We start from the raw sequence: 57050 nt of genomic DNA on the forward strand, positions 1-57050 counted from the left end.
GCCCCAAGGAAACCCGCCTCAAACGAGCCCCAAGGAAACCCGCCTCAAACGACTCCACATCCATATCGGCCTTATCCGATTCCACCACCAGCACCGATTCACCCCGTTCCACCCGATCGCCAGGCTGCTTAAGCCATTCGACGATTTTTCCCTCAGTCATCGTGGAACTGAGGGCCGGCATGAAGATCTCGAAGGTTGCCATCCGCTGCTTCAGCACTGCGTTTGGCGGATCCTATCGCCGCAGCTCAAGCACCTTCGCTAAGCGACTCCACCACCCCATCTCTCACCACGATTGAGGCTTGYAATTTTTCAACCAAATTGTCRCCCACCTCAACGGTGCAGCTGCTTTCCAGCTGCCCCTGGTCAACGATTTGCTCCATTTCAAGCCCTTGCACACTCACCTGTTGATCTAACAAGTTGCGTTTTTGTTCCTCCAGTTCAGCYCGCTTAGCTGCCACCTGTTGCTGCACCCCAGCAACTTGTTCTTGGATGCGGGGGTCGAGGGGATTTGCACTCTGGCGGCGAATTTCATTCACCACCTCTTGGCCCTCYTGCTCCAACTGGGCCAACTGTTGATCTGTGGTGGAGATCGCCTGGCTGATTTCACGCTCGGCCTCTTCCTTCCAGCGGGGCGTAACCACAGCCCGAATYGTGATGTTGCGTTTAATCGAGAGTTGATTTGCCATGGCTGGTGGAATTCCGACGCCCAAGCCTCTCAGCCTGCGTAGATCTGGTCAATCGCCGCAGCATCCCTTTCGGCAATTCGATCGCGTTTTTGCTTGAGGGTTTGAGTGAGCAAACCGTTTTCAAGGCTGAATGGTTCCACCAGGGCAACCCCCGCCAAACGTTCCTCCCCGCGGGCGCCACGGCGCTCTGAAAGCAGCTTGTTTAAGCGCCTGGTGAGCGCCTTYAGCAGTGMRGCCTGATCATGCAGGCCCTGCGCCAARCCAAAGGCCTGCAGTGCTTCCTGCCTAGGCACCACCAATGCCCCTAATTGACGTCGATCCTGGCCCACCACCATCACCTGTTCCACCAGCTCAGATGACGCCAATTGATCCTCAAGGGGACCCGGTTCAATGTTTTCGCCAGAACTGAGCACGATCGTGTCTTTTGCCCTTCCGGTGAGAAATAAGGAGCCATCGGCTAGCAGCAGCCCCAAATCGCCGGTGTTAAACCAACCCTCAGGGTCTAAAACCGCTGCTGTGGCCTCGGGGCGCCCCAGGTAGCCAGCCATCACCTGCGGTCCGCGGGCTAGCACTAAWCCCCTTTCACCCCAATTCAAAATCGGGCGCTCCCCAAGGGCAGCGGTGCTTTCAACTGCCACAATCCGCAATTCCGTGYTGCCCAGTGGCCGGCCGGCACTGGCGGTGCGATTGGCCCAAGCACGGCGGCAGGTGAGCACGGGGCTGGTTTCAGTGAGGCCATAACCCACYAATAGCTGGATACCGATCGCAGCAAAAAAAGAATCGATGTGTTTGGGCAAGGCGCCACCGCCACTKATGGCCGTTAACAAACTGCCGCCAGCTAGCTGGCGSCGCACCGCAGGCCAGAAAAGCAACGCCGCCAATTGAGCTGCCGGCCAKGTGGCAAGCGCCWTAAGCAGGCCCATCAGCCTTGCCGCTAGGGGCTGGGGCATTTCCTGCAGGTTGCGATAACAACGCCAGCCATTCCCATGGGCYTCTGCGATCGCTAGGGCTTTAGTGAGCAGTTGCCGCCGCAGGGGTGGCATGGCCTCAAGGGCCGTGCAAAAACCAGCATGGATTGATTCCCACAACCTCGGCACGCTGATCATGTAGTGGGGCCGCACCCGCTGCAGGTCGCTGCGGAACTGGCGGATATTGGTGTAGCTCTKGCTGCAACCGCGGGAYAGCAACAGATAACCGGCGCTGCGCTCATAGGCATGCCATATCGGCAAGATGCTCAACACCCGATCGCCTGGCCTGGGATTAACAGCTACCCCAAGGCTGCGAATTTGATGCARCAAATTTGCTTGRCTAAGGGGTACCCCCTTGGGGCGGCCTGTGGTGCCAGAGGTGTAGAGCACCGTTGCTAAACGGCTAGTTGCTGCTTCAAAAGGTTTGTCACAGCTGGCACCAGCGCCAAGGGCAAGGAAATCAAGCCAGCTGTAAACCGCTGGCARATTGCACTCTTGTGCATCAAAACCTTGTTTTGCCAAAGCTTGTTCCGCCAAACCTTGTTCCGCCACTGCTTCCCCATGGAGCAGCAACACAAAAGCGATCTCCTTTAGATCGCCAGCTCGMGCCAAAGCTCSCAACAGGCTGSGATCTTCCAACACCAAAGCCTTGGCCTTGGCATCGCTGAGAATAAAAGCCAATTCTTCAACGGGCGCCTGGCTACCTCGCACCGCAGCTGCAGCCCCAAGCCGCATCAAACCTTGATCTGCCGCTAACCAGCGGGGTCCATTTTCAGCAAATAGGGCCAGCACATCTCCAGCCCCAACCCCTAAGCGCTGGAAACTCGCAGCCACTAAACCAATTTGGYGATGCAATTGGGCAAAACTGAGCTGCTCMGGTGCTGGCCCATGGGCTTGATCAAGGGCCAGCAGGTTCCCATGGCTTTGGGCTAAACGGGGCCAYAAACCATCTATTCCCTGCAGATCTGAGTAATCAGGCTGAGCCGCTAGGGCCCGTTGGTCCTGGCGATCACCACTCCAGCGCACCCAGGCCAAGCCCATCTTGATCAATAAAGKTGAGCAGATTCTGCTCGCTGATTGGCTGCAACGAACGCCATTGCAGCCGATGGGCCAATGCATCGGCAAAAGGTTGTTGCAACTGGGCCACACTGCAACCTGGCCGCCATTGGTTCAGCCCTCCCACCGGCAGCTCTARGCCACAGGGTTTGATGGCAGCAAAACCGGCCAACTCACAATTCACATTCAGGGCAACACCGTGCTGGGTAACCCAGCGACGGGCGGAAACACCAATGGCAGCAACCTTTTTGCCCTCAAGCCACACGCCTGTGAGCCCCGCCCGCCGTTCGCCAAATAAATCAARTTGAGCCAACACATCGATTACYGCCCCCTCCAATTCACGCAGATACCAGTGCAAATCACAGCGATGGCGCTTTAAATCCAGCAGCGGGTAAGCCACCAATTGGCCCGGCAAGTGATGGGTTACTTCRCCACCGCGATCAAGCCTTACTAGGGGGGCCGGCGGTGTGGCGGGATCAAAGCCAAGAAATTGCTCAGATGCGCCGCGGCCAAGGGTGTAGCAAGGGGGGTGCTCAAGCAGCAGCAGCAGTTCTGGTATTTGAGCCTGGTTTTGATTGCGAATTAATAAGCGCTGCCATTGCCTCTGCCACTGCCATGCCTGTTCTAGGGGCACAAACCTAGAGAGAGCACAAAGGAATGCAGCCGGCAATACCCGATCCATGGCTTCCTCCATACATTGATAACACCCACCAGGAGGTCTACCCATGAAGCTTCTGATCCATGGCCGCAATCTCGAGCTCACCCCAGCACTGAGGGATTACACCGAAAACAAGCTCTCCCGTGCCGTGGGCCATTTCAATGGTTTGGTGCAGGAGGCGGATGTGCACCTTTCCGTAGCCCGTAATCCAAGGGTGCCACAACAAACAGCGGAGGTAACACTGTTTGCCGCTGGCACCGTTATCAGGGCCCAAGAACGCAGCGAAAACCTCTACGCCAGCATCGATCTGGTGGCAAACAAACTTGCCCGCCAGCTAAAGCGCCATAAAGATCGCCGCAGCGACCATCACCACGGCCCCAGCAGCCTTGAAGCGGAAGCAGTAGATCTCCAAGGCGACCTAACCGCAGGCCGCACACCCCAGTTACCKGCCCCGGTRGTGCGCAATAAGTACTACGCCATGCCTGCGATGASTGTGAACGAAGCAATCCATCAACTGGAGGTGATCGACCACGACTTTTATGTATTCCGTGAAAAGGAGTCGGGTCAACTCCARGTGGTGTACCAACGCAACCACGGCGGATACGGTGTGATCCAAGCCCGCAGCTAAACCAGTTGCCCCCTTCCCAAAGCCCTGATCTCGCCCCGCTTATCGACCATGCCCTGCTGGATCCCCGCCAGGGCCAGCAGGCGGTGGAGCAATGCTGCCAAGAGGCTTTGCACTACGGCTTTGCCGGGGTTTGCCTTGCTTCCCGCTGGATGCCCCTAGGCCGCCGTTTGCTGGGGGATCGCAGCCCTAGCAAAACAAAATTGGTGAGTGTGGTGGGCTTTCCCTTTGGTGCCGTAGTTGGCGCAATAAAAAGGGTGGAGGCTGAATTCGCCACCGAAGCCGGGGCTGATGAACTTGATTTAGTGCCCGATTTTGCCCTGTTGATCGACGGCGAACTCACTGCCCTGCACGATGAAATCGCTGCAATTGTGGAACTGGGTTTACCGGTAAAGCTGATCCTTGAAGCCGATCAAATCAGCTCAAGCCAGCTAGAAGCCCTTGTGGAAGTGGCTTTAGATGCAGGCGTKGCCTATCTCAAAACCGGCAGTGGCTATGGCCCTGCGGTGGCACCAGCCCTGGTGGAACGCCTCAAATTATTGGCCAGGGGTCAAGCAAAGCTGAAGGCCTCAGGCGGCATTCGCAACCTTGAACAGGCCCTAACCCTTGTGCAGGCGGGCGCTGAACGGCTTGGCACCAGCCGTGGGGTAGCCCTTGCCAAGGAACAACGGGGCTGATGAATGAACGCCAGGTGGAGGGCCTCTGCCTGCAGGCAAGTGTCCTAGGCGAACAAGACCGTTTGCTCACCCTGCTAAGCGCCGAGGAAGGCCTGGTGCGCATTGCCGCCAGTGGTGCCCGTAAACCGCTCAGCCGCCTTGCTGCCGCCAATGTGCTCACCCATTTCAGGGGTGAAGTAAAGCGAGGCCGCAGCCTTGATCGCCTGGGCCAAATCAGCGTTTTCCATAGCTATGGCCGCCTTGGCAAGCACCTGGATACCTTGGCCGCCGCCCAATGGCTTTTGGAGCTTTGTTTACTGCTGGTGCCCMAGGGCCAACCCCTGGAAGGGTTTCTTGATCTGGTGTTACACCGCTTAGATCAACTAGAGCAATTGCTTGAGGCGCCAGCGGCCCAACGCCAAGCTGAAGCCCTTGCCACAGCCGTGCAAACAGCAGTGCAATTAATGCAACTGGCTGGTTATGCCCTACCCCTTAGCTGCGATTGCCGTAGCGGTGAGCCCTTGGAGCCCCCCCTTGGCAACTGGAGCTGGCGCTGCAGCGTGATCCCCGCCGAAGGCTTTTGCATTGGTCCCCAACCAGGGGCAGTGTTGCTGTTGAACGCTTCTGAACTGGCACTACTACAACGGCTGCCCCGCCCCCAATTACCCCGCTGCGGCGATGGCAGTTTGATGGGACCCGTTCCTGTGTGGCAAAGGCTTTTAACCCTGATCAGCTTTTGGTGTAGCGAACATCTWGGKCGCAGCCCCCGTTCCCTTGCCCTGCTGAGGCAGGATTAGCCGCAGGGCGGGGACAGATCAGCAGGTGAGCGAGCAGCAAAACAAACCAAATGGCCTAGAGGCCGTGCTGCTCTTGAGGGAGTTCAGGCTGCTTTGGCTTGGCCAAATTTTTTCGCAGCTAGGCGATAAGTTTTGGATCGTGTTGATGGTGTTTCTGATCGCCCAAACCTGGGCCCAGAGCACTGGCGTTGATAGCGGCCCCCTAGCGGGMGCAGCGGAATTAATTCGCGAACGGGGCCTTAGCTCAGGCTCAAATTTGGCCCCCGGCCAAGGGGCCAATGAAGCCCAGCTGATCACTTTGCTGGCCACAGGCATCTACGCCGCCAACACCCTGCCGGCAATGGTGCTTGGCAGCGTTGCTGGTGTATGGGCAGACCGCTGGCCAAAACGGGCTGTGATGGTGGCATCCAATGCCCTGAGGGCCTTACTAGCMCTYGCTGTGCCTGTGATGTTGCTGCCAGGCCCCACCTGGCTGGGGCTCAGCTGGGGCTATTGGGGTTTGGTGGTGCTTACCTTCTTGGAATCCTGCTTTACTCAATTTTTTGCGCCGGCGGAACAGGCAGCCATTCCCCTTTTGGTGGATAGATCCCTATTGCTGCCAGCTAATTCTTTGTATACCGCCACMACCATGGCGGCCACAATCGTGGGCTATGCCATTGGTGAACCGGTATTACAGCTGCTGCACCAAGGCTGTTTAGCCCTTGGCCTGCAGGGGGGTGAATTCCTGTTGGTGCCCTTTGCCTACGGCGGCGCCGCCCTGATTTTGTTGTTTGTTAAACCAAATGAGCAGGTGCGTGAAAGCAGCGGCAATAGCGTTTGGCTGGATATCAAAGAAGGGTTCAACTTTCTGGCCGATCGCAGCAGCGTGCGGGGGGCTGTGCTGCACCTGGTGGTGCTCTACAGCCTGCTAGCAGCCCTTTATGTGCTTTCAATCAGCCTTGCTTCAAGGGTGGCGCAGTTGGGGCCCACCAAATTTGGCGTATTACTTGCCATGAGTGGCCTTGGCCTCGCCCTTGGCGCCCTGCTGGTGGCACAAATGGGCCATAAATTCCATCGCCGCTCACTGGCAAGCGTTGGTTTGGGCACCATGGGTTTTTCATTGGTGCTACTGGCTCAGTTGAAGCCCTACCTGTGGCCCACCCTGCTGCTTTGCTGCGTTTTAGGAGTTGGGGCTGCCCTGCTTGGCATTCCAGCCCAAACCACCATCCAGGAAGACACACCTGAACATCTGCGGGGCAAAGTTTTTGGCCTGCAAAACAATCTTGTGAATATTGCCTTGAGCCTGCCTTTAGTGCTGGCTGGGGCCTTAGTAAGCAGTGTGGGGCTGAAACCAGTGCTGTTGATGTTGGCCCTGATCCTCTTTGCCGGAGTGCTGCTCGAGCGCCCCTGGGGCATAAAACCCATCGACCGCTGCTAATTTTCTTAGCTGGAGTGCCCTTGCCGTTGAATGCGTATTGCCTGGCTTGGCAAAAAATCACCCTTTTGCGGGAATGTTTCCTATGGCCTTGCCGTAACTGAGGCCCTGAAGGAACGAGGCCATGGCATTAGTTTTATCCACTTCAACACCCCCAGCCTTCAGGCAAATTCAGAGAGCCACAACGATCAGGAACCGGAGGTAGCCCTGCCCTATCTGGTGAAATCCCAGATGTATACGATTCCATCACCGCGGGCTAGTCGCGAATTAAGGGAATCACTGGAGCGATTTCAGCCCGATTTAGTGCATGCAAGCCTCACCCTTTCACCGCTTGATTTCCGCCTGCCCGAACTATGCCAACAATTGGGTGTGCCGCTTGTAGCCACCTTCCACCCGCCCTTTGATGCCGGGCTGCGCAACATCACAGCCGGTGGACAACAGCTCACCTATCAACTCTATGCATCGTCGYTAGCAAAATTTGATCGGGTGGTGGTGTTTTCAGAGCTGCAGGCGGAGCTATTAATCCGCCTTGGTGTTGCTAAAAGCACCCTTGCTGTTATTCCAAATGGGGTRGATCCAAATATTTGGCGGCCTGGTGCTTCCCAATTAAGCGAACGCTTTAGAGGTAAACGGGTTTTCCTTTATATGGGCAGGTTGGCAACAGAAAAGAATGTGGAAGCACTGCTACGCGCCTGGAAATTAGTGCAACTGCCCGGCTGCGTTCTKGTGGTGGTTGGTGATGGACCGTTGCGCCAAGCGCTGCAAGCCAACTACAGCAACGATGATGTGATCTGGTGGGGTTACGAAGCAGATCAAGCAGTAAGGCTTGCTTTATTGCAAGTGGCAGAGGTTTTCATGCTGCCTTCCCTAGTTGAAGGKTTATCGCTTGCTTTGCTGGAGGCCATGGCCAGTGGCACAGCCTGCGTAGCCACCGATGCCGGCGCCGATGGCGAGGTGTTGGAGGGTGGAGCGGGCATTGTGATCAGCACCCAAGGGGTAACAACCCAACTGCGAACGCTTTTGCCAGTGCTGCGGGAACAACCGATCTTGAGCAGAGAATTGGGTCGCCGGGCACGGGAACGGGTACTGGAGCGCTACACCCTCAAGGGCAATATCGACGCCCTTGAACARCTTTATACGGATTTGATTTCACCTATTCCATTAGCTGCTTAAAAATTGACTGATTAAAAACRCCAGAATGCAAATACAGTTATAAAACCGAAGCCGGAAATACTCGCAAGCTGAAGACGCAGGTCCCATTTATCAATCCTATGGATTAAAAAATCTCTGTTTTTAGCATCAACCCTATCCATGCAGTTACTCGCCCATATAAACAACAGAAAAAACGCCAATGTTACCACGTACGAAAAAGTATACAGSCCATCTAAAAAAGTTAAATAGGGCAAACTAGGTAGGCTTTCTCGATAAGCTTGCTGCAGAAAAGCAACAGTGAGCATCACCACTGGAGGTATAGCTAAACGATCACTACACAAGCTGCTCCTCAAATTGGGGGTAAGCAGCATCAAAAGCATCACAATTGCCAGGGGCAGCAGCCAGCGAACCACGGAAGAGAAAGCATTAATTTGATAATTAATTTCAAATACAATACTTTCAAGTATTTTCCCTCCATGGGATCCAAGGCCTGTTTCGCCTTGATTAGCAACATTGTGAAACCGCCAGTAACTTAGTTCATAGCCACTCAATCCCGCTTTGCTGCCAAGCCCATTTCCACTCGAAGCAACCTTTAACAGCAGATTTCTGCCGATATCGCTAGATGCACCAACCCTTGGCTGCAAAACAACCGATAACGGCAATACCCCGAAAGGATAGTTTTTAAAGTTAATAGAATTTGAGTAAAAAGAACCACTAAAATCATAGCCCTGAGCCAATCGTTTATCCGCCAGAAGCTTTGGCACGGCATATAAAGGAGTAAAACTTGAATTCCAGGGCTCTACCATGTTTTCAAATTGCAGCAGATCAATAATATTAGCCCCAGCAATCTGATCAGTTTCCTTTAGATTATCTTGGATAAACTGAGGATAAGTGAGTAGCATAGAGCCTTGAATATTATAGGTTTTATCCTTCACYGAAAARCCATAAACGTTATCTATCCACATGGAAACCTCAATCACTTCAGTACTTAAAGCCTGCTTCTGAGCTTTAACTTGCAGAGCAGGCCCAAACAGCCCTATCGCCAGCAAGGAAACTATAAGTAGCTTAAAAAACCAGTGCCTAGACACAGAAGTAATGTTGGATATTATTAAGCAGCTTAATACATAAGATGCTTCGCGTACCCACCTGGTGCAACTCGCTAGATAATCAATGCGTTCTTGCCCTCTGCCTTGGCATAAGCGGCGGCGTCCTACTACCCCAATTAGCTCCATTTTTGGTTCCACTCGGCAACATCTTTCTGCGTGCATCTCAAGTTGTAGTGATGCCATTTCTCATTTGTGAACTAGTTGCCTCTCTCGGATCGCTTTCAAATAAGGCGATTAGCAATCTATTTCGCGGTGGCTTATTAAGCTTGCTACTAATATGGGGAATGGGKGCAGCAATGGTGCTTTGGCTTCCGCAATACCTGCCAAATTCTCCTGCTTCTAATTTCTTTAATCCAAGTCAACTTAAACCACAAAATCCCACAGACCTGATCGCACTTTACATACCATTTAATATATTTTCAGCTTTAGCCTCAGATAATTTTCCCGGAGTTGTTCTTTATAGCGCAGTCCTTGGCATTATATTACAAAGACAATCTAATCGCACTAAAATTTTAGATCTATTAAACCCCTTAAGGGATCTATTTAAAGCAAGCATTAAACTTGTATCAAAGATTATACCTATTGGTATATTCGCCCTATGCTTTAATACTATTGCCACTAGCAACAGCGATCAGCTATTAAAGTTGCAAGGATTTGTATATTTATGTGCCATAGCTTTTTTGATAATCAGCTTTGCTTCATTAAGCTTAGCTACCTCCCTTACACCTTTCAGCCCTCAACAGCTCTGGAAAGCAACTAAAGGTCCATTTGCACTCACCGCTAGCAGCGGCAATCTACTTATAGCTTTGCCAATCCTTATAAGTAATCTAAATCAACTTCTACTTAGCACTAAAKCAAGCCCTGAAGAAAAAGAAAAAGAAATTGCAGCGATTATTTCAGTTGGTTTTACTTTACCAATGCTTGGTCAAATCGCAAGTTTGCTTTTCATTCCATTTGCGGGTTGGTATGTGAATCAACCATTGAACTTTTCCAAAACACTAACAGTTCTTGGAATCGCAATACCAAGTTTAGCCGGGGGACTTAAAACAGCTTTTCAGGCAGGCCTTTCAGAGGCGGGCTTACCTCTGAATCTAATGCAACTAATGTATATAAATTCTGAATGGCTATATAGGTTTGAAAAAGTGATTTCCCTTGAGGGATTATTACTAATGGCACTACTTACCTGCTGCTTCAGCATGGATAAACTGCGCTTAAAACCCTTAYTRCTTTCAATYGGACTGTTAGCCCGCATCGCAATAAGCAGCTTGCTTGGCAATGCATTGAAAACAGGACTGGGAAACATCATGATTAGCAAATACAACAACAATATCACCTTAATGAATCTAAAATCACTGATACCGGAACCAAGAGGATCTAAACTGTTAAAAACCTTGCCCGCAGCCAATTCAAATCTAGATGAAATTCGTGCCAGAGGCTTTCTGAGGGTGGGGTTAAATCGTAATTCAATGCCATGGGTATATCGCAATCGCGCAGGAGAATTAGTGGGATTTGACGTAGATYTAGTTAATTCATTAACWAAAAGTCTTAACTTGAAAGTTGCYTGGAAAGAAGGAAATCTTAATGATCTGGAAAAGCTAATAAATCAGCAACGCCTAGACATCGCCATTGGTGGAATAGATGCAAATCCTGACTATGCCTCTCAGTTCTCAATGAGCAAAGGCTATCTAAAGGTACACCTTGGGCTAGTAGTTTCTGATCAAATATTACCAAGGCTCCAGCAGATACAACAGCGACCTCTCGATCRCCCTTTGGTAATTGCGATCAGCGATCCAGAATTAATTAACGAAGAAGTGCGCGATTACATCGCTAAAAACCTTGGCACCAGTGARAAACCGATACAAGTTAAGTTAGCAGTTGTTTCAAATCAAGCTGAATTCTTTAGCAATTCCACCAACAGATATGATGCTTTGCTAACCAGCGCTGAGGGGGGGGCCACCTGGGCAGTATTGCATCCAARCTATAGTTTATGGACTCCTTTTTACAATAAATTTTCCAGCGAACTTGTAATAATTTCAGCCAAGGAAAATCATACATTGACTGATTACATCAATGCATGGCTGGAAAAAACAACAGTTCAAGAACTTATAAGCAAACTATATAACCACTGGATTATTGTTAAACAATCCAGTGGTTAAYATCTAAGCTCCAAGGCTTTGGCAGCACTGGCTGAAAACTGCAGCGGGATCTGCAGCGGTTGTTATTGGTCTACCGATTACTAACTGGCTAGCGCCAGCGGCAAGGGCYTGGCCAGGGGTTAGCACCCGTTTTTGATCATTGCAATCGCTGCCATGGGGCCTAATGCCAGGGGTAACAAGGGCAAAAGGCTGGGGGTKGGCTGCCCGCAAACTTGCCACCTCGAGGGGTGAACAAACACAACCGGCAATACCTGCAGCRGTGGCCAACTGGGCAAGGCGATGCACATAACGATCGATCGGYTCGCTAATCGCYAACTGATCTGCAAAAGAAAGGGGATCCCAACTCGTTAGCACCGTTACGGCTAGCAATTTGGGCAGTGGTAAACCAGCCGCAGTTGCCCCTTCAATCGCCCCCTCTTGGGCGGCCTGCAACCCCGCCAAGCCTGCYGCTGCATGAACCGTTATCAGGCCAGCACCAAAACTTGCCGCCTGGCGGCAAGCMGCGGCCATGGTGGCAGGRATATCGTGAAACTTCAGATCAAGGAACACCTCTAGGCCGAGGCGCCGCAATTCAGTTACCACCTCGGGGCCACCGGCCACAAATAACTCCAAACCCACCTTCACCCAGCGCAAATCTGGGATAGAGCGCACAAAAGCCAACGCCTGCTGCGGAGCCATGCCATCAAGGGCAACAACCAGCTGGTTGGAGGCTTTCATCAGGGTGTTCATAAAGCTTTTAAGCGCCGAAATATCTTTTTGCCCAACTGCAACACCTTGCCTTCTAGTTCAGTTGCAGTTTGGAATTCCTGGTTGGGRTCACTCAATTTTTCACCATCCAACTTCACRCCACCGCCTTGGATCTGCCGTTTTGCTTCACTGCTGCTGCAAATGCCCGCGGCGCTGAGCAGATAAAAKGCCTTGGCTGGAAAATTCACAGCCCCAAGTGAAACCTCAGGCACTTCAGCCGAGGCGGCAGCACCAGCCACCAAATTRGCGGCATCGGCTTGGGCTGCGGCAGCTGCCCGATCGCCATGGCGTAAGCGGGTTACCTCAAGGGCCATCGCCATTTGCCGCTCCCTGGGATTGCTGGGCAATGCCCCTAATTCGAGGTTGGTGAGCAAGGTGATGTATTGATCCACCAGCCCATCGGGCACCTTTTCCAGCTTGGAATACATCGATAGGGGGTCTTCCTTTAAACCAACAGTGTTACCGAGRCTTTTACTCATCTTTTGCACCCCATCAAGGCCGGGGAGGATCGGCATTAGCAGGCCAAATTGAGGTTYMATACCAAAATGACGCTGTAAATCCCTACCCATAGCCACATTAAATTTTTGATCCGTACCGCCAAGTTCCAAATCGGCTTTAATCGCCACTGAGTCGTAACCCTGGAGCAAAGGATATAAAAACTCATGTAATGAAATCGCCGTGCCACCGGCATAACGATTGGCAAATTCTTCCTTTGCAAGCATCTGACCAACGGTGCTTAACGCCAATAATTCAATCACTTTCGGTAGATTTAAATCCGTTAACCATTCACTGTTGCGGCGCACCTCAAGGCGATTGGGGGTGTGGAAATCCAAAAGTGAAAGGCTTGGATCTTGGCCTTGGCCCAATTGCTCCAAATAGGTGGTGGCATTGGCTTCCACCTCATCGCTGCTTAGTTGCACCCTGGTGGCACTTTTACCGCTGGGGTCGCCAATGCGAGCWGTGAAATCACCAATAATCAACACCGCCGTGTGGCCAGCATCTTGAAAAGCTCGCAATTTGCGAAACAGGATCGAATGGCCTAAGTGAATTTCACTGCCGGTGGGGTCAATACCTAATTTAATCCGTAAAGGTTTATTTGTTAGAGCGGTTTCAACGTTATCAGGGAATAGATCAGCCACCCCGCGGYTAAACCAATCAAGGTTTTTATTTAAGCTCAAGATTCTGCCTCAAGCTGGGTTTTCATGCGCTCTAAGGTGAGATTCATCTGTTCAAACATCTGCTCTGGTGTAATGCCGAATTGACTCAACTGTGTGCGCAATTGTTCCACAGTGAGCTTGGCTTGAAAATCTTCAGATAGCTCAAAGCGTTTCATGAAAACGCGGTAGCGATCCATGAGTTCTTCCATGCGCTCCATAAAAAGCTTCTTGCCTTCACGGTCAAACTTTCCATACTCGCCTCCCAGCTGCATCAGCGACTGGTAATCGGCAAAAAGGCGCTTGGCCTCATCYTGCACGATGTCGGATTCAAAAAAGCCCATGGGCCGCCGGGGTAAGCCGCCATTCTGGGCGGCCTCCTCCCCCTGGCCAGGGCGGATGGCCGACCCGATACTGACCCCAGATTGATATTTCGCCAAACCACCTATGGCGCAAGGCCACTGGCTGGATCCCCTCGCCCGCCAGGTGTTGCGGGTTTTGAAGCAACCGCCAACTCAAACAAAAAAAACAGCAGCACCCCCCCTCAGGGTTTGGCAGATCGATGTGAACAGGGCCAGCCTCAACGATTGGCTCAAACTGCCCGGCTGCCAACAGGSTCAAGCTGAGTTGCTGTTGCGGCTCCAGAAGGGGGGAGTGCAGTTGAGCGGCCCCGCCGATCTGGCCCAACTGTTGGAGCTGCCGGCCGCCCAGCTAGAGGCATGGAAACCCCATCTTTTGTTTCGTTGGTAYAGCGAACCGCCAAGCCCCTTACCAGCGGCGATCAACCTCAATAGCGCCCCTAGCGCTSAACTAAAAAGCCTGGATGAACTCAACCCCGAACGTTGCAAACGCCTGTTGMGGGAGAGGGCACGCCGGCCATTTAGCGACCTGGCCGACCTCCAGGAGCGGCTTGGTTTACCGGCGTCTGTGGTGGAAGCCTTGATCGGCAGGGTGTGCTTTGGCCAAAGCAATGGCCCSGCCTTGCCAAGCACCAAGCCGTGAGCAAAGTTCATCAACCAAGCCTGTTCAAAGGGATTGCAGGCGGCARCACCGCAGCGGAATTGCAGCTGGGTCCAGATGCCCTACAAGCCTGGCAAGGGCGGGTGTTGCAATACCAACAACAGCAACGCAAACCCTGCCACCCGGGCCAGGGGCAATTATTTGCCATTCCTTGCGAACCCGCCATACCAACTGCGGCAGTGCCAGATCCCCTATCGCTGCCAGCCCAACATCTGCAGTTTTGGCGCTGGCCTGCCCCACCCCAGAGGGGTGCTGCCCTTTATTTCGTGTTCGATCACAGCCTTGGTGCTGGCAATGATCTGTTGCTCTACCTCGGTGAAACCTGCCAGGCGGATCGCCGCTGGAAAGGCGAGCACGATTGCAAGGCCTACCTGGCCGCCTACGGGGAGGGGTTGGTGCGTTGCGGCCAACTACCGCAACTAAGCATTCGTTTCTGGTGTGATGCCCCAAGCAACACCCGCGCCCGCCGCTTGTTGGAGCTTGAGCAAATCCAGTTGTGGCAACCACCATTCAATAAAGAATGCCGCCAACGCTGGCAAACACCATTTCAGAACAGCTAAACCGGCTTGCCCTAATCGCTCAGTACGATCGCGCCAACCGATAACMGCTAGCCCTATGGAATTCCGTTGCAGCAATCAACCCCTGGCGGATGGCGCCTGTGATGCCCTAGGCCTTGGTTTATTCAGCAACCATTGGCAGGAGCAATTAAAAGGCCTTGCCCCGGCCGTTGCCAGCACCGCCACTGCCCTCTTGCAGCAACGGGAGTTCAAAGCAAAACCCGGTGAATTGATCAGCCTCACCCTGCCCGGCGAGCACCCCGCCCTATTGCTGGTTGCTGGCCTTGGTGAACCAGAAAATTTTGATGGCTTTGCCCTGCGAACCGCGGCAGCTCAATTGAGCAAGGCCAGCCTTGGCAGCGGCTGCAAGCAATTGGGCCTTGCCCTACCGCTTGAAGGCCTGGCCCCGTCAGAAGCAATCGCTGCCCTAGTGCAAGGTTCGCGCTTGGCTTTATTTAAAGATGAGCGCTTCCGCAGTGCACCCGAACCGCGCCAGGAGCCCGATGTTTGCTGGTTGTTGGGGGTTAATCCTGAGCAGCAAGGRGAACTAGAGCACCAGCAAGCAATTTGCGCAGGGGTKGARTTAGCCCGGGAATTGGTGGGGGGTCCACCCAATTTAGTGAATGCCTTAAGCCTGGAGGCCACTGCCCGCAGCCTGGCCCAGGAATTTGATTTGGAATTAACCGTGCTTGATGAGCAGGGTTGCCGCGAAAAAGGGATGGGTGCCTTCCTGGCGGTAGCTCAAGGGGCCTGCGTTCCCCCCCGCTTCATTCACCTTGTTATTCCCGCCCAGGGGCCTGCCTTGCGGCGGGTAGTGCTGATTGGCAAAGGGCTCAGCTTCGATTCCGGTGGCTACAACCTCAAAACCGGTGGCAGCCAGATTGAACTAATGAAATTTGATATGGGTGGCTGTGGCGCCGTTTTAGGCGCTGCCCGCAGCTTGGCCAGCCTGCGGCCTGAGGGGCTTGAGATCCATGTAATCAGTGCCACCACCGAAAACATGGTGAGCGCTGAGGCAATTCATCCGGGTGCAATTATCACCGCCTCCAATGGCAAAACAATTGAGATCAACAACACCGACGCTGAGGGCCGCCTCACCCTCGCCGATGCCTTGGTGTATGCCTCTGCCTTAAAGCCGGATGCAATTGTTGACCTCGCCACCCTCACTGGCGCCTGTGTGGTGGCCCTTGGCGATGAAATTGCTGGTTTATGGAGTGCTAATGATCAGTTGGCTGATCAACTAATCGAAGCTGGCCGGGCAGCGGGGGAACCCCTTTGGCGCATGCCATTGCAGAAGTCTTAYAAAGATGGGCTAAAGAGTGGCCTGGCCGACATGAAAAACACCGGGCCACGGCCCGGCGGTGCCATCACCGCAGCATTATTTCTGCAGGAATTTGTTGATGGGCAGATTCCTTGGGCCCACCTCGACATTGCTGGGCCGGTTTGGAACGAAAAAGGGAAAGGGCCAGATCCCTCTGGTGCCACCGGTTTTGGCGTTCGGCTGTTAGTTAATTGGTGTAAAGCCATTGCGGCAGGGGCTAAGGAAGAGTTAAGCCTGGAATGAGGCAAGCAAAAGTCAGCACGTGATTCAACAAAGCGGATTCCAACTCACCGGRTCCGACAACACCTCCTTTTGGTTTGAAGCAACCGTTCAAGGCCAATGGGATGGGGAGCAGGGCAAGGCCTGGGAAACTGCCCTTGAGGAATGGCATCGTTTCAAAAGCCAGGCCGCCAAAATGCTKGAGCGGCATGTTTCAAATCAAGAGCTGCGGCTRCAGCTGGCGCGGCAATTGGCCGATGCCGCCTTCCCAACTGCAACCTTGAGTGTATAAACRTGGCCAACAGCAGGAACCGCAATTGGTTAAAACTCCCCACGGTTCCAGTGAAGTGGGCTTGGTATCTCAAGGCTCAATCAGGAATATTGCTGTTGCCAGTGGGTTTATGCCTCTTTGGAGAGGCCGTAATGAGGCGATCGGCTTACCCAGCCAAACCATGGTTTTGGCTGGGCACCTTGAGYTTGATCTGCATTAACGCCGGGGTGGGCCTAATGATTGAAAGTGGCCTATTCCGCGGCCATCCCCGCCGCTAATTCCCGCAGGCCACGAAATTGGGGTGATTGCAACTCGTGGATTTGCCAGCGGGCTCTGGCATCACAATCGGCAAGTAAGCGATCTAAATCGTCGGCAGCATGTTTKGGGCTCTCGTAGGGGCCCACATATCTGGTGGCCAAACCCTCTCGAATCAAAAGTAGATACATAACCAATTCCCTTCCACAGGGGAATTTAGCGGGGTTCGCCAGCCTTTAGCGGTAGTGATGACCACATCACCCCCTTGCGCGCTTTTTTACCCCACACCGCATCTAAGCGAGCATCCCTACCGCAACTCCAGCGGTAGAAGTTGTATTTCGCCTTGTTGAGATCGGCGTAATTCTGGTGGTAATCCTCMGCAGGCCAAAAGCGCTTGAGRGGTTCGATGGCAACCCGTAAAGGTTTAGGKGATTTCAACTCTGCTTTGGCGGCAGCTGCACTGGCTTCTGCCGTTGAACGCTGGCTGGCATCKGCAACAAAGATCACCGGGCGATAGGAATCGCCTCGATCACAAAAYTGACCATTGCCATCGGTGGGGTCGACATTGCGCCAGTAGGAACGCAACAGTGCGGCGTAGCTCAATTTTTCGGGATCAAAACGCACAGCTACGCTCTCCACATAGCCGGTGCCGCCAGCACTCACCTGCTTGTAGGTGGGGTTGGGCYTATCACCGCCGGAATAGCCGCTTTGCACATCCAGCACCCCGGGCAGCTTCTCCAGATCATGCTCTAAACACCAAAAGCAACCGCCAGCGAGAACAGCTTGATTGATGGGAGCTGCCTGCACCGGCTGGCTGATTAACAGCAAAAGCACCCCAAACCAACAACTAAGAGCTTTAAACACAAACCCCTTACGGTTTAACAACAGCATCAAGTATGAGGGCTGCAGCCCTTTGGGTTACACCCGGCTCACCCAGTAGCGCCCGCAAGCGKCCATAGCCGGCCAGCATTTCTTGGCGGGCCATCGGGCTTTGCAATAGGGGCAGGGCCTCTGCCACCAGTTGATCCACCTGGAGCTGCTCCTGCAAGAGCTCTGGCACCAAGCGCTCCCCAAGCACCAAATTCACAGGCGAGATGTGCTCCACCTGGAAGCGCAATAGGCGCCTCGCCATGAGGGCCGTAAGCCGGCTAACCCTGTAGCCCACCACTTGGGGTACCCCCCGCAGGGCTAATTCCAAATTGACGGTGCCCGATTTAGTTAGGGCCAAATCAGCTGCGGCACAGATAGTTGGCCTGAGGCGATCCCCCTGATCGGAATTAAGCACCGTTGCTTTTAAACCAACGCGATCGATCACATCGCGCAGGGGCTGCTCAAACCCAGGCTGGGCCGATGGGGCAATCACCTTCAGTTTGGGACAAATTTTTTGCAACCTGGCGGCCGCTTCGGCAAGGGGCGGCAGCAGCCAGCGCAATTCCTGTTTGCGCGAGGCCGGCAGCAGCAACAGCAGCGATTCGTCTTCGGCAATGGCTAGCTCCTGGCGGGCAGCGGCGCGGCTRGGCAGCTCGCCAAGGGTGTCTAGTAGGGGGTGGCCAACCCAATGCACCACAGCGCCTCGCTCCCGGTAGAAACGGGCCTCCTCAGGAAAAATCGCAAGGATCTGATCGCTGAACCCAATCAAACGGGTGGTACCCCCCTCCCCCATGCGAAATGCCCATTCCTGGGGGGCGATGTAATACAACACCGGTAGCTCCGGCCGCTCCCGCTTTACCCGACGCCCCAAGGGGGTGTTACCGCCCATGTAATCAATTAACACCACCCCATCAGGGGGATTGCTCGCCAACCATCTGCGGGCCTTGCCTTGCAGTTGAAGTGTGGGCAACACCAGGGGCAATGCCTCCCAGAGGCCAATGGCCCCAAGGGGTGTTGTGTTGGCCAACAGCTCAGCCCCGGCTGTTTGCATGCGCGGGCCCCCGAGGGCACTCACCCGCAGGRTTACACCCCGTTTCTTTGCTTCCTGGTGGAGGGCCTTAATCAACAAACTGCCCTGGAGATCCCCAGACACCTCTCCGGTGCTGATCARCAGATGGGTCACGGGCGCTGGGCCGGCAAYGGCCCCCGGCGGCCAGCGCTGCAGCTGCTCTCTAAAAATGCCACCAGCTTTTCAGCWGCAGCTGAAAGCTGCTGCTGGCGCGCCTGTTCAAGGGCTTGGCTCAGGGAATATTCACTGCGGTAGATCAATTTCCACAGCAACTGCAATTCCTTCAGCACCGCCCCGTTATCGGCATCGGCAAGGCCACTGCGCCGCAGGCCAATCAAATTGAGGCCCCGCAAGCGRCCTGGATGGCCCTCAACGATGGCGTATGGGGGCACATCGCGGTCGATGCGACTCATGCCRCCCACCATCGCCAAACTGCCGATGTGYACAAATTGATGGATACCCAACACACCTCCGATCACAGCTCGGTCGTCGATATCCACATGGCCTGCCACCGCCACCCCATTGGCAATCACGATGCGATTGCCAAGCCGGCAGTTGTGRCCGATATGGCTGTAGGCCATCAATAGGTTGTGGTTGCCAAGCACGGTGCGTTCACCGGAGGCCGTTGCCCTGTTGATGGTTACGTATTCACGAATGCGATTGCCATCGCCGATAACAACTTCAGTGTTGTCGCCGGCATATTTGAGGTCTTGGGGTTCAAGGCCAATGCAGGCGCCAGGGAAAATATGGTTATCGCTACCAATGGTTACCTGGCCGTCGATAACCACATGGGGACCAATGCGGCTACCGGCGCCAATGCGCACCTGGGGGCCAATCACAGCAAATGGACCAACGCTTACACCTGCTGCAAGGCAGGCGCCTGGATCCACCAGAGCGGTGGGGTGAATCTGGGTTGCCAGGGTTGATGCCGCCATGGGTCAATCCACCAGTGAAAACATCAGTTCTCCGGAACACACCAAAGCACCATCAACGGTTACCTCGGCATGCACTTTGCCAAAACGCTTGCGTTTGAGGCTGAGCAACTCGCAGGTGATTAGCAACTGATCCCCCGGCACTACCGGACGGCGAAACCTTACGGCGTCGATACCTGCAAACACAAAAAGACCCTTGGGTAGATCTGGCATCTGGGTAACTATCAAACCACCAACYTGAGCCATCGCCTCAACGATCAAAACCCCTGGCATCAATGGGCGCCCAGGGAAATGGCCCTGAAATTGTGGCTCGTTGATAGTTACATTCTTTAAAGCCACTGCCCGTTTGCCAGGTTCATGCTCAAGCACCCGATCCACTAGGGCAAAYGGATAGCGATGGGGCAGCAAATTGAGGATCTGTTCACTGCTGAGGCTGGTGGGATCAGTGCTGGTCATTCGGTCAATTTGAGGTGTAGGGCAGCGGCCAGCTGGGTGTGTAGGGCGTGGGAACCGCGATAGGCCATCACTTGGGCTTGGGGTAAACCAACCAAGGCCAAATCGCCAATTAGGTCTAAAAGTTTGTGCCTAACCGGTTCATCAACAAAGCGCAGGGGGGGATTAAGCCAGTTCTCACCATCACAAACCAAGGCATTATCCAGGGCGCCCCCCTTAATCAAGCCYGCTTTCAACAACATCTCCACCTGGTCGCGAAAACCAAAGGTGCGGGCCGGAGCGATCTSCTCCACAAAAGCAGCSGGGGTTAGCACTATCGAAAACAAYTGTTTGCCGATGGCGGGTTGGGGAAATTCAATTGCAGCGCTCAGTAGCAATTCAGCACTTGGCAGGGCAGCAACAAAACCCTGGCCCTGCTGMAGGGTGATCGGCTCAGCCAGCCCAGGCAGGGGTKGCCTGGGGCCCAAATCARTTGGCAGCGCCTCYGCAATGGCCTCAACCCATGGCAAGGCGGATCCATCGAGCAGGGGCACCTCCTCGGCATCGAGCCAAATTTCCGCCTGGGTGATACCAGTGCCMGCCAAAGCTGCCAGCAGATGCTCCACCGTTGCCAGGTGGCGATCGCCAAGGCGCAAGGAGGTGCAAAGGCGCGTGTCTTGCACAAGGCTGGGGTTTAGCAATTGCGCTGGATCATTGGGCCGATCCAGCCAGCCCACCCGCAAACCAGGCGCTGCACCTGGTTGCAAGCGCAAGGTGCAATTAGCGCCGGAATGCAAGCCGATGCCRYTSCGCTCAACCGCATTCCGCAGGCCCCAGCAACGGTTGTAGTTAGTTGGCCACTGCACCTTTAGAACTTAAAGCCAACGCCAACATTGAARCGCCAATTGCCGGTTAGATCCTGGCTTGCCACCTCAAGGCGCAGGGGGCCCACCGGAGTGGTAACAATCACACCGGTACCAATGGAGAAACCCTGGCCGGTTTTAAGCAATAGGCCGCCCGGATTACCTGGCACTTGGTTCTGGCTGCCAAGGGTGGAGCCGGCATCGATAAAGAACTCACCACTRATGATTTTAAAAATCGGAAAGCGGTATTCAATTGTTCCTTCRATGTAACTGCGACCCACACCCAAGTCGCAGTCGTAATAACCACGCACTGAGTTGCTACCGCCCAAACAAAATGCTTCATAGGGGGGGAGACTGCCGGTTACATTGCCAGCGGATAACTGGAAAGCAATCGACTGGGAGCAATCTTCTGGCTCACCTTTCTTAGGCCTRCAACCTTTATATAGTTTGAKATAATTAACGGGTATAAAGTGGGTGGCGGAAGCCCGCTGACGGTTGAAGGTGGGTGAATTTTCACCAACACTTAAATACTGTTCAGTGCTTGCGGTGAAAAACGTGCCGGAACGGGGATTCTTATTATCATTTAGGGTGTTATAAGAAACSGCAAATCTCCCCCCCACCAGTTGGTTTTTACTGGCGCAATTRAAACCAAGGCAAATGATTTCATCCRWAKYGGCATAGWTATCACCRWYSYTAGTGAAWGGAGCGGCRCCATATTTACGCTGGGTGCTGAATCCATTCATTGTTGTTACCTCCTGACCACTTAAACCAAATATCATCGTCCATAAATTGCGCCTATAGGGATCACCACCCCGYAAGGGGCGCACRTACTGRAGGTTTGCACCGGYGCGYTGAACCCTCACCAAATCCCCTTCCGCTTCATAGAAGTTGTAACCATTGAAGTAACCAAATRCCGCAGCAGCAGTGCTATCAAAACCGATATCTTCTACATTAAGAACTAAATTATCAGGGCGACCAAAAGCKCGATTCAAATAAATAGCTTGGGCAAGGTTAACCGAAGTGGCCGGTGGTTCATAAAAGCCGCTTATGGTGCGGATAGCGCCATTATTTTGGCTTTGAAATGCTTGTGGTATCTCCCTACTTAAGAAACCCTTTAAGCGCAAACTACTGCGGTTTGGATCATCCTTTAGCCAGGGAATCTCAAAGCTTAAATCCGCCAAAGCGCCATACTGGCCATAGGTAAAGTTCAAACCTAAGTTCCAAGCATTACCCCAAAGATTATTTTCCTGTAGCTGGATTTGGCCAAACAARCCCTGGTTTTGGCTAAAGCCAACACCGCCGGAAAGGGAGCCGGTTGATTGTTCGGTAACACCCAAAACAATTGAAACCTCCCCTGGCTTGCTGGGGTTTGGCTTGAGCGTTACCTTCACATCGGAAAATAAACCGGTGGCATAAAGGCGTTTGATATCGCCTTCTAACTGGCGGCGATTAAACAACTTGCCGGGCCTGAGGGATATTTCTCGGCTCACTACCCAGGGCTTGGATTTGCCCTTRATCGGCTTGCCTTTTTCRTCGGTTGCATCACCATTWGCATTAAGGAATTGCACCTCAATGGCCTCTACGGTGCCCTCTCGCACCGAAAGCTCCACCACCCCTTCTGGGCTAACCCTGGTGGGACCGCTGATGCGGGCTAAGGAATATCCCTGCTCCGCATACCATTTCTGCAACTCCACCATGCGGCGGTCGAGGCTTTTTAGGTTCAGGGTGCGGCCGTAATCAGAGGCAAAAACATCATTTATGCGCTCTTTTGGCAATAGCGCCTTGGGGTTATTGAGTACAACCTCCTTCAGCACTGGATTTGGGGTTACGTTCACCACAAGGCGAACCCCTAGGGGGCCGTCTGTGGGTTGRATACGCACATCGCTAAACCAGCCGGTGGCGTAGATAGCTGCTAARTCTGTTTTAAGGGCGCTGCGGCTGGTGCTTATGCCTGGCCGCACCGTTAGGGAGTCGTATACAGCCCGCTCTAATCGTTCCTTATCGGGATGATCYTCAAGGCCAACAACTGCCACTTCGCTAATTAAAACCTTTGCTTCTCTTGCACTGTTGGCTTCGCTCGCGCTGTTGGAATCGAGTTGTTCCGATGCAGGGATAGCTCCCTTGGKCTGGGCTTGAGCTGGGTTAAAGCTTCCRATTGCAATTAAACCCGCCCCTAGCAATGGAGCTGAAAAACMGCCAAACAACAGGTTCTTCCATAGGCGGGCTGAAATCAGCTGGGAACTACCTATGCCCGAACTACCTATGGCCATGKTGAAGTTACACAAGCGGCAATCTCACCGCRTATGCGGGGAACTTACCGGTAATGCCTAGGGGTTGGCCCTAACCCTTGGACCCGTTTGAGTACCTCCCCATAGGCCTCCACAACTCCGCCYAGATCCCTGCGAAAACGATCTTTGTCCAAAATGCGCCCCTCCTTTTCAGCAATTGCCCGCTGATCCCAAAGCCTGCAGGTGTCTGGGCTGATCTCATCGGCAAGCAACATGGTGCCCCCAGGTTTGCGACCAAATTCCAGCTTGAAATCCACCAAAGTGATCTCGATGGCAGCTAACAACCCCTGCAAAACAGCATTCACCTGGCGGCTAAGCGCTTCCAACTGAAGCCGCTCCCCTGGGCTAACAAGCCGTAAAAGCTCAAGGCGAGCCTCCGTGAGCAAGGGATCGCCCAGCTGATCATCTTTGTAATAGAGATCCAAAAGTGGCGGCTCCAATGGCGTATCAGGCGCTATMGGCATTTGTTTACAAAGGGATCCCGCCGCTAAGTTGCGCAACACCACCTCTAGGGGAACGATCTTCACCTCCTGCRCCGCCATCCAGCCGGGCTCAAGGCAGCCCAGGTAGTGGCTGCAAACCCCACGGGTTTCAAGCGCCTCAAACAACCTGGCGGATATTTCCCAATTCAACAGGCCTTTGCCCCCCAGCTGGGCTTTTTTCTGRGCGTTAAATGCAGTGGCATCATCTTTGAATTGCACTGCCACCACCCCTTCACGGTTGGTGCGAAAMACTTTTTTTGCYTTGCCTTCATGGAGCAAGGCCCCGATCTCAAGGTTTGTCATGGGCGCAGCGGGGAGCGAACTGGTTGATCAAGCAATTGCGCTAAGCGATAACGCACAAGTTCCAGTTCTAGGGCCCCATCTTTCGTTCTAAAGGCCAAATCCTGCAAAGTAGGCACCACTCCAGAAGCAGAATCACTGCGATATTCCCTCCATAGGCGGCTCAACTTGATGGCCTCCAACTGGGGTGCGGTGATCGGTGCCCGCGGTTGCCAGCGGGSACCCGTGATTGTTTCTTGCTGCAATTGATCCTCCAACAAAAGCCGGCGAGCCTTTAAATTGCGCAACTCTTCAAAACGGCTGCGCAAGCGCAATTTATCCTCCTGTTCATGCAATTTATTCAGGCTAAGCAAACCTTTTTCCGAGCGGCCAAAGGCCATTAGCGYTCGMATATTTGAACCACGGGGATCCAATTGCCGCTCCAAGAAAAGCAACCGCTCTTCCCGTTGCAATGCCTCTGGATTGAGCTTGCCACTGGCTAGGTCTTGGCTTACTTCCAGATTTAATTGCTCCCGTTCTTGCAACTGCTGCACCAATTGGCCGAAAASACTTAGGCCCTGTTCTTTTTCCTTTTCCGTAATCGCTAGGGATGCCARGGCATCTGTCAATTCTTTACTCACCTTGCTGCGCCGCCGATCCCCCAGCTGCCTTGGCAGAAGCCCAAATTGCGCTGGTGCAAGTTTCCAGCTTTGGTTTCCAGCCACCAWCTGGCCGGCTGTTGCTAAGCGCAGCCGTTGCAAATCCTCAAGTAGGGCTGGCAGTGAAAACAAGCCTGGGTAGGGATCAAAGCCCAGCCGTTGTTCAAAGCGTTGTTCAAGTTTTTCCTCTTGGCGTAAACGTTCCAATTCAGCTTGTTCCCGCAATGGGGTGAATGCTTCCCAAGCACTACCCCCCAGGGGGGGATCGGCAAGCAACTCACGCTGGCGCCTATCTATGGCATCCAATTCCCGCAGTGGATTGCCAGCGCTGCTTTGTAGCGCCTGGCGATTCACCCGATCCAGCAGCCAAGGATCATCAGCCTGGCGGGCTTGGTTTTCTTGATCCGCCAACACATCCAGCAACCGCTCGCGATGGTTGATCTGCTGAGCCARCCGTTTAGCCAGTTCAAGCCGAGCAAACGGAACAGCTTGATTTRCAGCTGAAACCGGCTCTGTGTTTAAAGCCARAAGGGCCGACAGCAGYGCCCCCTTACTCAATTCCAATGGTTCTTGGCGGCTGAGCAGCCGCTGGGCCAAGGGCGGGTTGCTGCTGCCATCAGCYATGCGTGCCACTAGGGCCTGCCTCACCCCCATGGCATCTTCCAAGCGACGGGCCARGCGTTCCTGGCGGTTGGTGGTTTGAGCCGCAGCAGCACTATTGCCGCTTGCCAATTGCAAAGCCCTCTGCTGCATCAGCAATTCAGCACTCACGCCCCATGCCTCAGCGAGGGCCGATTGGTTCAGGGCACTTGGTATCAAACTTTCAGCCCGCTCCGCTTCGCCGCCCTTAACAAGCAGGCGCACTGCATCAAGCTTGCGGCCAGCACTAACCGCTGGGGAGGGATCGGGCTCCATAAGGAGGCCAACAGCTTCAGGTAAGGCGTCTATGGCTTCCAATTGCAATACCTGCTGTTCAAGCCCAGAGCGCTGGCTTTGAGCTAGGGGCAATAGCTGGCCGGCAAGAACCTGGGGGTTCCCTTTGGAAAAACGCCTTAAGGCAAGTGCCGCCCTGCGATGGTTCARGGCAGCGTTMGCGGCTTGCCATTGCAGCAATAGCCATTGCTCCCTTGGTTTGCCCACGGCTGGGCTAACGCGATTGAGCACCTGCAGTGCTGCCTCCGGCGCTTTGCAGGCCAGCAGTGCTTTGGCATCAGCTAACACCACTGCCAATGAATGATCATCGGCGTTGATTTCCAGCAAACGCGGCCGCAATAAACGCAAACGCTCATCAAGGCCCAGGGCTAGCGCTTCCCCRCARCCCTCCTGGAGTTGCTGGCGATCGCCTTTTTGCAACAGCAACTCAAATTCCTCCACCGAGCTGGCACCAGGGGGGAGAGGGGGGGCAGGCCTGGGAGCTTTTGCCAGCAGACCACCTGCCAACACCCAAGGGACCACAGCCGCGGTAATAGTGAGGAGCAATGGCTAGATGGAGCTCCGGGCAAGTATGGCTGTGGCGCGAATTTTGGTGGTGGGCTCCGGCGGTAGGGAAAACGCCCTGGCTTGGGCWTTAAGCCGCTCGAAAGGGAATCCSCAGGTGTGGCTTGCCCCTGGCAATGGCGCCAGCAACTGGATTTCTGGGTGTGAAACGCTTCAGATCGCCGCAACAAATGCAAGTGGCCTTATCGCTGCCTGCGCCACTCATCAAATCGAATTGGTGTTGATCGGCCCAGAGGGGCCATTGGCCGCTGGCCTTGCCGATGAGTTGCGAGCAGCCGGGTTAGCCGTGTTTGGCCCAGGGGCAGACGGTGCTCAATTAGAGGCAAGCAAACAATGGGCCAAACAACTAATGAAGGAGGCGGGTATTCCCACTGCCGATTTCTGGGTGGTGAATAGCGCCGAGGAAGGCTGCCAAATCACAAGGCAACTCAACCGCCCCCTTGTGGTGAAAGCCGATGGACTGGCAGCAGGTAAAGGTGTAACCGTTGCAAATAGTGTGGCCGAAACGATTGCAGCAATTGAAGCTTGCTTCTCAGGCCGTTTTGGTGCCGCCGGCGATCGGGTGGTTTTAGAGGAAAGTTTGAGCGGTCCAGAGGTGTCGGTATTTGCCCTCACCGATGGCAAGCAGCTGTTGCTTTTGCCCCCAGCCCAAGACCACAAACGTATTGGTGAAGGAGACATTGGAGCAAACACCGGCGGCATGGGTGCCTATGCCCCTGCCCCTTTATTGGATGCAGCTGGCCTAGAGCAAGTGCGTGAACTGGTGCTGGAGCCGGTTTTAGCTGCYTTGCGCCAGCGCGGCATCAGCTATCGGGGGGTGCTCTATGCGGGCCTGATGCTCACGGCCACWGGCATCAAAGTGATCGAATTCAATTGCCGCTTTGGTGATCCTGAATGCCAAACGCTGATGCCTTTGMTTGAAGGCGATCTAGCTGGGGTTCTGYTGGCCTGCGCCGAAGGCCGGCTTGAAAGCGCCCCAGAATTAACCGTTAAATCCCTYTGCAGCGCCTGTGTGGTGGCTGCCGCYGCAAATTATCCAGAGGAACCACGCTTGGGTGATCCCATCATTGATTCCCAGCAAGAGGGCCCTAACCCTGGCAACCAAAACAGCCAACTGTTCTATGCCGGAGTGCARGCCAGCAGCTCTGGCCCATTGCTAACGAGTGGCGGCCGGGTGCTGGCGGCCGTGGCCCAGGCTGCTGATTTCGATGCTGCTTTTAAAGCTGCCTATGAACGRCTAAGCCAAGTGCAGTTTTYTGGCATGCAGGTGCGGGCCGACATCGGCCATCAGGTGAGGCAGAACTACCGATAGCCACAACTAACTAGGCTTAAGCCCTTCAATACTTAGTCCCCTGACCAGCACCGCCCGCCCAAGTTTGCTGGAAGCAATCGCCAGATGGTGGCAAGAATTCAGCCTGCAAACCAAATTATTGGCGGTGGCCACCTTAGTGGTGAGCCTCTTGATGACAGGTCTTACCTTTTTCYCCCTCAATGGCATCCAAAAGGAAGCCCGCATGGGCGACACGCGCTATGCCAGAGACCTTGGCTTGCTGCTAGCCAGCAATGTGGTGCCRTTGGCAGCGGAGGGKCACGACAGGGAATTAGCACGGGTAACTGAGGAGTTTTGGCGCACAAGCCGCAGCCTCAGATACATCTTTTATGCCGATCCTGAAGGGGTTATCTATCTGGGAATTCCMGTTAGCAAAGTTGATGGTGGCAATGATTTATTGCTAAGCCGCAGGCTTGAGTTACCCGCTGATCTACAGCAAAGGCCCCAGAACCCCYTRATTCGCCAACACCTAACCCCAGATGGTTTGGTAACCGATGTGTTTGTGCCGATGCTGGCTGGCGACCGCTACTTGGGGGTAATGGCCCTTGGCGTAAACCCAAATGAAGCGGTGCTTGCCAGCGCTGCCCTCACAAGGGATGTAACGGTGGCGGTTTTTGTTTCTATTTGGGTGTTGGTGATTCTTGGCGCAGTATTTAATGCCCTCACGATTACCCGGCCTGTTAAGGAGCTTTTAAAAGGGGTTAGGGCTGTGGCAGAGGGTGATTTCGGCACCCGCATCGCCTTACCAATGGGTGGAGAGCTGGGGGAGCTATTGAATGGCTTCAACAACATGGCCACCCGGCTGCAGGCCTACGACGCCGCCAATATTGAAGAGTTAACAGCGGCCCAGGTAAAACAACAATCCCTAATTGCAACGATGGCCGATGGGGCATTGCTACTTGATAAGGAGGGAAATGTGGTGCTCTCAAATCCCACAGCCCGCCGTTTATTTCGCTGGGAGGGYAGAAATCTAGAAAACGTTGATTTATTAAAATTACTTCCAGATAGCCTGGCGATGGAATTACAAGAACCGCTTGAGCAGATGCTTAGCGGTAAAAGAGAYAACGCTGAATTGCGTTGCGCCATGGGTGAACCGGCGCGCACCCTGCGGCTCGTACTCCAGGCGGTRCGCGATGGCAGCGGCGAATCATTAAAAGGCATCGCAGTTACCGTGCAAGACCTCACAAGGGAGGTGGAATTAAATGCAGCCCAAAGTCGCTTTATAAGCAACGTATCCCATGAATTACGCACACCCCTATTTAATATAAAAAGCTACGTTGAAACCCTCCACGATATGTGGGATCAACTAAATGATGATCAACGCCAGGAGTTTCTATTCACTGCAAATGCGGAAACCGATCGCCTAACAAGGCTGGTAAAYGATGTGCTTGATCTCTCAAGGCTTGAATCCGATCGGGTTTGGTCTTTTGAACCAATGGAATTAGATACAGCGATTGAACAAACCCTGCGCAGCTATCGCCTCAATGCCCAAGATAAAGGTGTGAGCTTGGAACTTGATCTATCCGCTGACCTGCCAAGGGTGAGGGGAAATTACGACATGATGCTGCAGGTTTTTGATAATYTGGTTGGCAACGCGCTTAAATTCACMCCCCCGGGCGGAATGGTGCAACTAAGGGCTTACCCATGGCCCGATACCTGCCCGGTGCAGCAATCMGACAACAGCTCTCCCCTACCTCGCATCAGGGTAGAAATTGCAGACAGTGGTAGCGGCATCGGCGAAGATGATTGCCGCCAGGTATTTGAACGCTTCTTCCGGGTTGAAAACGCTGTGCACACCGAAGCTGGCACCGGCCTCGGCCTATCAATTGTGCGGGGAATTCTCGATAAACACGGCACYCAAGCAAGAATAGTTAGTGAATTGGGCACAGGCACAACATTCTGGTTYGAGCTRCCCCTTGAGCAATCGGACGGYGACGARGTAATGCTATCAAAAACAAGCAATAATTAAGTAWTAATCAAAGGCTTTCATTGTCAACCCCACGGGCAATGCGGGCCAATTCGCTGCGCTCATCCGTTGTAATTCGATGGGGAACACCACTAATTATTCTTTCAAAATTGGCAAAGGAATCTTTAATCTCAGGGCCATTTCCTGTGATYACGAATTCACGTATTGCCTTGTCGTGCCAGGAACCACGCATTTTAAACACGTTTAACGCCCGAGACATCTCACCGCGAATTTCCACATATTGGAGGAGAAGTATGGTGTCTGTGATTGTAGAAATATGGGAATCTGTAATCGAATGACTCCCCATAAATTCTTCRGATGTATTTGTGAAGAAGCCYGCAATCTCCTCCTGTTTTGCATAACCGGTAACCCCGATTACAAACTGACGGAATGCATTGTGGCTAATGCCACGGGCCAAGGCAGAGAGGGAATCAATCGCCATTCGAGATGGCTTGAATTGACTAATTTCAGTTTTTATGATTTGCAAATGATCTTCCAAACCAGTGGATTCTGGGTAGGCGCAGATGATTTTGAGCATGCCGTCTGATTCCATCTGCTCAAAATCGATCCCCCAACTGGTTGCATTGCGCAGCAGCTGGGCCCGCGACTCCTCATAGGCAAACAAAATTGCTCGCTCTTTATTAACGCAGGCATTTTCTAGAAATTTACTCACCAGCAATGTTTTTCCTGTTCCTGTGGCACCTGTGGCCAGGATTATTGAATCCTTGAAGAAACCACCACCACACATTTCATCTAATTTTGGCACCCCGGAACTAATTCTCACATTTGAAGAACGCTGGGTAAGCCGCATTGCTCCGAGCGGGAAGATACTGATGCCATGCACACCCATGGTGAAAGGGAATTCGCCTTTCATGTGCGTTGTGCCCCGCAGTTTGAGAATTTCGCAGGTGCGCCTACGCCGCTCTCCCTCTAGTACATTGCGCAAAATAACAACATTATCCGACACGAACTCCTCAACTCCATAGCGGGCGATTGGGCCGTATTCATCTATTCTTTCAGTGGTCATAACAGTTGTTACACCAATTTCTTTTAGCCTGGCGATCAGGCGAAAAATCTCGCGCCGCACAACAGAAACCGCATCATATTGCTGAAATACGGCAGTGATGGAATCAATCGAAACACGCTTGGCTTTATATTTTCTAATCGCATAGTTAATACGCTCAATCAACCCTGAAAGGTCGAAGCTGCCAGCCACATCCTGACCCTCTGGATCCGGAGAAGCATCTAAAATAAATAATTTATCATTATCAACCATAGACTGCAAATCCCAACCAAAACTGGCSGCATTTCGCAAAATATCGAGCGGTGATTCTTCAAAGGTTACGAAGATTCCCGGTTCATCAAAATGCTTGATTCCGTTATATAAAAAGTGCAATGAAAATACTGTTTTACCGGTGCCAGATGTGCCGCTGATCAAGGTGGAGCGGCCTATGGGTAGGCCGCCGTGGCACACATCATCAAAACCTTCAATCCCCGTGGCCAGCTTTTGCACCTGGCTGAGATGGGTTTCGGCTGAACTTTGGAACATGGGTGAACTGCTCATTGCTTGAGGTTATTCAGAAACTTCATCAAAGGAATATCCATCCGCATCATCGGAGAGCTCTTCATAGAGAAGGTCGAGGCCAATTAGCACCCGTTCTCGATCTGAGAGGTCGCCGATAATGCGKCGCACTGGAGGGGGAAGGATTTTTGCAAGCGTTGGGGTGGCGAGAATCTTGTCCTCCTCCGCCAATTGGGGTTGCTTGAGCACATCGATCACCTTGAGGGCATAAACCCCACGGAACTCGGTTTCAAGGATGTTGCGCAGGGTTTTGAGGGCCCGCATTGAGTTTGGCGTGTTTCCAGCCACATAAAGCTTGAGGATGTAGGTCTTACGGGGGCTCATGAAGACTCCTCCTGAAGTCGGTCCGCTGCCTTTGAACGAGCAAAGCTGCCCAAAGGCTCGGGGGGAATRGAACGGCGATACATCTCACAAAGGTGAGCCATCACGTCGAGCAAAGCAAGGCGGTAGTCCTGAAGGAACTCRCTCTGATGTCCCTCTACACGTAGCTGCTTAGACCAGCCATCGATCAGATTCATATGTATTTCAACAGCCTTTGTAATCGRCAAATCACTAAAGAATGCTGTGTTTACGAAGCTTTCAATYGCTTGGTTAGCAGCGGCCGGATCTCTGAAATAACTCAGCAACAGGTCGCGATAGCTGCGTTTTAACGATTGGATCAATTCGCTTTGCTCAGCATCGCTGAGGTTGCGYAAAAACAGCTGGGGGTCGCGCTTGTAATACACCCCAAGGAAACCAAGCCGCTCCTCCAACCGCTGCGATAAACGCCAAGCCCCCTGGGCGTGGTGATCCTGCTGGGCCGTTTTTAAAAGCCGTTTTTCCAGGAAATTGCAAACGGCCGCATCCAAGCTGTAGGGCAGCTGGGCCAATTGATCGGCTGGCAGATGCAATTCAGCTTCGTGGTAAGTGGTTTGGCCGTTTACGGCACCAATAACCACCGCGGGCAACATCAGCCCCTGGGCCCGCAATAAATCAAGGCTGCTGCCATCGAGCACGCCCTGTTCAATCAACACCCCATCCAAGCCATCCCAGCAGCTCTGCAGCTCCGCCAGCAACTTGCCTGGGTCTGTGGATATGGGCCTGATGCCATAGCGACCCTCCCCTAGGCCCAGGCGACAGGAATCGAGCAGCAGCTCGTTCTGCAACAAAGCACCAATCACCAGTTCAGGAACCTCCATGCCCCCCAGTCTTGACGAAAGCAAAAGCGATCTGGGAAGATCTTTGTTTGTTTTCCAATTGGCGTTGCCCCAGGCCCAAAATGAYCGCTTGGTCTGCCTGAGCAATGCTGGAGTTCAGCCATGACCAACAGCCCATACGCCATTGTTGAGGCCTCAGGCCAACAATTTTGGCTCCAGCCCAATCGTTACTACGACATCGATCGCCTAGCGGCTGATGTGGATGCAGTAATCACTTTAAAAGAGGTGTTGCTGGTTAACGATGGCAAAGCCACCACCTTGGGCAAACCCTATGTGGCGAACGCTGAGGTGAGCTTGAAGGTGATGACCCACCGCCGCGGCCCCAAAATAATTGTGTACAAGATGCAAAAGAAGAAAAAAACACGCCGCAAGAACGGTCACCGCCAAGAACTCACCMGGGTRATGGTTGAATCGATCACGGTGGGCGGCAAAAGCATCGCCTGATTTGGTAYYRGGTTGGCAAAYAGGATTGCTAGCCGCTGTTTTAATCCGTTCTAGAATCTGYTYYAAATACTTTCCGCACCCCCCAACCAGCAACTCCCCATGGCCCACAAAAAAGGTACCGGTTCAACCCGCAACGGTCGCGATTCCAATTCAAAAAGACTTGGTGTTAAGCGATACGGCGGCGAAAAAGTAACCGCAGGCTCAATCTTGATCCGCCAACGGGGCACCTCCGTGTTGCCCGGCTTAAATGTGGGCCAAGGGTCAGACGACACCCTTTTTGCCTTAATTGATGGTGTGGTGAAATTTGAAACAATCCGCCGTTCCACCCGGGAACGCAAGCGCATCACCGTTGCTCCCTTTTAAARACCTGTTGGCCCACAACCAAACAGCCCAAGAGGGTTARCAACATAACAACTACACTTAAAATTGATGGATTTTTACTAACTTCCATCAATTCAAAGGGCACACTAATAACTARAATTGTTAGYAGCAGCTTTTCACCCCAAGCTTTTTTACGYAAGGTTCCTATGGCAGCCAAGCTGATTAAACAGGCGTAGATCCCWGAAAAGATRGCTATCTGCTCTAATTTTTCAGGTCCWGCAGCCATYCCTTTTTGCGCCATCCCTAGTARTATCCGTTGATTTGAGCCTGATARTTGTTGAACYAACAGGGGTAATTCGTCATAACGGAARCTCCCCACCATGGCGGATAAGGATACAAAAAACAGTAAAATTGCTAGAAGGATTTTTTTGAGAATAATTAGGTTGAGCAACATTAGCGCAGGCCGTAAATGCGGGCAGTAATCAGATAGGGATGGAACTGTTCCAAATATAAATCTTGCAATGTTTGAAAAAATTTCTCAACCAGTTCAGGCCCATCAAAATGGAACGGGTATTCGCCATTAAACCCCTTAAAGAAGTACCAATTCATTAATGCAGCACCAGTTTTTGCTTTTAATCTTTTAGCAAATAGTTCTAATTGCAGCGCCGGATCAGGCAGATGCTCTAATACATCCAAACAAACTAAACTATCAAATTGCTCTGGTAATTCCGGCGCCGTTAAATCCCGCACACAGCGCAATTTATGGGCCAAGCCAAGGCTTTGCGCCCGTTKGCTTACAAAATCACGATTCCAGCCATTGAGATCCACCATCCACACCTGTTCCACCTGGGGCAACTGGGCCGCAGCCAGGGCATGGCTACCGATACCACCACCAAAATCAAGATGTTGMCCCTTTGCAATCAATGCCTGCAAACGGAGGGTATCGGCAATATATGCAGCGCTATTGAGATGCCAGGCGGCTAATTCATAAAGATGGCCGTCCCCCACCTCAGTTTCGTAAAAACTTTCCACCTCCTTAACTAAAGCCTCCGCCTTGCAGGCAAAGGCCCCTGGATGGAGTGCCGCAAGGGCCTCTGTGCTGCAGGGCAGCCTTGCCTCCAAGCTGCTTTGCCCAATCTGCAAAAACTCTGCAAGCTGGCTTTTTAAGGCAAAGCCATCCCTTAAGAAATCGCCAATGCTYGGGTGATCAACYACCAGGCCGCAAACCGCAATCCCCCAACTTAGAGGGATGCAACCATGGCAAAACATATYTAATCCGCTTGCGCCMAACCCCAGCCAGTTCCTGCGGATTTCTGGTGATCGACAAACCCGCCGGCTGCACCTCCCACGACTGCGTTGCCATTGCCCGTCGCATGCTCGCCATTCGCCGCGTGGGCCATGGCGGCACCCTTGATCCTGCCGTTACKGGTGTTTTGCCCCTGGCGGTGGGTCCTGCCACCCGCTTGCTGCCCTACCTAGATGGCACTAAGGCCTATGTGGGTTGGATCCAATTGGGAGTTAGCACCAATAGCGACGACCTCAGCGGTGAATTAATCCAGCAAACCCCCTGGCCAAAACTTGAGCGGGCTGCCCTGGAGGATGTGTTGCTGAAATTTTGCGGCGAACAACCCCAGCGACCGCCAAATATCAGTGCTGTWCATGTGGATGGCGAAAGGGCTTACAAAAGGGCCCGCCGCGGAGAGCAGCTGGAAATTGCTCCCCGCATGGTGTGYATCCATCATTTGCAWTTAATAGATTGGCAAGCTGCAGAGGGCCGCTTTGCCATTGAGATTCGCTGCTCCGCYGGCACCTACGTGCGTTCCCTAGCGCGGGACATTGGCGCAATGCTTGGCTGTGGCGCTGCCCTGGCTGAATTGCGTAGAACCGGCGCCCTTGGCTTTGAACTTCACCAGGCGATCCCCTTAAACCAATTAACCCCCCAAACGCCCCTTGTGGATCCCCTCATCGCCCTGGGCCAAAAGCCTCGCCGCCAATTAAGCCATCAGGAGTGGCAGGGTTGGTGCCGCGGCCAAAGGTTGCAACCCACTGGCGCTGCTGATTTGAACGGCACTGAGGTGGTAATAATCCTGCGGCCCGATGGCAGCTTGGCGGGGCTTGCCCACCCCACCAGCTCAGGGGAACTCCAACCACGGGTGGTATTTGATGCCGCCGGTTAAACACAAACAGCCGRGCGATCCGCTAAYACCAAACAATTTGGGTGGCCTTGCAACCAACTGGCGGGCACTAATTGTTGGGGTGGTTCCTGCAACACCCGGCGCAGCACAGAACTTTTGTTTGCACCAGTTACCACCAGTAGAACTTCTTCTGCCGCCAAAATATCGGCYAAGCCCAAAGTAATTGCCCGCTCTGGCACAGCCTTTGCCTCCCCTCCAAAGGCAGCGGCATTTTGCTGGCGGGTGGCATCGCTCAGCTCCACACACCTACAGGGTGCAAAAGCATCACAGGGGGGTTCGTTRAAACCCACATGGCCGTTTTCACCAAGACCAAGCAATTGCAGGCCAAGGCCATKGGTTTGCACCTGCTGGCGATAGCGCAGGGCCTCGAGATGGGGGTTTGGGGCCAAGCCATTGGGCAACTGCATGCGCGCAGCTGGAATCGCTAATGGCTCCCCCAAATATCGGGCCATATAGGCAGCAAAAGAGCGGGGATCATCGGGCCCCAAACCCACGTATTCATCAAGGTTGAAACTGCGCCAATGGCCCAGGGCATTGGCGCCTGCCTGCTGCAATAGGGGCACAAGCCATTGATAAACAGCAACCATGGTGCGCCCGGTGGCTAAACCCATGGGTGCTCGTTTGGGGTCGAGCAAAACCTCAGCCAAAATGCCGGCGGCCCTTTCAGCCACCGCCTCAGAACTATCGAATACCTCGAGCTTCATGGAGCTGGCGGCGAGTTTGGCCAATCGGCGRCGCTGTAGGGCTCAAGCCTTGTRCCGCTGTAGTAGTGGCGCAAGATGTGGCTAAATTCTTGCCCCTGTTGGGCCATGCCATAGGCCCCCCATTGGCTCATGCSCACCCCATGGCCGTAGCCGCGGCCGATMGCCAATAGCCGCGGMGCTGGCGGCAAGCCGAGCCAATCGCCAAGGGCCTCAAGGGGAGCCGGTGCCGGTGGCGCTTGTTCAAATTTCACAAAGGTGCTGCGCAAGCCGAGTCGAGCCCGCAATTCCCCTGCACCCAAGCGCAGTTCCCCCTCTGGCCCYCGCACTAAAACCTTTGTAAGCCTGCCGGTGCTGGTGGTTTGCAGCGGCTGGATGCTGTTAACGCCTCCAATTTCCCGAAATGAATTGAGCAAGCTGAGCTCATCCAGGGGTTTTGTCCAGCGAAATACGGGGCTGCCCTGGTCGTAGTCGGCCACACTTTTTAGGTAGGGCAACTGACGGGGCCACACCTCGCCGCTGTTTTCGGTGTAGCCCCCACTGCTGCTGTGGAACACMGCATCGATCACGCGATTGGCATAGGTGAGCACAAGGCTGCGGGTGCTGTTTACCGCTTGCCTGGTGCTATCKGTTTCGGTTTCCAAACCCCGATAAACCTGGCTGCTAACCGTTGCCTTGAGGTCGTAAGGGGCCTCGGGGCGCAGCTGGCGAAGGGCATAGCTGCGGGCCGCCACCGACTGCACCCTGAGGGCCTCCAGGGGCCACTGGGGCGGCATTTCCGCCCCCACAACACTGGGTAAATAACTTTCGATGCCAAGGCGATTGATCGCCTGCAGGCGGCCCTTCTCAAGCCGCACCAGAAGTCGACCCCGGTAGCGCCTTTGTTGCAACCAAAGGCTGTCGTTTGGTGGTTCAGGGCTAATCCATAGCTCCGAGATCGGCCCGGCTGGCAAACCTGCAATTTCGTTGCCTTCCACCCGCAGGGTYAGTCCCCCCGCCACRGCKCCAAGGGAGCGACCATTGCCTGCCTGCAGCACCAGCCTGCCCTCCGCTGGGGATACCCGCAGGGCAGCAGCTTCCTCCACCAGCACCCGCACCTCTGGTTCCYTCACCAAGGCGAAGGGAAGCAGCAGCGCCATCAAAAGGGGGGAATTCCAAGCCATCTAGCTGGGCAGAGTTGCTTTGCCGTGGCACCATCAAAGCCGGCGCCGGTCGATAACGCCATTGCAGATCACTTTTCTGGGCACTAGTTCCGGAGTGCCAAGCCGCAGCCGCAATGTTTCTGSGGTGGCTGTGCGCTTGCCCCAGCGCTCCGACCTGTGGCTGCTCGACTGCGGCGAGGGCACCCAGCATCAATTCATGCGCAGTGATTTACGGGTATCGCAGCTGCGGCGAATTTTTATCACCCACATGCATGGCGACCACGTATTTGGGTTGCCGGGTTTACTGGCAAGCCTTGGCATGGCAGGTAATTGCCCAGGGGTAGACCTCTACGGCCCGGCCCCTTTGGAAGCATTTGTGCTCGGTTCCCTGCAGCATTCATCCACCCGCATTGGCTATCCGTTGCGATTTCACAAAGTTGAGGCAGCCGCCAGCAGCGGCGCCCCTTTGCTCAAAGACGGCGACCTAACGGTGCGMTGCGCCCCMTTAACCCATCGAATTCCAGCCTTTGGTTATCGGCTCCAGGAAGAGGAACGCCCWGGTCGTTTCAATATCAACCAAGCCAGGGCCCTCAATTTGCCCCCAGGCCCTTTATTTGCCCGGCTTAAGGCTGGGGAAACGGTGAGTTTGGCGGATGGYCGTGTAATCAGGGGGGCAGACCTCTGCGGMCCCGTGCAAGCGGGGGTTTCCATGGCCTATTGCACCGACACGGTGTTCAGCGAAGCGGCTGTTCAACTCGCCAAAGGGGTAGATCTCCTAATCCACGAGGCAACCTTTTCCCACCGCGACGCGGAAATGGCCTACCAACGCCAACACTCCACCAGCACCATGGCGGCCCAAACCGCTGCCGAAGCAGGGGTTCACCAGTTGGCACTAACCCACCTAAGCCCCCGCTATGCCCCAGGCAACCAAGAAAATGCCGAGGATTTATTGCGGGAAGCACGGGCAATTTTTCARAACACCTTGCTTGCTAAAGACTTCCTAACGCTCGAATTAAGCCCTGGGGCCTGCAACAGTGTGTGAGTCACCRGGCTGATTAGCGCCTTTGGAGTGGTTTTGCGTGATACAAGAGCTCAGGAGTCCGTAACGTTGCCCGCTTCCTCCATGTCGACTGTTTTTCAGGGTTTGCGGCGCCTAGCCGTGYTGCTGTTGCTTCCCGTTGTTCTGTTATTGCTGCCCAGCACTGCTGCGGCCCTGCAATGGGACKCTGCAACCCTCACCGTACCGGCAGATCCCAATGGCACTCAGATCACCTTCAGTGAATCTGAGATCAAAGCGGGCCGCAAAATTTTCAATACCAGCTGCGGCACCTGCCACGCCGGCGGTATCACTAAAACCAACCAAAACGTTGGCYTAGATCCAGAAACCCTTGCCCTTGCCACCCCTCCAAGGGATTCCGTGGCGGCATTGGTGGATTACATGAAAGATCCCACCTCYTACGACGGTGAGATGTCTATTGCGGATCTGCACCCCAGCCTTAGGAGTGCCGATGTTTTTGTGCAAATGCGCAACCTCACCGATGAAGACCTACGCCGCATGGCTGGCTACATCCTTGTTGCACCAAAAGTGCAGGGTTTGCAATGGGGTGGCGGCAAGATCTATTTCTAAATAGGTTGTTTTGCTGATTTAYTGCTGATCCGGGTTTTCCCGGCGGCTRTACCACCAYTCCTGCAATTCAGGGCTGAGCCTTTCGGCAAAAAGCGTGAGCACAGCTGTGGTGGCCCGCAGGCCTGGCTGMAGCAGCTCAACCGCATAGGTGGGGCAACGCCGGGCCGCCAGGTCGGGCACAAACCTTTTACCCACCCGCCGCCAACTTGGTTCCTTGCTGCGCCATTGCAACCGGCAGCAGGGCCAYGGCAGCTCCTCRCGATCAAACAACCGGCAGCAGGGCCCGATCACCCGAAAGGTATACATACCACCGGGACTYGGTTGCTCACTGCCGTTTGGCAATAAACGGTTGTGGCTTGGGGGCACCGGTGCAGGCACTTAGGCGAAATGAGGGGTGAAAAGGCTAAAAAAAAGCCACCCCCGCAGGGGTGGCTGAGCTTGAAGCAATAAACAGCTCAGTAGAGCTCTTCTTCTGAATGGGTTTTGATCGTGCAGTCGCTGGTGGGGTAGGCCACGCAGGTGAGCACGAAGCCAGCTTCGATCTGGTCGTCGTCTAGGAAGCTTTGATCGCTCTGATCAACGGTTCCAGCGGTGAGTTTGCCGGCGCAGGTGGAGCAGGCTCCAGCGCGGCACGAATAGGGAAGATCGATGCCCTGCTCCTCGGCTGCGTCGAGGATGTACTGGTCATCAGGTACTTCAATGGTCTTGTTCAGGCCCTCGCTTTCGTTAACGAGGGTGACCTTGTAGGACGCCATGGCAATGAAGGTTTCTCAGGTCCACGGCGAACCGGGCCTGTAGGGGCTCGACCTTTGTACACCTAACTGCCGCCCCTAGCGGCCACTAGCTGGGAAGGCCAATGCTTTCCGCAACTTGTATAAGTGAAATTTATCAATCAAAAACTRCTATCGGCGGATTTCCAGCAGGGCCCAACGGGATTGTTCTGCAGCCAAATGGCACTGCCAGCCCATGGTTTTCAATTGCTGCGCCAAAGGTTCCACCTGTTCCACCAATAGGCCGCTGAGCAAGCCAACCCCCTCTGGCGCAATTAATTGCTCAAACCATGGGGCGAGCTCAGCCAACACCGGAGCRAGGATGTTGCAAACCAGCACCTGGGCYCGGCCRTGGCCGAGCAACTGCTTCAGTTCAGGCGCTGAACCCAGCCGCACCTGGAGCAACTCCCCCATGCCATTGAGGTTGGCATTGGTGTTGGTTGCCAATATCGCCAGGCTGTCGATATCGGTAGCCACCACAGAGCCCGCCCCCAAGGCCAGGGCAGCTAAACCGAGAATGCCGCTGCCGCAGCCCAGGTCGGCCACCAAGCCCCCCGCTAGAGGCAAACGCTCCAGGCTTTGCATGCACAAACGGGTTGTGGGGTGACTGCCCGTGCCAAAAGCACTGCCTGGATCCAACAACAGCACCTGACGGTTGCTGAATTCCTCAGGGCATTCCAACCAAGCCGGCAGGATCAACAGCCGTTCCCCCACCGGGTCGGGCTGCCAATGCCGTTTCCAGCTATGGCTCCAATCCTCCTCCGCCTGTTGTTGCCAGCTCAAGGGGGGCAATACCGCGGCAAATGGCTCTGCCATGGCYGCAAGGGCTTCCCCAAGCCGCATTCGCTCGCCATCGGGCCAATCCACAGCCGGCAGCCAGGCCACCAGGGTGCGGTGGCTTGGCTGCTCCGGCTTGAATTGAATCGCCACCCTTGAGATGCCAAGGGTTTCAAGCCGCCAAATCAACGACTCTTCMAAATCGCCAGAGGGTTCAATCTCCAGCCTCCACCAGCTGGGGGATGGCAACGAAGTCATTGTTTAAAGGGTGACCGGATGGGCCTCCTGGATGCCATTGATGGCATAGATGCTGGTGAGCAAACTCGGTGGGATTGGGTCATCAAGGCTCAGCACCATCACCGCATCGCCCCGCACGATGCGCCTACCCACCTGCATCGAGGCGATATTYACGTTGTGCTCGCCGAGCAGGGAGCCGAGGTGGCCAATGATGCCAGGCATGTCCCGGTGGCGGGTAAAMARCATGTGCCGGCTGGGGGGCACATTGAGGGGGAATTCATCGATGCTGGTAACACGCAGTTCCCCATCGKCAAACACCGCACCGGTAACCGTGTGGCTGCCCTGGGAATTGCGGCAGGAAAGCTGCAGGGAGCCGCCGGCAAAATCACGGCTGGCATCATCTTTAATCTCGAGCACATGAATGCCGCGGCCTTTCGCCTCGAGGGCTGCATTCACGTAGTTGATTTTATCGCCCAAGGCCGAGCTCAATARRCCCTTTAGGGCTGCCACCACCAAGGGTTGGCTGGGATGTTCAGCAAATTCCCCTTGTAGCCGCACCTCTAATTCCTGCACCGAACCCCGCGAGAGTTGGCTGAGCAATAAACCAAGGGTTTCAGCCAGCTGCAAATGGGGTTTGAGTTTTTCCATTACCTCAGGCGTGAGGCCAGGAATATTCACAGCACTGCGGGCCGGTAGGCCCAAAAGCACGTCGCGAATCTGCTCAGCCACATCAACGGCCACATTCACCTGGGCTTCTTCCGTTGATGCCCCCAGGTGGGGAGTGAGGATCAAACGTTCGCCAACGCTGCGCAGGGGCGAATCAGCCTCCAACGGTTCTTGGGCATACACATCGAGGGCCGCACCGGCKATCACMCCATTTTTTAAAGCCTCGGCCAGATCCGCCTCGGCAATGATTCCACCGCGGGCGCAGTTAACCAACCGGGCCGTGGGCTTCATCTTGGCCAGCARGGCGGCGTTAACCAAATTTTCGGTTTCGGCCGTGCGGGGCAGGTGCAGGGTGATGTAATCGGCCTCYTTAAAAAGCGGCTCCAATGGGCTGAGCCGCACCCGCAGTTGTTGGGCCCGTTCATCGGAAATGAAAGGGTCGTAGGCGATKACCTCCATGCCCATGGCTTGGGCAACCCTTGCCACGTGGGAGCCGATCTTGCCTAAGCCCACCACACCGAGGCGTTTTTTATAGAGCTCATTGCCCACATAGGTTTTGCGGTCCCAACCACCTGCGGCAGTGCTGCTGTGGGCRGCTGGGATATGGCGGGAAAGGGCCAACATCATTGCCAGGGCATGCTCAGCGGCGGCAATCGTGTTGCCCTCTGGTGAATTCACCACGAGCACACCGTGCTTGGTGGCGGTAGCCACATCAACGTTGTCTACCCCCACGCCAGCGCGGCCRATGATCCGCAACCGTGGTGCTGCCTCGATAATTTCCGCCGTTACCTGGGTGCCAGARCGAATCATCAGGCCGTCGTAATCGGCGATGATCTGCTTCAGCTCCGCTGCTGGCAGGCCCGTGCGCACATCCACATGGGCTACCTGCGAGAGAATATCTATCCCCACCTGATCGATGGGATCCGACACCAAAACTTTTGTCATCATCCGCGGGGGCATGCGGGGGTGCAGTGTAGAGACCGCTCCTAATCCTGCAAAAAAGCGATGGCCCTTAGCGTGGCGGTGGTGCTTGAAAGCCTCGAACGGGTAGAGGAATTGCAGCAACAGCTGAATAAACATCAGTTGGATAAACAGCAAATGCCCCTAAAGCTGCAGGCCGTTGGTGCAGGGGCCCTAGATCCCAAAAGCCTTGGCGCCCTAAATCCMGCCCTGGCGCGGCAGGCCCGTCAACGCAGCATGGTTCGCTGGCTGCTGCCATTTGGCTTTGGCGCCGGCGTGATGTTCACCTTCATCACCAACCTCGACACCTTTGCTTTTGCTGGCCCCCTCGGCCAGCCATTGATCGGTGGCCTGCTCGGTTTGGGGTCGGGATGGATGGGTAGTTTTGCCGCTGCCGCCAGTGTTACCAGCGATGGCGACGATCAGGTGCGCACGGTGCGCAATCGTTTAGACGAGGGTTTATTGGTGCTGCTGGTGGAGGCAGCACCTGGGCAAAACATTCCCTGGGGCCTAWTCCAAGCGGCAAAACCGCGCTTGGTGGTGCGGCTCAAGGAGGATTAATGCTGCCCACCCGTGAGCTGCTGGCAGGGGCCAGCCACCCTGAGGCCCTCAGCCAAGTGCTGCAGCTGGCTGATGTTTGTGTGCGCACCTTCCAACCGCAATGGAGTGGTTTTTTGGGGGCGCCAGARCGGGAGGAATGTTTTGCTCGCCTAGCTCCACTTGTTGAATTAAAACTATCCAGCAGYGGTGGCTTCCCCCAAGCAGAACGCCAACGCTTGCTGCTTGAACGCAGTCAAGCTCACCTTGAGGAAAGCGCAGCGGCAGCACCTTTGAAGCTGCTGGAAATAAGCGGMAATTTTTTATTCGACCCCGCTGAAGCGATCGATTTTCGCCAGGCATTGCTGGAGCAGGGAATAGAGGCAAAAGATTTGGGTGATGCCCTAGTTCGGGGCGATCGGGGTGCCYTGGTGGTGGTGAGCTTGGAGGCGGCCAGCAGCTTGATAGGAAAACCGCTGCAGGTGCGCACCATTGCCTGCCTTGTGGCTGAAACCAGCTGGGAACGCTTGCCTAATCAACTGCCAAAAGAAAAGCAACTMACCACTGTGGAGGCTTCCTTAAGACTTGACGCTGTGGCATCAGCYGGCTTTGCCATTTCGCGCAATCGCATGGCCGATTTAATCCGCCAGGGCAAGGTGCGGATCAACTGGAAAGTRATAACAAACCCAAGCCGTGAATTAAAACTTGAGGAGAGGGTGCAACTGGAGGGCCGCGGCGAGCTGCGCTTAGCAGGGGCAATGCTCACAAAAAGGGAGCGCTGGCGCCTCTCACTKGTGCGCACGCTTTAAACRAACAAKCTGCATCCAAGGCAAGTTGTAGAGAGCAAAATGTTAGGTTCGCTCTTCTAGGGCGATTAGCTCAGAGGTAGAGCACTACCTTGACACGGTAGGAGTCACTGGTTCGATTCCAGTATCGCCCATTCAAATTTCTAGTTCGATGCAAGAGCGTGTGGTGGTGGTGGGTTTAGGCCGTTCCGGCACTGGCGCTGCCCGCTTACTTCATTACCAAGGCTCCCAGGTGAGCCTTTTTGAMAGTGGCAATACCCCTGAATTGCAGGCCAAAGCCACAGCTTTGGCAGCTGAGGGAATCGAGGTGAAATTGGCAAAACCTTTGGCGATTGCCAGTTTTGATCCCTTACCCGATCGGGTGGTGATCAGCCCCGGAATTGCCTTCAACCACYCGGTTTTACAGCAGTTGCGCGATCAAGGGGTAGCTGTGGTGGGGGAGATGGAGGTGGCCTGGCATGGCCTGGCGGAGGTGCCATGGATTGCTATCACCGGCACCAATGGCAAAACCACCGTTACCAGCCTGGTGGCCCATCTGCTGCAACARGCAGGGGTAGATGCACCCGCCTGCGGCAACATCGGCAGCTCCGCCACTGAACTGGCCCTTGCTCGAGCCAAAACCCATGGCCCCCAATGGGCAGTAGTGGAGTTGAGCAGTTTTCAAATTGAAGCGGCCCCTACCGTTGCCCCMAGGATTGGCATCTGGACAACCCTCACCCCAGATCACCTCGATCGCCACGGCAGCATCAACAACTACCGCTCCATCAAGGCAAGCCTGTTGCGCCGCAGCCAAGTGCAAATCCTTAATGCAAACGACCCCGATCTGCTGGCCCATGCCAACGACTGGCCTAAGGCCCTTTGGGTTAGTGCCGGCCCGCTCGAGCAACTACCAGCGGCCATTGATGCCCATATCTGGATTCAARGGGGGGTTGTGCACAGCAAAAATGGGCCCCTATTCCCAACTGCGGCCCTGGCCATGCCAGGCGTCCACAACCTTCAGAATTTGGCATTAGCCACCGCSGCCGCCCTTGAGGTGGGGCTGAGCCCTGGGCAGATTGAAGCSGGCTGCCGCAGTTTTCCMGGGGTWGCCCACAGGCTGGAATTAATTCGCACCCATCAAGGAATCGGYTTCTACAACGACAGCAAGGCAACCAACTACGACGCTTCYCTGGTGGCATTGCAAGCCCTTGAAGGCCCATTGGTGCTGYTGGCGGGGGGCMGAGCAAAACGGGGGGAGCCCGCCCCGTGGCTTAAGGCCCTAGAGCAAAAAGTAAAAGCAGTTGTTTTGTTTGGTGAAGCCGCACCAACCTTCAATGAATTGCTGGGGGCCAGTGGCTTCAGCGGCAGRATCGCCAGGCGGGAGGGATTAGATCAAGCCMTGCCTTTGGCAGCTGAATTGGCAASGGAATTAGGGGCCCGTGCCGTTCTACTTTCACCCGCCTGCGCCAGCTTTGATCAATACGAAAATTTTGAGCAGCGCGGCAACCACTTCCGCACACTGGTGGAGGCCCTTAAGTAGCAGCAATGGCACCGCATAAATGGTGGCTGATGAAAAGTGAGCCAGATGTATTTGGCATCGACCACCTCAAGGCAGAGGGCAGCACCCTGTGGGATGGAATCCGCAATTATCAAGCGCGCAATTTCATGCGGGAAATGCAAGTTGGCGACCGGGCCTTTTTTTATCATTCCAATGCCAAGCCCCCAGGGATTGTGGGTTTGATGGAAGTGGTGGAAACAGGCATCACAGATCCGAGTCAATTTGAGCCCAGTAATAAATATTTTGACCCTGCTTCAAAACCGGAGGCTCCCCGCTGGGACTGCGCAAGGTTGAAATATCTTGGCGTTTTTGCGCAACAGCTAAGCCTAGACAAACTACGGGAACTATTTACGGAGGAAACCCTTCCGGTGGTACGCCGGGGCAATCGCCTTTCCATTCTCCCCGTTTCAAGCCCTAGCGCTGCGAAACTCTTGGAATTTTTGGGTGATCCCCTCCCTTAATGAAATAAATAGCTGGCATTAAAGCCAAAGCATCGCTAGGTTTGAATGAATTAATTGTTCAAACGCCATGGCCAATGCCCTCCCTGTTGGAGCAATCCTAAAATCAGGCTGGGCGGCATTTGCAAAAGCACCATTTCTTTTTATCGGTTTTACTCTTTTAGGCGGGGCCTTAAATTTAGGCAGCCAATTCATCCAAGATCAGGCCAGCAAAAGCATTCAAGACGGATCTAGCCTTGGCTTAGCTTGGATATTAATATTTCTACTGGGATTTAGCTTGAATATTGTTGCCAGCCTTTGGCTAAATATCGGTTTATTTAGGGGTGCCTGGCGGGCATTAGGGGGCGAGAAACCGATCTTTAAAGATTTCGTAAACTGGCACGGCAAATCAATAACAATGTTATTTATGATGACATTATTTTTAGTTGCTGTGAACATGGTTGTGCTAGCAATTGCATTCCTAGCGGGYGGATTATTAAGTTTGATTCGATTGGAACTATTATTTATTCCCTTGGTGATTGCAGTGTTTACCATGATTTATTTAGCAGTTACCCAAATGTTTCATGTGCCCTTAGTTGTGGCCAGGGGTGATAAGCCAATGCTTGCATTTAAGGAGGGACGCCGCAGCGTAGACCCACAATTTTGGCCTGTTTTGGGCTTTGGCATTTTGATGATTTTAATTGGCCTAACGGGTCTACTGCTTTGCGGTGTGGGCATTCTGGTGGCAGCACCAGTGATTGTTTGCTGCCTGGTGGCCGCTTATCAGCACCTTTTTGATAGCGAGGATCAAACCGGCTTTTTAATAAACCTCAGCAAGGGCTAACGCCTCACAAAAAGCCGCCGCGGTGGAACGCTGCCAGCTTCCYTCTGCCCCCCGCTCGCCCAGGGCTGAGCTGAGCACAAAACGCAGAGCCCAGCCATTGCAATCTCCCCTGAGCTCAAGCCAAAAAGCACCTTCTTCAAGGCACAACTCAAGATTTTCTTCAGCCATTAAATGATCTAAACAGTCTTTGTATTGGCCAACGATCTTGGCGCACATGTTGCGGAATTGCTCAAATTCAGCGCTGGTAAGTTCTAAGGCCCAATCATCTGAAGCAATCAGGGCTTGATAGCCCTGTCGCTGTTTATCAATGGCCAGGCGCCAACCTGGCCCCTCCCTTTGCATCAGCCTGCGAGCAGATCAGGCAGATCTTGTTCATCGCTGAGTTCGGTGATGGCTCGCTGAACTGGTTTCACCATGGAATCTTCCAATAACCCCTCGAAATCATCAAATCGCCGCTGCTTTGCCCTGAAAGCGATGCGCACGGTGGTGAGGTATCTGTTGGTGGAATGGCGCATCAAGCTCTCACCACGCTTGGCAAGCTCCTTTGCTTCAGGTTGCTGGCTTAAAGACATGGGCATCAAAAAATATTTACCAACCTAACTCCCGTTGCCCCCTCATTCAGCCGTAGAGGTTTGACCGTTTTGAAACAGGGGTAGGCGCACCGGGAATGCCCGTTCAGGCAGCCCAGGGGCCGTTAACCGAATCGTGCGCACCAATTGCAGGGCTGCCAATGGAATCCGCACCAGATCCACCAAGCTGCTCACCTCCTCCAAATGGACCTGATCGCAACAATCGATCCGCAAAGACGACCAACCCCTACTAAAACGGCAATCCTGCAAAGGCTCCAAAGCCAAAAGCTCCTGGGGCTCCTCCCGATAAAAAGACAACACAGCACTCAACAAGCGATCCGCGGCCATCTCGAATTGCGTCTCAATTCTCTTAATCTGGCCAAATATTCGAACTTTGGCCAGATGCTCTGCAAAGGTTTCAGTATTCGTTGCAACGGCTGAACGATTGGGCCAGGGAACACTTGCCATCGACCTTGGCAGCTCCACCACGCTGGTGGGCTGGCAAGCYCAGGCTGGCACTAGTCCAGAACTGCTCTACCTGCCTCCCRTCAGCAGCCCAGGCCCCCTGCCTTTCATACCCAGCCTCGTAGTTGATGAAGGTGCCCGCCCCCTCTTGGGCCAACAGGTGCTGGATGCCGGAGCCCARGGGCGCTGTCAGCGAAATTTCAAAACACAGCTCTACMAAAACGGCACCTGCCCAGAGGCGCAACAGGCTGCCGCTGCCTTGCTGGATGGCATCTGGCAAAAACTACCCCCGGATCGCATTCCCGAGAGGCTTGTGCTCACAGCTCCGGTGGAGGGCTTCAGCAACTACCGCCTTTGGCTGCAGCAATGGGCCGCCACTTTGGCGGTGCCGGAGGTGTCGCTGGTGGATGAATCCACCGCTGCTGCCCTCGGCGCCGGCCTGCCGCCTGGCAGCTTRGTGCTAGTGGTAGACATGGGTGCTGGCACCACCGACCTCTCCCTGGTGCGCTTGGAGGGGGGKGAAGGTAGGGCGATGCCAATGGCCCAACTACTGCGTTTTGGCGGCAACCAGCTACCCATAAACCGCAATGGCATAAAAACRGCCCGTGTGATTGGCAAAGCTGGCTGCCAGGTGGGTGGCCGCAGCATCGACCAMTGGTGGGCCATAGCCCTCGGCGCACCAGAACCGGTGCCTGAATATTGGCTTGAGGCTGCAGAAAAATTAAAATGTGCCTTGAGCGATGCCAATTCAGCCCAGGTGCACCTCGCTGCGGCCCCAGCTGGTGAAGCCAAATTRCTGCAGGCAACCCGCCGTCAATTGGAACAGGTGCTGGAGAACCAGGGTTTATCGATATTGCTGCAAGACCTGCTGGATGCCATCGCTGCTGCTGCACGCCGGGCAGGSGAAAATTTCRATCAACTTGATGGAATTTTGGCGGTGGGTGGTGGCAGTGCCCTGCCCTGGCTGCAAACCTGGTTAAACAAACATCTGCCTGGCCCCAAGATCAGCGTGGCCCAACCCAGCGCCGCAGTTGTATTGGGCGCCCTTGCCATGACGCCRGCCCTAAAACTCATCGATGTATTGAGGGAAGGGGTGAGCCTGCGCTGCTGGGATCGAAGGCTAGGRGGGCACTATTGGCATCCTTTGTTTTTGGCTGGCCAGGGCTGGCCCACCCCCCAACCACTGCAAATTGTGCTGGCCTGCCAGGAAGGTCAAACCCAACTTGAATTGCAATTGGGCACCCCCTTGGGCACAAGCCGCGCCGAAGTTGTTTTTAGGGATGGCATCCCAAAACTGCAGGCTCAAAGCGTGGGCGAAGCCAAGCTGAAAGTGTGGGATAAGAGGGTTGTGGAATTACCCCTAGAGCCGCCAGGTAAGGGCGGTGAAGATCGCTTCCAGCTGCAATTTCGAATTGATAATCAACGTCAGCTTTGGCTTAGGGGCATCGACCTAGTTCGCAATGAACCAATCACTGAGCAAATGCTCGGAAAACTCGAATGATTGCCCGCCGTTCCCGTTTGCCCTGGGTTTGGATAATCGGAACCCTTGGGGCTGTGGTRCTGGGCCTCAYGGGCTTAGGGCTCTGGCAGAAACAACTCCCCCACAGRCTCAAACGGGCAGCTGAACGGGGTGATCTAGCSGCTTGCCTAAGGCTTGGCCGCCAGCTGGGGGCCCTGCAACCACTGCAGCCAAGCCAAGCGGCATTGCTGGAAAATTGTTTGCAACGGCGGGCCCAACGCAGCTGGGATGGTGGCCTGTGGTGGGCCGCCCTGGATCAACAGCGGCAACTGGTGCGCCGCAGCGGCAATCCCGCCAAGGCCGATTTTCAATTGCAGCAATGGCGAGATCAATTGCGCACCAAGGTGTTGCAAAGATTTCTGCGGGGTGAACTTGCCCAAGCCCTGTCGCTAATAAGCAGCAGCGGCGAAAACCGTTTCCCTGAGGGACAAGATCTGCAGGATTCAATCAAGGAAAACTGGGCGGCCAACCGTTTTCAACTGGAGCAAGCCCAACAAAAGATTGGGCAGCGCCAATGGTGGGAAGCCCTAAATCACCTCAATCAGCTCAACCACCCCTGGTGGATTCAGCAGGCCCAAAACCAGCGTTTAAAGGTGGAGCAGCAGGTAAAGGCCCTTGCCGAAAAGAAACAGCAGCAAAACAGCCATGCTGGTGTTCCCTCAGGTGGGGGGCCAGATGCCGCGGCCCTTGATGCCAGGATTCGCCAACTGGTAGCAGCTGGCAAAACCGACTGGGCTGCATTTCAAGCCGCCTGCCGCGAATTGGGGGGGGAGGTGCGRGAAGAGGGTCCCGAAAGCAGCTGCCAAGGTCGGATGAGAAGATGATYGTTAGAAAAAATGTTGTTAAGAGTGATGCAGCCAGGTGACCGGGTTCGGGTGCAGCAATCGGTGGTGGTGTTCACCCATCCGGAACATCGCGGCCAAGCCTTCGACATGAAAGGCCAGGAGGGGGAAATCAATACGGTTTTAGTTGAATGGAAGGGGAAACCGATCAGCCCMACCTTGCCTGTGATAGTTGCCTTTGGCCGCTATAAGGCCCATTTCCGTAGCGATGAACTTGAAGTAATCGCTTAGTTCGTTGGCGGTTTAAGCAAAACCACACCCTCTTCACCATCCACCTCCTGGAGCATCAGGTGGATGAATTCGTGCCGGCTTGTGGGCACCACCCTACCCACAAAATCCGGCTGGATTGGCAATTCCCGATGGCCGCGATCCACCATTGCCAATAGTTTCACGCTGGCCGGACGGCCCCAACCTTGCAGCGCCTCCATGGCCGCCCGCACTGTGCGCCCGGTGAACACCACGTCGTCTACCAAAACCACTGTGCGGCCATCGATGGGCACTGGCAGATTGGTTGGTTGCACCAACCTGGTTCCAACCCTGCCAAGGTCGTCGCGGTGGAAGGTGGGATCCAACACGCCTTGATGAATCGGTTCACAAAGCAGGCGCTGCAATTCAGCTGCTAATACCTGGGCAAGGGCCACCCCGCGGGTAGGTATGCCAAGCAAAAGCAATTGCTTGGGGTTGGCCACTGATTCGATCACCTGGGAGCAAAGCCGCAATACCGTGCGATGCAATTCCTCCGCATCGAGGATCCATAGTTTTTCGCAATTCTGGGGAGGAAATGAAGATCGCCCCATAAAGGCCCTAAACCTGGCCTCTGATCTTAGGTGTAGCAATTTCCTCGGTGCTCGAAACCTAACCGCTTTCGGTATTAGTTAATTCGTTGTGCGATGTGGATGTAACTTGCCTGWTATCCAAGCTCTGCTTATCGGGTGACAGCAGCGACACCTCCCAGCACCGGCCAGGAACTGAAAGGACGCAGCCTCAGCCCCGTTGCGCCTGTGGTGCTGGTGATCCTCGATGGCTGGGGTGAAAATCCAGCCACAAACCACAACGCCATCCGTTTAGCGAAWACGCCAGTGATGGATGCCCTTTGGCATGCCTATCCCCACACGCTTATCCAAGCCAGTGGTGCCCATGTGGGCCTGCCAGACGGGCAGATGGGTAATTCAGAGGTGGGGCACCTCACAATTGGTTCTGGCCGGGTAATACGGCAAGAGTTAGTGAGAATTAGTGAGGAGGTAAAAAAAGGTCAGTTCAAGCAAAATCAAGCCTTGAATGGCATGGCTGCCAAATTGCTTGAAACGGGCGGCACCCTGCATTTGCTGGGCCTGTTATCGGATGGAGGTGTTCACAGCCACATAAACCATATCGGCGGATTAYTGAAGTGGGCTGCGGCTAAAAAACTCAAACATGTGTGCATACACGGCATTACCGATGGTCGCGATACACCAACCAACAGCTCAATCGGCTTTATAAAAACCCTGCAGCAACAGATTGAAGCCGCTGGGGTGGGAGAACTCACAAGCCTTTGCGGCCGCTATTGGGCGATGGATCGCGACAACCGCTGGGAGCGCATCGAGAAGGCCTAYCTGCTGTTAAGCCAACCCGGAACTTGTTCGAAGGAAACGGCTGAAACGGTATTAGCCAGGGCCCATGCCGAGGGCATCAGCGATGAGTTTTTAGAGCCGGTGCGATTCCAACCAGAATATTTTAAGCCRGGTGATGCTGTGGTGTTATTTAACTTCCGCCCCGATCGCATGCGTCAATTAACATCATGCCTRGTTAATCCAAACTTTTCAGGCTTTGAGCGGCAACTCATCCAATCGCTAGATGTTGTTACTTTTACTCAATACGAAAAAGATCTACCTGTTGCGGTAGCTTTTCCACCAGAATCACTGGATGACCTATTGGGAGAGGTGATCTCCCGCAATGGTTTACGGCAATTCCGCACAGCTGAAACCGAAAAATATCCCCATGTTACTTATTTCCTAAATGGTGGCATGGAAAAACCATATCCTGGTGAAGATCGCCACTTGGTGCCTTCTCCAAAAGTAGCAACCTATGATCAATCCCCGGCGATGTCGGCAGCAGCCCTCACAAATGGYTGCGTAGCTGCAATCCGAAAAGGTATCTATTCATTTGTTGTAATTAATTATGCAAACCCCGACATGGTGGGGCATACGGGTGATTTAAACGCCACGATCGAAGCAATCAGTTGCGTTGATCAATGCATTGGCAAACTACTTAGCGCCACTGGAAGAATGGGGGGAACCCTGTTAATAACCGCCGACCATGGCAATGCTGAATTGATGCAGGGCGCCGATGGGCGCCCCTGGACAGCCCACACCACTAATCCAGTGCCATTCATTTTGGTAGAAGGAGAACAGCGCAAATTGGCTGGTTTAGGGGGYGATATTCAATTGCGGGCAGATGCCGGTTTGGCAGATATTGCCCCCACAGTGCTTGAACTGCTTGGCATGGAGGTGCCAGAAGCGATGAGTGGCACCAGCCTTGTGGCCAATAACAAGGCAATTCAATCAACACCTACGCTGGTGTARTTGCAATCAACCATGCTGATWACGATTCTCGGCTGGCTTTGGGCCGCCACGGCTGTTTTATTGATCATCTCAGTGCTGCTGCACAGCCCAAAGGGGGACGGCATGGGTGGTCTTGCCTCCAGCGGCAGCTCAATGTTCACAAGTGCCCGCAGCGCAGAAAATACACTTAACCGCATCAGCTGGACTTTACTTGCCTTATTTATGGGCCTAGCCGTTGTATTGAGCGCCGGCTGGCTGAATTAAACAATTGCAAATTTAAACTTATCTTATAAACCATTAAAAAACTAATGCCAAGAAAAATAAATGTTTCTTTGAACCGCCTAAAGAACTTTTTATTTGGCGATCCCCTGCCTACCAGCGCCCATGAAGAGGAGCGGCTTAGCAATCCAGAAGCGCTAGCAATACTTAGTTCTGATGCTCTTTCTTCGGTGGCCTATGCCAGCCAAGAAATTGTGCTTGTTTTAAGTTTAGCTGGCGCGGCTGCCCTGCAATACACCCTACCGATCACAGCAATGATCGTGCTGTTGATGGTGATTGTTGGTGTTAGTTACAGTCAAACAATCAAGGCTTACCCGCKCGGAGGAGGTTCCTACCGGGTTTCCCACGACAAYCTRGGGGTATCAGCAGGACTGGTGGCTGGGGCTTCACTTTCCCTGGATTATTTACTCACTGTGGCAGTGAGTGTGGCAGCAGGTATTTCCGCCCTCACCTCCTACTTACCGGGGCTTGAAACTTTGCGAGTACCCCTTTGTTTGCTAGCTGTAGTAATACTGATGTTTGCAAATTTAAGGGGCGTTAAATCTAGCGCCAAGGTTATGAGCCTGCCTACATATATGTTCCTGGGAACAATCTTACTTTTAGTTGCGGTGGGTTTAATTCAATTAATGCARGGATCACTCCCTGCATTGGCAGCATCGGAACAACAACAGCTTTTAAATGAAGCTGCTTCCCATCATCAAAGCAGTGCAACCATGGCGATAGGCCCAGTTTTAATGATGCGGGCATTTAGTTCTGGTTGCGCAGCCCTCACTGGCATTGAGGCAATCAGCGACAGTGTTATGGCCTTTCGCCCAGTTGAATGGCGCAATGCTCGCAGAGTATTAACAACTATGGTTGTTTTATTGGCAGTAATGTTCTTAGGAATCAGCTTACTTGCCAGYAAAACCGGGCTTTTGTATKTAGAGAATGGGCCAACTTTGCTGTATCAAATTGGCGAGAAAGTATTTGGCAATGGMCCGCTTCTTCTGTTGCTACAACTTGGCACATTCTTAATACTTCTATTAGCCGCAAACACCGCCTACGCCGATTTCCCAAGGCTGGCAGCGTTCTTAGCCCAGGATGGTTTTATGCCTAGGCAGCTTGCATCCCTTGGAGATCGGCTTGTATTTAGCAACGGCATCATTTCCCTTTCTATTGGTGCTGGCGCACTGCTGATTATTTTTGGAGGCAGCGTTAGCAGATTGATACCTCTTTATGCCGTAGGTGTTTTCACAAGCTTCACCCTTTCCCAAGCAGGAATGGTTGTGCATTGGTGKAAGGAACGCAGCACCGGCTGGAAACTAAAGGCATATATAAATGGCTTCGGCTCACTGGTAACCTTAATAGTTACCGTAGTTCTACTWTTTAGCAAGTTTCATCAAGGCGCCTGGCTAATTGTTATAGCAGTTCCAATACTTGTGTGCCTGTTTAATGCAATTAATAAACATTACAAACATGTGGCTAAACGCCTAAGGCTTGCAACTGATGTGAAATTAAACCTGCCAATTGCACCTTCGGGAGGTACTTCTCCAGTAATCGTATTAGTGGGTCAATTACATCGCGGTAGCTTCGAAGCAATTCGCTACGCCCACAGCATTGCCACTGAACTCGTTGCTGTTCATGTTGACYTAGGTAATGGTARGGCGGAGGCATTTAAACAGCAATGGCAAAAACAATTACCAAACATTCCATTGATGGTACTTGAATCRCCCTATCGCTCACTTGTAAATCCAGTAGTTGAATTTGTTGAAGATTTTGAGAATCAACATCGTAAGGGTGCAAATTTATTTTGCACGGTTGTTTTACCAGTTTTTGTTACTCGTCATCGCTGGGAAGCATTACTGCATAATCAATCCACCTATTTCCTGCGCAGCGCGCTTAGAGCAAAAGGAACCCGAATCATTACCACAGTTGGCTTCTATCTTTAATTAACCTGTGAACTCATTGTTATAAGCCTCTTCTCCATGGGAGCTCACATCTAACCTTGGCGCTCCTGCTGATCTCCAACCCTTAGGGGAACAAATTTACGAATTAGGATTAACACCACATAAGTGCCAATCGCTACCCAAAGGATAGTGAACCCAGCTGCTTTCAATTGAATCAAAAGCTGGATTGGAATTCCAGCAAGTAATCCATTAGCTACAGCAACTCCTGCAGGGCCAACAAGGTTTTGCGTTGTATCCCAGGCCACAAGCAAGAATCAACTGTTAGCTATTGCCGAATCCATATGCGCCGCCAMYTGCCATTTTTTAATACATAAACTGTTGATACTTCTTTCCAACTACCAGCAATAAAAATAGCTTTCGGTTTAATTTTCCTCCATACACCAGCCAATAGGATATTCATGTGTATTCAACCCATAATGCGCCTTCTGGTAGCCCTTCCGCAGATGGAGGGGCAGGATCTCCCACGGCTGTAAATACAATTTTGCTATCTACGTATGCTTTATTTGCTAGATGAGCAGGCAAGGTTGGCAATGGATTACATTCAATAGTTGCACTTGCTATTAACTCAGTTGCACTTTTTCGGCCAATCGTAGGCCCACCACTACCAAAAGCTATAGCTGTAGCAGTTGCTGGTGTTACCAGTTGCAATGTTGAAGTTAATGTTGATCCTATGGTGATCAGATCAGTCGTGCTTTTYCTTATCCTTATATTTTGTGCATTACCGATCATGCTATATGTAGAGCCTTGTATTTTCCAGAAATCAACATCAGCCGATGATGTGATCGTACCKGTCATCGTGCCACCGGYAAGCCTTAGAAATTCATTRATAGATACAATTCGATTGTCAAGGTAAGCTTTTGTTATTAGGTGTGTACCTAGTGATGGCGTTCCACCCGTAGATGTTGGTAGTGTTGGGAAACTTACTTCACCTGTTGTATTATCAATGCGCAGACCCGTTCTAGCTGATGGTAGTTGAATACGATAATTAGAACCATCAAAATAGCAATAAACATCTGTACCATTAAATGTTGATACGCCACCTGAATTTGCATGGCGCAAGGGCCCGGTCATTTGATCACCGCTTTTTAACACATAATTACCCGTAATACTGGAGCTAAGTACACCAGTAGTTGCATCAATCGCAAGGCCAGTACCTACCTTTATCCCACCAAGYCTGCTGGCTGATGCAATCTCCACKGGTCCAGCWGGRCCTTTGGAGCCAGTAGGGCCCACGGGGCCTTTAAGGTTTGCGCCTTTAAGCCAAGCCATTGTTTATGCCYCTAGTAGATAGAAAATTCCTGATACGCCATCAAGGTAATAATCACCAGCTTTTGCTTCTGGAACTGTTACCGGCACGCCATCACCATTAAACCAACGGGTTCCMAKMCCWRYTGGCATTGCCCAGSTGCCATCASWTTTAAGRAARGCAGGAACAGTTGGATCAGCAGCTGGAACACCACCATGACTTGTACCGCCAAGCCAACGRGCAACAGTCCARGTTTCTTGCGTTTGGCCGTCGTAGTTATTGCCAACTAAGCCAACGCCAGGAATTAATGGCTTAAGAACAGCAGGGCCAATACCACCACCACCTGAGCCACCACCACCAGAATCTGGATTAGATGGTGGTTGCCAGATTGAGCAACCAGCAAGCGATAGTTTGAGCTCCGCACTAATTGCTTCTGCATCCTTTATGAATATCACCTTTACTTTATGTTCTTTTCTTTCTGCGTAGGTGTGCGTATGGCGGCCGTTACCCCAATCAAGCGTTTCAGTTATGCCATCACCCCARTTAATATCAACTRTTTTTGCTGGTGTWACAGCGCTATTAAGGAYTAGCTCAATAACATAAGAGTAAACACCATTTAACTTTGCTGGAATATCAAGCCATGAGAGTTCTAATTTATCAGCSGGAACATTACCGCGMGTGTARCCAATATTTTCCCAGCGTTTTACTTCATTTGGTGGCACCCAAACATTTTCACCAGGGCAACCAGCAGGCAGAAGCAAGCGGATCTGTGTTGGCCTAACGCCAGCAGTTGTTAGTTCTGGCAACCGGGGGCTGGCCCCACTAGGGCTGGCGCTTTGGGTCTCGGCCCTATGGGTCTCAGTCATTGGTGGGCACACTTGGGTCAACCAAAAAATCCGTTACCAATACAGGCAGCGGTTCATCTGCTGTTGCCGAGCTGGTGCTTGCCCCACTGGGGCTGGCCCCTAAGGGGTTTTCGTTTGTGGGGCTGGGGGTGGAGCTCACACGTTTCTTACGGGGAGCTGGTGTAGCAGCCGGTGTAGCCATCGGTGTAGCCCCTGGTTCTGTTGTCCAACCAAGTTCGAGCCAGCCAGCGAGATGCACAGGCCAGATGAATCTGTGCTGCGCACCTTTATAAATACGCACCTGACCCAAGGGGCCGAGTGCAGGACTTTCAGCTTTCATCAAGCTGCAATCGTTGCGGTTAATCCAACGTGCATTCCCTCTGGTGTTGTTGGTAGCACCTCTGCTTTTGCAAAACAAACAGCAGGGAAGTCCAGATCAGCTAGATCAGCTGCATCAAGGTTGATGTCACGACCACTTAAATATGCTTCTACACGGCCGCCTTCTGCTGGTAATGCAACAGTTGCAGCATTTACC

65 protein-coding genes, 1 tRNA gene and 1 pseudogene are annotated in these 57050 nt (G+C 53.6%); 30 read left to right on the forward strand and 37 right to left on the reverse strand.

Translation table 11 applies throughout. From position 1 onward, the window contains the following. The 4 genes from C7K08_RS02615 to lipB all read right to left on the reverse strand — a co-directional run. A partial coding sequence (locus tag C7K08_RS02615; RefSeq protein WP_341272127.1) for a biotin/lipoyl-containing protein occupies window positions 1-202 on the reverse strand: 202 nt, incomplete at its 3' end. 43 nt (window positions 203-245) lie between these two features. After that, the gene (locus C7K08_RS02620; RefSeq protein WP_106499103.1) at window positions 246-686 is read right to left on the reverse strand and encodes a YlqD family protein; all 441 of its coding nucleotides are present in this window, start codon (window positions 684-686) and stop codon (window positions 246-248) included. Window positions 687-715: 29 nt separating this feature from the next. Then, the gene (locus C7K08_RS02625) at window positions 716-2695 is read right to left on the reverse strand and encodes an AMP-dependent synthetase/ligase (protein WP_106499104.1); all 1980 of its coding nucleotides are present in this window, start codon (window positions 2693-2695) and stop codon (window positions 716-718) included. Further along, on the reverse strand, window positions 2664-3404 hold the full coding sequence (gene lipB, locus C7K08_RS02630) for a lipoyl(octanoyl) transferase LipB (RefSeq protein ID WP_423218674.1): 741 nt from the start codon (window positions 3402-3404) through the stop codon (window positions 2664-2666). The genes C7K08_RS02625 and lipB overlap by 32 nt, the downstream gene beginning before the upstream one ends. A 31-nt stretch (window positions 3405-3435) precedes the next feature. On the opposite strand from lipB, the gene hpf reads away from it, so the two are divergent. From hpf to C7K08_RS02655, 5 genes are read left to right on the forward strand one after another with little or no spacing between them, the layout of a single operon-like run. After that, the gene (gene hpf / locus C7K08_RS02635) at window positions 3436-3996 is read left to right on the forward strand and encodes a ribosome hibernation-promoting factor, HPF/YfiA family (RefSeq protein WP_106499105.1); all 561 of its coding nucleotides are present in this window, start codon (window positions 3436-3438) and stop codon (window positions 3994-3996) included. Between the two features lie 5 nt (window positions 3997-4001). After that, window positions 4002-4670: a deoxyribose-phosphate aldolase gene (deoC, locus tag C7K08_RS02640; RefSeq protein WP_106499106.1), complete on the forward strand. Its 669-nt coding sequence runs from the start codon at window positions 4002-4004 to the stop codon at window positions 4668-4670. Next, complete coding sequence (gene recO / locus C7K08_RS02645) at window positions 4667-5446, forward strand: DNA repair protein RecO (RefSeq protein WP_106499107.1); 780 nt, start codon at window positions 4667-4669, stop codon at window positions 5444-5446. Before deoC ends, recO begins: the two co-directional genes overlap by 4 nt. 25 nt (window positions 5447-5471) lie before the next feature. Further along, on the forward strand, window positions 5472-6863 hold the full coding sequence (locus C7K08_RS02650) for an MFS transporter (protein ID WP_241536983.1): 1392 nt from the start codon (window positions 5472-5474) through the stop codon (window positions 6861-6863). Between the two features lie 30 nt (window positions 6864-6893). After that, on the forward strand, window positions 6894-8033 hold the full coding sequence (locus C7K08_RS02655; RefSeq protein ID WP_106499109.1) for a glycosyltransferase family 4 protein: 1140 nt from the start codon (window positions 6894-6896) through the stop codon (window positions 8031-8033). A gap of 11 nt (window positions 8034-8044) precedes the next feature. Here C7K08_RS02655 and C7K08_RS02660 read toward each other — a convergent pair whose 3' ends face one another. Continuing rightward, a complete protein-coding gene (locus C7K08_RS02660) occupies window positions 8045-9100 on the reverse strand; it encodes a hypothetical protein (protein WP_133165143.1) in 1056 nt (351 codons plus the stop codon). A gap of 41 nt (window positions 9101-9141) precedes the next feature. Between C7K08_RS02660 and C7K08_RS02665 the strand changes: the two genes are divergently transcribed. Continuing rightward, the gene (locus tag C7K08_RS02665) at window positions 9142-11274 is read left to right on the forward strand and encodes a cation:dicarboxylate symporter family transporter (protein ID WP_106499111.1); all 2133 of its coding nucleotides are present in this window, start codon (window positions 9142-9144) and stop codon (window positions 11272-11274) included. 3 nt (window positions 11275-11277) lie between these two features. Here the strand turns inward: C7K08_RS02665 and pyrF are convergent, their stop codons facing one another. The 3 genes from pyrF to C7K08_RS02680 are packed head-to-tail and all read right to left on the reverse strand — an operon-like array spanning window position 11278 to window position 13519. After that, complete coding sequence (gene pyrF / locus C7K08_RS02670; protein ID WP_241536984.1) at window positions 11278-11991, reverse strand: orotidine-5'-phosphate decarboxylase; 714 nt, start codon at window positions 11989-11991, stop codon at window positions 11278-11280. 8 nt (window positions 11992-11999) lie between these two features. Next, window positions 12000-13160, reverse strand: coding sequence for a tyrosine--tRNA ligase (tyrS, locus tag C7K08_RS02675; protein WP_241536985.1), 1161 nt, complete (start codon window positions 13158-13160; stop codon window positions 12000-12002). 35 nt (window positions 13161-13195) lie between these two features. Continuing rightward, a complete protein-coding gene (locus tag C7K08_RS02680; RefSeq protein WP_106499157.1) occupies window positions 13196-13519 on the reverse strand; it encodes a DUF1825 family protein in 324 nt (107 codons plus the stop codon). Between the two features lie 103 nt (window positions 13520-13622). Here C7K08_RS02680 and C7K08_RS02685 point away from each other — a divergent pair, with 103 nt between their 5' ends. From C7K08_RS02685 to C7K08_RS16295, 5 genes are read left to right on the forward strand one after another with little or no spacing between them, the layout of a single operon-like run. Then, window positions 13623-14177 (forward strand): ComEA family DNA-binding protein, encoded by a 555-nt coding sequence (locus C7K08_RS02685; protein WP_106499114.1) that lies wholly within the window; start codon window positions 13623-13625, stop codon window positions 14175-14177. Continuing rightward, window positions 14174-14755: a GIY-YIG nuclease family protein gene (locus C7K08_RS02690; RefSeq protein ID WP_241536986.1), complete on the forward strand. Its 582-nt coding sequence runs from the start codon at window positions 14174-14176 to the stop codon at window positions 14753-14755. Before C7K08_RS02685 ends, C7K08_RS02690 begins: the two co-directional genes overlap by 4 nt. A 55-nt stretch (window positions 14756-14810) precedes the next feature. Further along, window positions 14811-16316 carry a leucyl aminopeptidase gene (locus C7K08_RS02695; RefSeq protein ID WP_106499115.1) on the forward strand — a complete coding sequence of 502 codons (1506 nt, stop codon included), beginning with the start codon at window positions 14811-14813 and terminating at the stop codon, window positions 16314-16316. 19 nt (window positions 16317-16335) lie between these two features. Continuing rightward, entirely contained in the window at window positions 16336-16584 is a 249-nt protein-coding gene (locus tag C7K08_RS15405) for a hypothetical protein (RefSeq protein WP_161955800.1), read from the forward strand. A gap of 50 nt (window positions 16585-16634) precedes the next feature. Further along, a complete protein-coding gene (locus C7K08_RS16295; RefSeq protein WP_255124439.1) occupies window positions 16635-16841 on the forward strand; it encodes a hypothetical protein in 207 nt (68 codons plus the stop codon). Here C7K08_RS16295 and C7K08_RS02705 read toward each other — a convergent pair. Genes C7K08_RS02705 through C7K08_RS02745 form a run of 9 tightly spaced genes read right to left on the reverse strand, consistent with a single transcriptional unit; the run spans window position 16815 to window position 26171 of the window. Next, complete coding sequence (locus C7K08_RS02705) at window positions 16815-17009, reverse strand: hypothetical protein (RefSeq protein ID WP_106499116.1); 195 nt, start codon at window positions 17007-17009, stop codon at window positions 16815-16817. The genes C7K08_RS16295 and C7K08_RS02705 overlap by 27 nt on opposite strands. A gap of 25 nt (window positions 17010-17034) precedes the next feature. Then, window positions 17035-17709 (reverse strand): peptide-methionine (S)-S-oxide reductase MsrA, encoded by a 675-nt coding sequence (gene msrA / locus C7K08_RS02710; protein WP_106499117.1) that lies wholly within the window; start codon window positions 17707-17709, stop codon window positions 17035-17037. Next, complete coding sequence (lpxB, locus tag C7K08_RS02715; protein ID WP_106499118.1) at window positions 17690-18871, reverse strand: lipid-A-disaccharide synthase; 1182 nt, start codon at window positions 18869-18871, stop codon at window positions 17690-17692. The genes msrA and lpxB overlap by 20 nt, the downstream gene beginning before the upstream one ends. Further along, window positions 18868-19692, reverse strand: coding sequence for an acyl-ACP--UDP-N-acetylglucosamine O-acyltransferase (lpxA, locus tag C7K08_RS02720; RefSeq protein WP_106499119.1), 825 nt, complete (start codon window positions 19690-19692; stop codon window positions 18868-18870). The genes lpxB and lpxA overlap by 4 nt, the downstream gene beginning before the upstream one ends. 3 nt (window positions 19693-19695) lie before the next feature. Then, complete coding sequence (fabZ, locus tag C7K08_RS02725) at window positions 19696-20145, reverse strand: 3-hydroxyacyl-ACP dehydratase FabZ (protein ID WP_106499120.1); 450 nt, start codon at window positions 20143-20145, stop codon at window positions 19696-19698. Further along, the gene (gene lpxC / locus C7K08_RS02730; RefSeq protein ID WP_106499121.1) at window positions 20142-20987 is read right to left on the reverse strand and encodes a UDP-3-O-acyl-N-acetylglucosamine deacetylase; all 846 of its coding nucleotides are present in this window, start codon (window positions 20985-20987) and stop codon (window positions 20142-20144) included. The genes fabZ and lpxC overlap by 4 nt, the downstream gene beginning before the upstream one ends. A 2-nt stretch (window positions 20988-20989) precedes the next feature. After that, on the reverse strand, window positions 20990-23254 hold the full coding sequence (locus C7K08_RS02735; RefSeq protein WP_106499122.1) for a BamA/TamA family outer membrane protein: 2265 nt from the start codon (window positions 23252-23254) through the stop codon (window positions 20990-20992). A gap of 44 nt (window positions 23255-23298) precedes the next feature. Continuing rightward, entirely contained in the window at window positions 23299-24057 is a 759-nt protein-coding gene (gene purC / locus C7K08_RS02740; protein WP_106499123.1) for a phosphoribosylaminoimidazolesuccinocarboxamide synthase, read from the reverse strand. Beyond that, window positions 24054-26171: a hypothetical protein gene (locus C7K08_RS02745; RefSeq protein ID WP_133165144.1), complete on the reverse strand. Its 2118-nt coding sequence runs from the start codon at window positions 26169-26171 to the stop codon at window positions 24054-24056. The genes purC and C7K08_RS02745 overlap by 4 nt, the downstream gene beginning before the upstream one ends. A 7-nt stretch (window positions 26172-26178) precedes the next feature. Between C7K08_RS02745 and purD the strand changes: the two genes are divergently transcribed. Together purD and C7K08_RS02755 are read left to right on the forward strand one after the other, a co-directional pair. Continuing rightward, window positions 26179-27501, forward strand: coding sequence for a phosphoribosylamine--glycine ligase (gene purD, locus C7K08_RS02750; RefSeq protein WP_241536987.1), 1323 nt, complete (start codon window positions 26179-26181; stop codon window positions 27499-27501). A gap of 40 nt (window positions 27502-27541) precedes the next feature. After that, entirely contained in the window at window positions 27542-29488 is a 1947-nt protein-coding gene (locus C7K08_RS02755) for a HAMP domain-containing sensor histidine kinase (protein WP_106499126.1), read from the forward strand. Between the two features lie 7 nt (window positions 29489-29495). On the opposite strand, the gene kaiC is transcribed toward C7K08_RS02755, so the two are convergent. The 3 genes from kaiC to C7K08_RS02770 are packed head-to-tail and all read right to left on the reverse strand — an operon-like array spanning window position 29496 to window position 32245. Next, window positions 29496-31034, reverse strand: a complete 1539-nt coding sequence (gene kaiC, locus C7K08_RS02760) for a circadian clock protein KaiC (protein WP_106499127.1) — start codon at window positions 31032-31034, stop codon at window positions 29496-29498. A gap of 24 nt (window positions 31035-31058) precedes the next feature. Then, window positions 31059-31391: a circadian clock protein KaiB gene (kaiB, locus tag C7K08_RS02765; RefSeq protein ID WP_106499128.1), complete on the reverse strand. Its 333-nt coding sequence runs from the start codon at window positions 31389-31391 to the stop codon at window positions 31059-31061. Further along, entirely contained in the window at window positions 31388-32245 is an 858-nt protein-coding gene (locus C7K08_RS02770) for a circadian clock protein KaiA (protein ID WP_106499129.1), read from the reverse strand. The genes kaiB and C7K08_RS02770 overlap by 4 nt, the downstream gene beginning before the upstream one ends. Before the next feature lie 120 nt (window positions 32246-32365). On the opposite strand from C7K08_RS02770, the gene rplU reads away from it, so the two are divergent. Together rplU and rpmA are read left to right on the forward strand one after the other, a co-directional pair. After that, complete coding sequence (gene rplU, locus C7K08_RS02775; RefSeq protein ID WP_106499130.1) at window positions 32366-32707, forward strand: 50S ribosomal protein L21; 342 nt, start codon at window positions 32366-32368, stop codon at window positions 32705-32707. A 99-nt stretch (window positions 32708-32806) separates the two neighbouring features. Continuing rightward, complete coding sequence (gene rpmA, locus C7K08_RS02780) at window positions 32807-33070, forward strand: 50S ribosomal protein L27 (protein ID WP_106499131.1); 264 nt, start codon at window positions 32807-32809, stop codon at window positions 33068-33070. Here the strand turns inward: rpmA and C7K08_RS16770 are convergent. Beyond that, window positions 33051-33482 carry a DUF2127 domain-containing protein gene (locus C7K08_RS16770; protein ID WP_106499132.1) on the reverse strand — a complete coding sequence of 144 codons (432 nt, stop codon included), beginning with the start codon at window positions 33480-33482 and terminating at the stop codon, window positions 33051-33053. The genes rpmA and C7K08_RS16770 overlap by 20 nt on opposite strands. Then, on the reverse strand, window positions 33482-34171 hold the full coding sequence (locus C7K08_RS02790) for a class I SAM-dependent methyltransferase (RefSeq protein ID WP_241536989.1): 690 nt from the start codon (window positions 34169-34171) through the stop codon (window positions 33482-33484). The genes C7K08_RS16770 and C7K08_RS02790 overlap by 1 nt, the downstream gene beginning before the upstream one ends. A gap of 173 nt (window positions 34172-34344) precedes the next feature. On the opposite strand from C7K08_RS02790, the gene truB reads away from it, so the two are divergent. Continuing rightward, window positions 34345-35205, forward strand: a complete 861-nt coding sequence (truB, locus tag C7K08_RS02795) for a tRNA pseudouridine(55) synthase TruB (RefSeq protein WP_241536990.1) — start codon at window positions 34345-34347, stop codon at window positions 35203-35205. Here the strand turns inward: truB and C7K08_RS02800 are convergent. Both C7K08_RS02800 and C7K08_RS02805 read right to left on the reverse strand, forming a co-directional pair. Further along, window positions 35202-35927, reverse strand: a complete 726-nt coding sequence (locus tag C7K08_RS02800) for a glucosamine-6-phosphate deaminase (protein ID WP_106499161.1) — start codon at window positions 35925-35927, stop codon at window positions 35202-35204. The genes truB and C7K08_RS02800 overlap by 4 nt on opposite strands. Further along, a complete protein-coding gene (locus tag C7K08_RS02805; RefSeq protein WP_106499134.1) occupies window positions 35924-37087 on the reverse strand; it encodes a SpoIID/LytB domain-containing protein in 1164 nt (387 codons plus the stop codon). The genes C7K08_RS02800 and C7K08_RS02805 overlap by 4 nt, the downstream gene beginning before the upstream one ends. Window positions 37088-37148: 61 nt before the next feature. Here C7K08_RS02805 and C7K08_RS02810 point away from each other — a divergent pair, with 61 nt between their 5' ends. Together C7K08_RS02810 and psbV are read left to right on the forward strand one after the other, a co-directional pair. Continuing rightward, window positions 37149-38108 carry a ribonuclease Z gene (locus tag C7K08_RS02810; protein ID WP_106499135.1) on the forward strand — a complete coding sequence of 320 codons (960 nt, stop codon included), beginning with the start codon at window positions 37149-37151 and terminating at the stop codon, window positions 38106-38108. Between the two features lie 81 nt (window positions 38109-38189). Further along, window positions 38190-38693, forward strand: coding sequence for a photosystem II cytochrome c-550 (gene psbV, locus C7K08_RS02815; RefSeq protein ID WP_106499136.1), 504 nt, complete (start codon window positions 38190-38192; stop codon window positions 38691-38693). An 18-nt stretch (window positions 38694-38711) separates the two neighbouring features. Here psbV and C7K08_RS02820 read toward each other — a convergent pair whose 3' ends face one another. The 4 genes from C7K08_RS02820 to serA form a co-directional block, all read right to left on the reverse strand. Next, a complete protein-coding gene (locus tag C7K08_RS02820) occupies window positions 38712-38999 on the reverse strand; it encodes a hypothetical protein (RefSeq protein WP_241536991.1) in 288 nt (95 codons plus the stop codon). Between the two features lie 149 nt (window positions 39000-39148). After that, complete coding sequence (locus tag C7K08_RS02825; protein WP_106499138.1) at window positions 39149-39448, reverse strand: ferredoxin; 300 nt, start codon at window positions 39446-39448, stop codon at window positions 39149-39151. A 147-nt stretch (window positions 39449-39595) separates the two neighbouring features. Continuing rightward, a complete protein-coding gene (gene prmA / locus C7K08_RS02830; protein ID WP_106499139.1) occupies window positions 39596-40498 on the reverse strand; it encodes a 50S ribosomal protein L11 methyltransferase in 903 nt (300 codons plus the stop codon). Window positions 40499-40501: 3 nt separating this feature from the next. Beyond that, window positions 40502-42088 (reverse strand): phosphoglycerate dehydrogenase, encoded by a 1587-nt coding sequence (gene serA, locus C7K08_RS02835; RefSeq protein WP_106499162.1) that lies wholly within the window; start codon window positions 42086-42088, stop codon window positions 40502-40504. 60 nt (window positions 42089-42148) lie between these two features. On the opposite strand from serA, the gene C7K08_RS02840 reads away from it, so the two are divergent. The 6 genes from C7K08_RS02840 (at window position 42149) to C7K08_RS02865 (ending at window position 46264) form a co-directional block, all read left to right on the forward strand. Further along, a complete protein-coding gene (locus C7K08_RS02840) occupies window positions 42149-42664 on the forward strand; it encodes a hypothetical protein (protein ID WP_106499140.1) in 516 nt (171 codons plus the stop codon). Next, window positions 42664-43449 (forward strand): photosystem II electron transport protein, Sll1252 family, encoded by a 786-nt coding sequence (locus tag C7K08_RS02845; RefSeq protein WP_106499141.1) that lies wholly within the window; start codon window positions 42664-42666, stop codon window positions 43447-43449. The genes C7K08_RS02840 and C7K08_RS02845 overlap by 1 nt, the downstream gene beginning before the upstream one ends. A gap of 59 nt (window positions 43450-43508) precedes the next feature. Continuing rightward, window positions 43509-43580 (forward strand) — tRNA-Val (locus tag C7K08_RS02850). Window positions 43581-43597: 17 nt separating this feature from the next. After that, window positions 43598-44965 (forward strand): UDP-N-acetylmuramoyl-L-alanine--D-glutamate ligase, encoded by a 1368-nt coding sequence (gene murD, locus C7K08_RS02855; protein WP_106499142.1) that lies wholly within the window; start codon window positions 43598-43600, stop codon window positions 44963-44965. A gap of 29 nt (window positions 44966-44994) precedes the next feature. Then, on the forward strand, window positions 44995-45444 hold the full coding sequence (locus C7K08_RS02860) for an EVE domain-containing protein (RefSeq protein ID WP_106499143.1): 450 nt from the start codon (window positions 44995-44997) through the stop codon (window positions 45442-45444). A 67-nt stretch (window positions 45445-45511) separates the two neighbouring features. Then, on the forward strand, window positions 45512-46264 hold the full coding sequence (locus tag C7K08_RS02865; protein WP_106499144.1) for a hypothetical protein: 753 nt from the start codon (window positions 45512-45514) through the stop codon (window positions 46262-46264). Here the strand turns inward: C7K08_RS02865 and C7K08_RS02870 are convergent. The 3 genes from C7K08_RS02870 to C7K08_RS02880 are packed head-to-tail and all read right to left on the reverse strand — an operon-like array spanning window position 46241 to window position 47181. After that, window positions 46241-46606 (reverse strand): DUF1818 family protein, encoded by a 366-nt coding sequence (locus C7K08_RS02870; protein WP_106499145.1) that lies wholly within the window; start codon window positions 46604-46606, stop codon window positions 46241-46243. The two genes, C7K08_RS02865 and C7K08_RS02870, sit on opposite strands and share 24 nt — an antisense overlap. Then, entirely contained in the window at window positions 46606-46836 is a 231-nt protein-coding gene (locus C7K08_RS02875) for a DNA-directed RNA polymerase subunit omega (RefSeq protein ID WP_106499146.1), read from the reverse strand. Before C7K08_RS02875 ends, C7K08_RS02870 begins: the two co-directional genes overlap by 1 nt. 42 nt (window positions 46837-46878) lie before the next feature. Beyond that, entirely contained in the window at window positions 46879-47181 is a 303-nt protein-coding gene (locus C7K08_RS02880) for a hypothetical protein (protein WP_106499147.1), read from the reverse strand. 97 nt (window positions 47182-47278) lie between these two features. On the opposite strand from C7K08_RS02880, the gene C7K08_RS02885 reads away from it, so the two are divergent. Genes C7K08_RS02885 through C7K08_RS02895 form a run of 3 tightly spaced genes read left to right on the forward strand, consistent with a single transcriptional unit; the run spans window position 47279 to window position 49890 of the window. After that, complete coding sequence (locus tag C7K08_RS02885; protein ID WP_106499148.1) at window positions 47279-48799, forward strand: Hsp70 family protein; 1521 nt, start codon at window positions 47279-47281, stop codon at window positions 48797-48799. Window positions 48800-48852: 53 nt separating this feature from the next. Continuing rightward, window positions 48853-49641 carry a hypothetical protein gene (locus tag C7K08_RS02890; protein WP_161955801.1) on the forward strand — a complete coding sequence of 263 codons (789 nt, stop codon included), beginning with the start codon at window positions 48853-48855 and terminating at the stop codon, window positions 49639-49641. Window positions 49642-49668: 27 nt separating this feature from the next. Continuing rightward, window positions 49669-49890, forward strand: a complete 222-nt coding sequence (locus C7K08_RS02895) for a ferredoxin-thioredoxin reductase variable chain (protein ID WP_106499163.1) — start codon at window positions 49669-49671, stop codon at window positions 49888-49890. Here C7K08_RS02895 and pyrR read toward each other — a convergent pair. Next, window positions 49887-50456, reverse strand: coding sequence for a bifunctional pyr operon transcriptional regulator/uracil phosphoribosyltransferase PyrR (gene pyrR / locus C7K08_RS02900; RefSeq protein WP_106499150.1), 570 nt, complete (start codon window positions 50454-50456; stop codon window positions 49887-49889). The genes C7K08_RS02895 and pyrR overlap by 4 nt on opposite strands. A 204-nt stretch (window positions 50457-50660) precedes the next feature. Here pyrR and gpmI point away from each other — a divergent pair, with 204 nt between their 5' ends. From gpmI to C7K08_RS02915, 3 genes are read left to right on the forward strand one after another with little or no spacing between them, the layout of a single operon-like run. Beyond that, a complete protein-coding gene (gpmI, locus tag C7K08_RS02905) occupies window positions 50661-52220 on the forward strand; it encodes a 2,3-bisphosphoglycerate-independent phosphoglycerate mutase (protein WP_106499164.1) in 1560 nt (519 codons plus the stop codon). A 12-nt stretch (window positions 52221-52232) separates the two neighbouring features. After that, the gene (secG, locus tag C7K08_RS02910) at window positions 52233-52463 is read left to right on the forward strand and encodes a preprotein translocase subunit SecG (protein WP_106499165.1); all 231 of its coding nucleotides are present in this window, start codon (window positions 52233-52235) and stop codon (window positions 52461-52463) included. A gap of 44 nt (window positions 52464-52507) precedes the next feature. After that, on the forward strand, window positions 52508-54406 hold the full coding sequence (locus C7K08_RS02915) for an APC family permease (protein WP_106499151.1): 1899 nt from the start codon (window positions 52508-52510) through the stop codon (window positions 54404-54406). Between the two features lie 50 nt (window positions 54407-54456). On the opposite strand, the gene C7K08_RS02920 is transcribed toward C7K08_RS02915, so the two are convergent. The 5 genes and pseudogenes from C7K08_RS02920 to C7K08_RS02940 all read right to left on the reverse strand — a co-directional run. Next, a complete protein-coding gene (locus C7K08_RS02920; RefSeq protein ID WP_161955802.1) occupies window positions 54457-54669 on the reverse strand; it encodes a hypothetical protein in 213 nt (70 codons plus the stop codon). Between the two features lie 151 nt (window positions 54670-54820). Further along, window positions 54821-55621, reverse strand: a complete 801-nt coding sequence (locus C7K08_RS02925) for a hypothetical protein (protein WP_133165145.1) — start codon at window positions 55619-55621, stop codon at window positions 54821-54823. A 75-nt stretch (window positions 55622-55696) separates the two neighbouring features. Further along, the gene (locus C7K08_RS02930) at window positions 55697-56536 is read right to left on the reverse strand and encodes a hypothetical protein (RefSeq protein WP_106499154.1); all 840 of its coding nucleotides are present in this window, start codon (window positions 56534-56536) and stop codon (window positions 55697-55699) included. Then, on the reverse strand, window positions 56529-56855 hold the full coding sequence (locus tag C7K08_RS02935; RefSeq protein WP_106499155.1) for a hypothetical protein: 327 nt from the start codon (window positions 56853-56855) through the stop codon (window positions 56529-56531). The genes C7K08_RS02930 and C7K08_RS02935 overlap by 8 nt, the downstream gene beginning before the upstream one ends. Continuing rightward, window positions 56855-57050: pseudogene (locus tag C7K08_RS02940) on the reverse strand (hypothetical protein); the annotation flags it as partial. The gene C7K08_RS02935 and the pseudogene C7K08_RS02940, both read right to left, overlap by 1 nt.

Source organism: Synechococcus lacustris str. Tous (assembly GCF_003011125.1).
Classification (GTDB): domain Bacteria; phylum Cyanobacteriota; class Cyanobacteriia; order PCC-6307; family Cyanobiaceae; genus Synechococcus_D; species Synechococcus_D lacustris.

What these genes read in the sequence shown, in the direction of transcription:
- C7K08_RS02860 (WP_106499143.1), top strand. Translation starts at nt 44,995, where the DNA reads ATGAAAAGTGAGCCAGATGTATTTGGCATCGACCACCTCAAGGCAGAG.
- pyrR (WP_106499150.1), bottom strand. Translation starts at nt 50,456, where the DNA reads ATGGGGCGATCTTCATTTCCTCCCCAGAATTGCGAAAAACTATGGATC.
- C7K08_RS02825 (WP_106499138.1), bottom strand. Translation starts at nt 39,448, where the DNA reads ATGGCGTCCTACAAGGTCACCCTCGTTAACGAAAGCGAGGGCCTGAAC.
- C7K08_RS02935 (WP_106499155.1), bottom strand. Translation starts at nt 56,855, where the DNA reads ATGAAAGCTGAAAGTCCTGCACTCGGCCCCTTGGGTCAGGTGCGTATT.
- C7K08_RS02880 (WP_106499147.1), bottom strand. Translation starts at nt 47,181, where the DNA reads ATGGCCGCGGATCGCTTGTTGAGTGCTGTGTTGTCTTTTTATCGGGAG.
- rpmA (WP_106499131.1), top strand. Translation starts at nt 32,807, where the DNA reads ATGGCCCACAAAAAAGGTACCGGTTCAACCCGCAACGGTCGCGATTCC.
- C7K08_RS02875 (WP_106499146.1), bottom strand. Translation starts at nt 46,836, where the DNA reads ATGTCTTTAAGCCAGCAACCTGAAGCAAAGGAGCTTGCCAAGCGTGGT.